This window comes from Marinobacterium aestuariivivens (assembly GCF_042661465.1).
In the GTDB taxonomy this organism is placed as follows: domain Bacteria; phylum Pseudomonadota; class Gammaproteobacteria; order Pseudomonadales; family Balneatricaceae; genus Marinobacterium_A; species Marinobacterium_A aestuariivivens.
Map to the genome: position 1 here is coordinate 5489429 of NZ_JBHSWE010000001.1, position 57671 is coordinate 5547099.

A 57671-nucleotide genomic window follows, 5' to 3' on the forward strand; every position below is an offset into this window, starting at 1 on the left:
AGGTGCGCGACATCCCGTACTACGGTCTGATGCGTGGCAAGGTCGCCGAGCGGGATGTCGTTATCTCCCAAACCGGTTTCACCGGCGAGAAGGGTTACGAAATCTACCTCTACGACGCAACCCGCTACGCCGAGGATCTGTGGTACGCCGTGCTCAAGGCCGGAGAAAAGCACAACCTTCGCGTAATCGCCCCCGCGCACCACCGGCGTATCGCCGCCGGCATCCTTTCCTGGGGCCAGGATGTCGATCAGGAAACGCTGCCGTTTCAGTGCAACCTCGCCTATCAGGTGCCGCGCAACAAAGAGGCGGACTATATCGGCAAGCAGAAGCTGGAAGCCCTTCGCCGGCAAATCGAAGCCGGTAGCCCGCCCTTCCGGCTCAGGATGGTGGGGCTGAGTTTCGGCGGCGCGGCGGTCACCGACTATGCCAACGACTTCTGGCTGGTGGCTCTTCCCGAAAGCGGTGAAGCGGTAGGCTATGTCACCTCCCCTGGTATTCGCCGGAACTCGAGACCAATATCGCCCTGGCCTATGTGCCCTGGGACCTGTGTGGGATCGGCACGTCCCTGAGGGTCCGGCTGCCGGTCGAGTACGCCGCCGCAGACGGCGCCACCGAGGTGGATGCGACCGTGGTCGAAGTCCCCTTCCGTCCCTCGGTGAATCCCAATGCCCGCGAACGGGCTCGGGCCAAGGGCATCGACTTCGCGGACTAGCGAGCGAAAACGTCATGAAACTGATGAAAAAATCGGGGCGTCAGTCGGCGGTCGACGAAACCGCCGCTGCCGTCCGGGCGCTGGCGCGAACCGCCTCTGTCGAAGTGACGGCCGGGCGCATTCTGGAATCCCGGCTGCCGTCGGTGGCACAACTGCTGCCGGCCGGCACGCCGGTCTACCTGCCCTGCCTGCCCCAAACCCGTGTCGAGGATACCCTGGCGGCCTGCCGACGACTGCTGGCCGAAGGTTTGCGACCTGTGCCCCATCTGGCGGCCCGCCGCTTACGCAGCCGTGCCGAACTGCACGAGCGGCTGTCACGACTGTACGAAACCGGGGCCCGCGACCTTATGCTGATTGCCGGCGATGTCGAACGGCCCGCCGGGCCCTTCCGGGACACGCTGGACCTGCTGCAATGCGGACTGCTGGCCGAGCAGGGATTCCACCGGTTCGGTATTGCAGGGCACCCCGATGGCCACCCCATCGTGGATGAAAGGGCACTGATGCACGCACTGGACACCAAGCGGGACTATGCGCGCAGCACCGGTGCCCGCCTCTGGGTGGTGACCCAGTTCGCATTCGAAGCGACACGCTTTACGGACTGGGTGTCCCTGTTCGATGACAGCGCACTGCCGCTGCCGGTGTATTGCGGCCTGCCGGGACCCACACGCATTCGAACCCTGCTGACCTACGCCGCTCACTGCGGGGTGGGCGTTTCGGCCCGTCTGCTTCGGCGCACGCCCGGCGCCGCCCGCCTGTTGCGTGCCTGGACACCGGACGGCGTGGTCGAGGCGCTGGCACAGCATCGCCAGACCCATCCGGGGACCCATCTGGCGGGCATTCACCTCTTCACGTTCGGCGGGCTGGAAACCACCGCTCAGTGGTTGCACCGCCTGCGGGACGATCCGCAGCAACCAGGTTCGCAGGTGTTGAAATGAAACCTTTTGACTCTCGAGACGGGGTGCAACCGGCGCCCCTCCAGGCAGCAGGGGAAACCGCCCTGAGCATGCCGCCAGACGAACCACAAACCTCCGCTTTCGGCGAAATTCCACTGCCGCCACCGGGCAGCCCCGACATCGATATAGCCCGGGCGGTGCAGCCGCAGTCCATACTGCTGCTCGCGCAACAGCACTGGGGCCTGAACGCCGACAGCCTGATCCCGTTCGGCCACTACAAGGCCAAGCTCAATCTCGACCAGTGTCGACGCAGCAGGACCGGCAGAGCCGGCAAGCTGGTACTGGTAACCGCCATCTCGCCCACCGCGGCCGGCGAAGGCAAGACCACCACCAGCATCGGACTGAACGACGGACTGAACCGGCTCGGCGTGCGTTCGTCGCTGTGCCTGCGCGAACCCTCACTGGGCCCCTGCTTCGGCATGAAGGGCGGCGCCACCGGTGGCGGCCGCGCCCAGGTGATTCCGATGGACGATATCAACCTGCACTTCAACGGTGACTTTCACGCCATCACCGCGGCCCACAACCTGCTCGCCTCATTGATCGACAATCACATTCACTGGGGCAATGAATCCGATTTGGATCCGCACCGGGTCAGCTGGCGGCGGGTCATGGATCTCAACGACCGGACGTTACGGCACACCCTCACGGGCCTGGGGGACCGGCGCACGGCACACCGCGCGCATCCGGCTTCGACATCACGGTGGCCTCGGAGATCATGGCCATACTTTGTCTGGCAGAGGACCTGCAGGATCTGCGTCGGCGACTCGGCCAGGTCATCGTTGGCCGGCGTCGCGACGGCTCGCCGGTCAGTGTACGGGAACTGGGCGCCGACGGCGCCATGACGGTACTGCTCAAGGATGCCTTTGCGCCCAACCTGGTGCAAAGCCTGGAGCACAACCCGGTCTTCGTTCACGGCGGCCCCTTCGCCAACATCGCCCATGGCTGCAACTCGGTGGTCGCCACCCGTTCGGCGCTGGCGCTCAACGATGTGGTGGTGACCGAGGCCGGCTTCGGGGCCGACCTTGGCGCGGAAAAATTTATCGACATCAAGGGCCGACAGACCGGTCTGCGTCCGGATGCGGTGGTACTGGTCTGTACGGTTCGTGCACTCAAGATGCACGGTGGCCTTGGTGCCGACAAGTTGCAGCTTGCCGATCTGCCAGCACTAAGGTCTGGCAGCGAAAACCTGGAACGACACATCGGTAATCTGCGCCAGTTCGGCCTCGATCCCATCGTCTGCATCAACCGATTTCCCGGCGACAGCATAGATGAGCTGGCGCTGCTCGAAAGCCTTTGTGCGCAATGGGGCGTTACAGCGGCCGTGGCCGAACACTGGTCCGAGGGTGGCGCAGGGGCCACGGAGCTGGCGCGGGCGGTGCTGGATCGCCTCGCAAGCGCCCCCTCCGGCGTTGAGCTGCTCTACCCGGACGGGATGCCGCTGGCGGATAAAATCCACAGCGTGGCTACCCGGCTATACGGTGCGGCCGACGTGGATTTCGCGCCCCAGGCACGCAGGCAGCTGGACGAATACGAACAGCTCGGTTTCGGGCATCTGCCGGTCTGCATCGCCAAGACCCCGTACAGTTTTTCCGCAGACCCGAGACGCCTCGGTGCTCCCCAGGGGCACTGCCTGCCGGTGCGCGAAGTCCGTCTCTGTGCCGGCGCCGGCTTCGTGGTCGTCATCTGTGGCGACATCATGACCATGCCGGGCCTCCCTCGCCGGCCGGCGGCACTGGATATCGGACTGGACGGGGAAGGCCGGGTGACCGGTCTGTCGTAAACCGACGGTATTGCGACAGGCGCCAGCCGCGACCGGGCCCGATTCGGCACCGGTCAGTGGGTAGGTAGAACGGCGCCGTTGAACTCGCCATAGGTAGGCTCGAGCCGCGCCATACGCAGCGCATGCCGTGACGCGGAAGTCACCTGCACCAGTGGCTCGGTGAGCACATCCATCGAAGTCGGGCATCCGGAAACCATGAGCCGTTCGGTTTTGGGCGCCATGCCCAGGTACTTCCGATAACAGCGGCTGAAATGGGTGGCGGAAACAAACCCGCACATGGAGGCGATCTCCACAATGGGGCAGGAGGTCTGCTTCAGCAGGCGCCGTGCCCGATCCAGACGCAGCTTGAGATAGTAACGCGAGGGACTGCAGTCGAGATGCTTGAGAAACAACCGCTCCAGCTTTCGTCGCGAAACACCGGCCAACTGAGCCAGCTCCTGCAGCTCGATGGGTTCCTCGATGTTGGCCTCCATCAGCTGGGCCACCTCGGCGAGCTTGGGCTGAACCGCCATCAACTGCTGGCGCAGCGATACCGGCTGCTGTTCGCTGTCCTCACGCATCCGGTCGCAGACGAACATGTCGGACACCGCATTGGCCAGCGCCCTGCCGTGCCGACGGGCCAGAAAGCTCAACATCATGTGCAGGGGTACGCTGCCGCCGGTGCAGGTCATCCGGTCGCGTTCCAGCGTATAGAGGCGGTTGTTGCAGCGGACCCTGGGAAACCCTTCCCGCATGGCGGCCAGGCACTCCCAGTGGGCACTGCAGCCGTAGCCGTCCAACAGCCCGGCGCTGGCGAGCACATAGGCCCCGGTACAGACCGCGCCCAACACCACCCGCCGGCGCGCCAGGGCTTTCAACCAGTTCAAGTCGCGGCGCGAGTAGCTGTGGATTACATCCACCCCGGCGACGACAATCACCAGATCGAAGCACTGCCGGTCGGAAATAGCGGCATCGGGGAGCATGGCAATGCCGTCACTGGCGCGCGCCGGCTGGCCGTCGTCCGATACCAACTGCCAGGTATAGAGTTCACGGCCAGCCATCTGGTTGGCCATGCGCAACGGCTCGATCGCGGTCGCCAGCGCGATGAGGGTGAAATTATCAACCAGCAGGAAGCCCACCCGGTAGGGTTGGGAACAGCTCCCGGTACCAGGGAGTTCGGTCATGGCGCCCCCTCCTCTTCACGCCGGTTGCAGCGCCGCAGCGGCACCTGACTCCGAGTATAGAAACGACGCCTTCCGTAAAGTTATCCAAAAACGACAGAATTTCGCACCGGATTACCCAATTACGACAGCCCAGGCGACCGGGCACTGCTCGCCCTTCCTCAGCCCCGTCTACCGAACAGGCACAAAAAATCCGGTATCCAACGATGAATACCGGATTCCGTTCCTGCGTTCGGTGAGCAGAACCCCTTAATCGAACAGCACTACGCTATCCGGGGAGCTGCGCTCTCAATGGGCCGAAGGTGCGGGGCTGCGGCGCGGTCGGCGCCTGCGGCGGGGCTTGGGCGCCCCCTCGTCCTGGCGCCGCGGCTGCTCGCTTGCCGCCTGGCGCGGGCGCGAAGCCCCGCCGTTGCCGCCACTGCCGCTCTTGCCGCCGCGACCGCCACGGCGACGTTTCTGACCTTCGCCGCCACCGGCCGGTTTTTCTGCACCGGCTCCGGCGCGACCGGCGGCACATAGCTTTCGGCGCTGCGACGCAGCAACTCCAGATCGACGGCCGGCATGGGCTGCACGTCGAACTTGCGCCGCAACAGACGCTCGATCGCCTTCAACTCCTTGTTCTCGTCGCGACTGATCAGCGAGATCGCCTCGCCACTGGCGCCGGCCCGACCGGTACGACCGATGCGATGCACGTAATCGGCCGGTACGTTCGGCAGCTCATAGTTCACCACATGGGGCAACTGGTCGATATCGAGGCCACGGGCCGCGATGTCGGTGGCCACGAGTACCCGGATCTGACCGCTCTTGAAATCGGCCAGTGCGCGGGTGCGGGCGTTCTGACTCTTGTTGCCATGAATCGCCGCGGCACTGATACCGTTGCGCTCGAGCTGCTGACTGAGACGGTTGGCGCCATGTTTCGTGCGCGTGAACACCAGGACCTGCGACCAGTCGCCGGCCAGAATCATCTGGGACAGCACCGGCATCTTGTCGTTTTTCTCGACGTCGAAGAAGGCCTGCTCGATCTTGTGGGCCGTCGCGTTGCGGGCCACCTCGACGCTGGTCGGGTTGTGCAGGATATCCTGGGTCAGGCGTTTGATCTCGGGCGAGAAGGTCGCCGAGAACATCAGGTTCTGCCGTTTCGCCGGCAGCAGCTTCAGCACCCGGCGAATATCGTGAATAAAGCCCATGTCCAGCATGCGGTCGGCTTCGTCGAGCACCAGGATCTGAATATGGGACAGATCGAGCGCACCCTGCCCCTGCAGGTCCAGCAGCCGGCCCGGTGTCGCCACCAGAATATCGACCCCCTTGCGCAGCAGATCCTTTTGCGGATTGATGCTGACGCCGCCGAACACCACGGCCGAGCGCAGCGGCAGATGACGGCCGTAGGTGGTCACGCTCTCGGCGACCTGAGCGGCGAGTTCACGGGTCGGCGTCAGCACCAGCGCCCGCAGCATATGACCTTCGGGCGGACGGTGTTCGCTCAGACGATGCAACATCGGCAGCGTGAAGCCCGCGGTCTTGCCGGTGCCGGTCTGAGCGGCCGCCAGCAGGTCGCGTCCTTCCAGTACGACAGGAATCGCCTGGGCCTGAATCGGGGATGGGGTTTCGTACCCCTGCTCCTGCACGGCGCGCAGCAGCGGTTCGGAAAGTCCGAGAGAGGAAAAAGCAGTCATGAATATCCGTCAAGTGGGATCGATCGGCGGGACCGCTTGTCCCCCACAGGGAGAATCGGCCCGGATGTACATCAAGCCGGGCAGTTTACGGGAAATGGCGCCCCGGCGCGAGCTTTCCCGGCCAGAGCACGGCGGTAATGGTCAGCGGGGTTCTATTCAATTGCTCCTGCATTGTCTGCACAAAGGCTATCCATGGCCTAGACAGACAATTGCTCCTGCATTGTCTGCACAAAGGCGGGGCGGCCTTCCGCCATCCATGGCCTAGACAGACAATTGCTCCTGCATTGTCTGCACAAAGGCCATCCATGGCCTAGTCTGAGGGGTGGCAGTACGGACAAAAGGAACCGGCCCATGACCCGCAGATCCCAGCGCGCCTTTTTCCGCAAGCTCTACCTGGCCTGGCTGATCGACAACGGCAAGCACAACCTGCGAACCCTGCAGGCCAAGACGGGCATGCCCCGGCGCACCCTCCAGGACAGTCTCAAGGACCTCGAGGATATCGGCATCAGCTGCACCTTCGAGCAGAGCGATGGCGAGCGCAACAACTGCGGCCTCTACCGTGTTACGGACTGGGGACCGATCCGGCGCAGCTGGGTCCGGGCCAACCTCCCCTGCTGCGCGCGGAGCTTGATCAAACGTAGGTTGGAATGAGCCCCAAAGGGGGCGAATTCCACCGGGGATATCCGGCACCCGGCGGGTCAATGTCGTTCCGCCGAGGCGAATCCTGAAAACACCGGTGGAATTCATTTCATTCATTCCACCCTACGGCTCGAACCTGTACCTTGCATCCAGGCGGCTGTGGCCGAGACCATTGCCCTTGCGCACCCGGATCTGCACCGGAATCCGCTCCTTGAGCGCCTCAACATGGGAGATCACGCCGATCATCTTGCCGCTGGCGTTGAGGTTGTCGAGCGCATCGAGAGCGACATCCAGGGTATCGGCATCGAGAGTGCCGAACCCCTCGTCCAGGAACAGCGAGTCGATACGGGTGCGGTGACTGACCAGATCCGACAGCGCCAGTGCCAGCGCCAGGCTGACCAGGAAGCTCTCGCCACCCGACAGCGTGCGGGTGTCGCGCAGGCAGTCGGCCTGCCAGCCATCGATCACCGCCAGCTCCAGCTCGTCGCCCTGCTTGCGTTGCAGCCGATAACGTCCATCGAGCCGCTCCAGCTGACGATTGGCCAGATAGATAAGGTGGTCCAGCGTCAGGCCCTGTGCAAAACGGCGAAAACGGTCTCCCTTCTGTGAGCCGATCAGACTCGAGAGCTGTGCCCAGGTATCGAAGCTGGCCCGCTGAACCTCGATCTGTCGCAGCAGATCCTGCTGATTGCGCCGCTGCTGTGCATCCTGGTCGAGTTGCTGCTGCAACGCACCCTGACGCTGCCCCAGAGCGCCCAGTTCGGTGCGCGCCTGTGCCAGGCCTGCGGCGACGGCGTCGGGATCGAGCGCGGCGAAAGGCTGCTGCTCGAGTTCGCTCAGCTGCGTCCGAGCCTGCGCCAGCAGCGATTCATTGCGGGTACGCTCCGTTTCAAGCTCATCGCGCACGGCCTGCAGTCGCATACGTTCCGCCGTTTCGAGCATGGCCGCAGTGAAAGCTTGCTCGTCGGCGAAGGGGCTGGCCTCCAGCGCCTCATGCCAGGCGTCTGCAGACTGCTGCTGCTGTTCACCGGCCCGCAGCCGTCGACGCTCCAGTGCCTCGAGACGTCCGCCCAGGCTGCCCTGCTGTTGACGGACTTCGGCCAGTTGGGCACCGAGCCGCTGCCAGGCCTGTTCGGCATTCAGGAAGCGTTCCAGCGCAGCTGCGCGCACCTCGGCCACGGGCCGTCCGTCGAACAGCCGGCCGCGCTGCGCCCTGAGCTCGGCCAATTCATCGGCCAGCGACTGCCGGCGCGACCCGGCCTGGCGGAACTGCTCCTGCAGCTCGTCCAGCTCGCGCTCGAACTGCCGCAACCGGCCGTCGGCCAGTTCCTGCTCCCGCTGCTGCTGCTCCCGTTGCTGCTGCATCTGCTGATAGCCGACCCGCAACCGCTCCTGCACAACCAGCCATTCCCCCTGCCCGGCCTCGGTCGGCAACCCGGACTCGCCGACCGTTGCGGCCAGCGCCTGCTCGAGCGCTTCAAGTGCCTGCCTGCAGTCATCGACCGCCGTCGTCTGCTGGCGCTGCTGCCCGCGCTGTGCCGTTTGCGCCTGCTGCAGCAATGCCTGCTGATGCTGCAGCGCCACCAGTGCCTGCTCGCTGCGAGCCAGTGCCTCGGACTGCTCGCTTCGCTGTTGCTCCAGTGCATGCAACTGTGCGACCCGGCGTTCGTTGCCCTCGAGCTGCGCTTTCAGCCCCTGCTGCAAGCGACTGACAGTTTCCGGCTGATCCAGCACCAGCCCGCGCCGGGCGGCCTCCGGCAGCCGGCCGCAGAGGGCGTCGAATTCGCCCAGGAGCCGACTGCGCTCCTCGAGGTCCTCTTCGAGCTGGACTGCGAGCCCCTGCAGCTGGGTTTCGAATCCCGCCACTTCACGACTCAGGGCCTCGCCCGACTCGCGCAGCTGATCCAGCTGCTGCCGCTTCTCGTCGCGGCGACGGCGGCTATCGTCGGCCTTCGGCGGGCGATACTCGGTAACATAGGGGTGATCGGTGGCGCCGCACAGCGGACAGGCCTCGGCCGGACGCAGCTGCTCGCGATAGGCGCTCAGGTCCTGTATCCGCTGCTCCTGTTCCAGCAGGCGCTCCAGGTCCAGCAGATGCTGCCGGCACTCGCCATAACGCTGACGGGTCTCGCTCAGCGCGACCCGGCGGGTTTGCAGGACCGCCCCGACCTCTGCCTGCTGCCGGCCCCGCTGTTCCAGGCGCGCCTGAACCGCGCCGTGGCGTTCGACCAGCGCCGCCAGTTGCCCGGCTACGCCAATGCTGTCCTGCAGCGCCCTGACGCCCTGTTCCAGCGCCTCCCGCCCGTCGGGGCCGAGCTGTTCCGCACAGCGCCGTTCCAGCTCCTGCACCTTGCGCCGCCGGGTTTCGAGTGCGTCTCCCGCCTGCTCACAACTGCGTTCGAGATCGGCGGCCTGACGCTCAAGCTGCGCGAGCGCCTCGTCGAGCTGCCGGGCATTCTGCGTCAGCCCCTCGAGCTGATGCCCAAGCTCGGCACGGCGCTCGAACTGGGCCCGCCACAGGGGCAGGCGCTCGCCCAGGCAGGCGTGGGCAGCATGCTGCGCCAGGTAGTCTTCAGCCACCCGGACCCGGGCCCCGGCGTCCTGACGGGCCTGCACCGCGTCCTGTTTCTGTCGCTGCAGTTCGGCAATCTTTTCGTCCCGTCCGCCGAGTTCGCTGTCGAGATCCCGCAACCGCTCGTCCAGCCCCTGGATGCGGTTGTCGAGCGGTATCACTTCGTCGACCAGACGGTTTTCGGTCGTTTCCCGCTCAGCGCGCACCTGCTGCAGCAACCGGGCCGCCGTCGCTTCCTGATCCGCCAGCGTCCGACTGCGCTGGTCGATGTCGGCCAGACGCTGCCTGTCCTGCGCGATCGAGGCGTCCAGTTCCTGCAGCTGTTCACTGTCGCTGCGGCTGCGCTGGTACAGCGACTGGATATCCAGTGCCGGAAGCGCGGCAGCCAGACGCTCGAGCTCGGGCGCCGCGGCCTGCCATTTCGCCTGCAGCTGGCGCTGCTGCATCAGGTGCTGCTCCATGGCCGCACGGGCCCGCTGCAGCGCCTGCAGCCCCTGCTGATCCTGCAGCAGCGCCTGCTCCTGCCGCTGCCGCTGTTGCAGCTGTACGGCCAGCGCCTCCTGTTCGGCACGCAACGCCTCCAGGCGCTGATCGTCGAGCAGCTCCAGGGCAGCGGAGCGGGCGTCGAGCAACCTCAGCGCCTCCTCTTCGCTACGCCGTCGCTCGAAGGCCATGCGCGACAGCTCGCCGTATATCTCGGTACCGGTGAGCTCCTCGAGCAGCTCCGCCCGCTCGTTGGCGCTGGCATTGAGAAAGGCCGCGAAACCACCCTGGGCCAGCAGTATCGACTTGGTGAAACGGGCGAAATCAAGTCCCGTCAGCTCGCTGACCCGGGTCAGCTTCTCATTGATCTTCGTCGTGATCAGCCGGCCGTCCCCCGGGCCAGCTCCACCTGGGGCGGCTGCAGCTTGCCGTCGGGGAGGTTGCGGGCACGATGCTGGGACCAGAAGGCGCGGTAGACTTCGCCGCGCACCTCGAACTCGACTTCCGCCAGACAGTCCGCGGTATGACGGGTCATCAGCTCGTTGCTGCCCACCGAGACGCTGAGGCGCGGCGTCGCATGATAGAGCGCCAGGCAGATGGCATCGAGCAACGTGGTCTTGCCGGCGCCCGTGGGTCCGGTGATGGCGAACAGGCCGTTGTCGCGAAACTCCGGCTCGCGAAAATCGATGAACCACTCACCCTTGAGGGAGTTGATGTTCTTCAGTCGCAGGCTGAGGATTTTCATCGGCCGGCCTCCTCCCCGGTCTCATGGAGTTGTGCCAGCAAACTGTCGAAGGCCTCGGTCAGCCGGGACTCCGCACCCTCGTCCAGCGTCTCCAGGGCCAGCCGGCGCCGGAAGACTTCGGTGACGGAGAGTTCCTGCAACGTCTCCCGCGCCTCGGGAGCCAGGGCCGCCGCCTCGCCGCGGCGCCGACGCCGGATGCGAAGAACTTCGACGGGCAGGTCTTCGACCAGGGCCTGGACCCGCTGCTGCAGGTCGCTAAGATAGTCGTCGGCCTGAACTTCGATCTCAAGCCAGCACAGCGGCGCCTCGCTGTCGCCGGGGAAACGCTCGGCCAGTTGCGCAGCGATCGCGTCCAGGTCGCCACCGAGGCTCAGCATCGGCTGCCAGACCGGTACCGGCAGCGGTGTGACCGCCTCCAGTCGCTGCCCGTCGAAGTCCACCAGCAGCACCTGCTTGGGGCGACCGGCCTCGTCGAAACTCAGCGCGATGGGCGATCCGCTGTAGCGGATATGGTCCTGACCACCGACCTGCTGTGCCCGGTGCAGATGACCCAGCGCGATATAGTCGGCCGGCGGGAAGGCCGACGCCGGAAAGGCATCGAGGGTGCCGATATAGAGGTCGCGCACCGACTCCGACAGCAGGCCGCCGACGCAGGTGAGATGGCCGGTTGCGATCACCGGCAGCAGCGCTGCGTTGCTGCCCTCTTCCTCCTGTTCACGCATTATGCGGTCGCGCAGGGCACAGGCTTGCTCATAGATAACGGTATAATGTTTGCCAATGGCATCGACCAGCGCCTGACGCTTCTGCTCGCGGCTTTCACCGGCATGACTCTCGACCAGGTCACGTGGGCGCAGGTAGGGCACCGCGCAGAGCACCGCACCGGGGCGGCCATCGCGGCGGCGCAACAGGACCAGCTGATCTTCGGGCACCTCCGTCACGCCCCCGACGACACGGGTCTCGAGGCAGGCCAGCAGCTCCCGGGACTCGTGCAGCGTCGCAACCGAATCGTGATTGCCGCCCAGCACCACCAGCTGGCAGCCGGTGCGGTGCAACTCGACGATGAAGTGGTTGTAGAGGCGGCGGGCGTAACTCGGCGGCGTGCCGGTGTCGAAGATATCGCCGGCCACCAGGATCGCGTCCACCTCCTGCTCCCTGACCTGTTCGATCAGCCAGCCGAGGAATGCCCGGTGCTCGGGCTCGCGGGACTTGCCCATGAAATGCTGTCCAAGGTGCCAGTCGGAGCTGTGCAGTATGCGCATCGATAATCCTGATCAAAGCATTGCGGTCATCCCGCATCCGGTAAAAGAAAATTGCGGCGCTTCAGCGATCCACCGCCTCGAGAGTGACATTGCCGAGCTGGCGCATCTGCTGTGCGATCCAGCGGCTGCGGCGCTCGACATAGGGCGACGGCGGCTGGGCGCGATAACGGTAAGGATTGGGCAGCACCGCCGCCAGCCGTGCCGACTGCCAGGGCCCCAGCTGTCTGGCCGGCACGCCGAAATAGTAGCGCCCGGCCGCCTCGACACCGTAGATGCCGGGGCCGAATTCGACGATGTTCAGATACACTTCCAGGATCCGGCCCTTGTCCCAGAGCAGTTCCAGCAACAGCGCGAACCAGGCCTCGAGCCCCTTTCGCACCCAGCTGCGACCGGACCAGAGAAACAGATTCTTCGCGGTCTGCTGAGTCAGGGTGCTGGCACCGCGCAGGCGGCCGCCGTCAAAATTGTGATCCAGCGCACGCTGAATCGCCTTGAAATCGAAGCCGTTGTGTTCGGGAAAACGCTGATCTTCGGCGGCGATCACCGCCAGTTGCATCGACGGCGAAATACGATCGCGCGCCACCCATTCGTGGGCATGGGCGTCGGGATAGCCTTCGGGGGAAACAATTCGCGCTGAACCAGCCAGGACCAGACCGGCGGGTCAAGAAAGCGCAGCAGCAGCACGAGCAGCACGCTGAAACCGACCCAGCCCAGGGCCAGCCAGCCCAGGGCCTTGAACAGCGGCTTCAGAAGATATCGTTTGATCAGGGGCACAACGGGACCGCAATTGAATAACCGGGGGCCTATTGTGCTTATGGAAGACGAAAGCTACAAGCGACAGACACTGCCAACGACGGCTAACCAACCTATAAGGCATTCGAAGGCACGGACGGTGGGTAGAGCGATGCATCGCACCAAACCGAAACGTTTCGCACCCTTTATAGGCATCGCGAAACCGCCAGGGATGGCGGAAGGCCGCCCCGCGGAAATCCTGTAAACGCAGGAGCAGTTTTCAGGGAACCCATCATGGCAATCCTATCCCCGGTCGCCTGGTCGCCGACAGCTCCTGCGGTGTTGGAGCCCAATTCAGGAAGCTCGAGGTAATCGTTACAAAGCCGCCTTCGGCGCCTGTGATGGGTTACGCCGCCAGGCACCCAGTGCCATTCGGTAAAACTCCGTCAGTGGCGGCTCTACCCATCCTACACCTTACGCTTTACTGCACTCCTTCAGGCGCCGGCCTGGGCCAGATCCAGCAGTTCGCGTAATGCCACCGTGAAAACGGCGCAGTCGTTCAGGCTCGCCGACCGCAATTCGGACAGCATCTGCTGCCAGCGTTCGAGCAGCTCCGAGCGCCGCCCGAGCCACTGCTCGACCAGTGCCCGGGGATCCTCCCCGGCCTGCGTCGTTTCGGCTTCGGACAGCACCTTGACGGTCAGGGTTCGCATCTGGGTGTTGAGATCCTCGCGCAACCCGTCGCGGGCCATCGACTGCCAGTGATTGCCGACCTCGATCGCCCTCACCTGCTGATCGAACCAGTGCAGTTCGAGGCGCTCGCCGAGGTCGAAGTAGACGCCGGCGGCGCGCTCGAGCGGCTGGCCGGTTTCGGCACCCGCCTCGATCACCCCGAGCAGCGCATAAAGGCTGTCCGCCGAGGCCACCTGCGCCGCCAGCGCTTCGGGTACGCCGGCCGTCACCAGATCGTCCCGACGCTGCTGCCAGACCGCGCGCTGTTCGCCGCACAGGCGCTCGCCGATACCGGCGCCGATGGCACGGATCCCCGGCTGATAGCGCTCGACGGTGGCCGTGACCTCCAGCGCCGTACGCTGTCGCAACAGGAACCAGTAGCTGGCGCGGCGCACCAGCCGGATCAGGTCCAGCATCATGCCCTGCTGCAGCTCGGCCGGCACCTGATTGTCGAGCGCTTCGATCTGATGCCAGCGCGCCTCGATATCGTAGACCTCGCGGGCCATCACGTAGGCGGCGGCAATCGCCGCCTGATCGCGCCCGCTCGCCTGCTGCAGGCGCTGCACGAAGGTGATGCCCATATGGTTGACCATGCCATTGGCGACCTGGGTCGCGATGATCTCGGCGCGCAGGCGATGCTGCTCGATCTGCTGCGGGAACTGCTCCACCAGCTGCGGCGGGAAGGCCCGCGCGATCTCGCGGGACATCAGCGGGTCGGCGGTGATCCAGGAGCCGGTCAGTTGCTCCTTGAGCTCCGCCTTGGCGTAGGAGATCAGCACCGACAGCTCCGGCCGGGTGAGTCCCAGATGCCGGTTCTTGCGCTCCTGCAGTTCCTCGTCGGAGGGAATGAACTCCAGTGACCGGACCAGGCGACCGGCCGCCTCGAGCCGGTGAATCAGCCGGATATAGTCATCCAGAGAATCCTGCGAATGGCGCTGGGCGATGCTGATCGCCAGCGCCTGGTCATAGTTGTTCTTCAGCACCAGGCGGCCGACGTCGTCGGTCATCTCCCGCAACAGCGCATTGCGCTGCTTGACGGTCATGTCGTCGCTGGCGACGACCTCGTTCAGCAGGATCTTGATATTGACCTCGTGGTCGGAGCAGTCGACGCCGCCGGCATTGTCGATGAAGTCGGTGTTGGAGGCGCCGCCGTGCAGGCAGTACTCGATGCGGCCGAGCTGGGTGAAGCCGAGGTTGCCACCCTCCCCCAGTACCCGGCAGCGCAGTTCGTTGCCGTCGATGCGCAGGCCGTCGTTGGCCTTGTCGCCCACATCGGCATGAGTCTCCCCAGTGGCCTTGACGTAGGTGCCGATACCGCCGTTCCAGATCAGGTCGACCTGGGCTTTCAGCAGCGCCGAAACCAGATCGTTCGGCGCCAGCCGATCCTCGCTGATATCGAACCGCTGCTTCATCTGGGCACTGATCGGAATCCACTTGGCACTGCGGGAAAAGACGCCGCCGCCTTCGGAGATCAGGCTGCGGTCGTAATCCTCCCAGCTCGAACGCGGCAGCGCGAACAGCCGCTCCCGCTCGGCGAAGCTGCTGGCCGCATCCGGCTGCGGATCGACGAAGATATGCAGATGATTGAAGGCCGCGACCAGGCGGATATGACGCGACATCAGCATGCCGTTGCCGAACACGTCCCCGGCCATGTCGCCGATACCGATCACGGTGAAATCCTGCGACTGGGTATCGAGACCGAGCTCGCGGAAATGCAGCTTGACCGACTCCCAGGCGCCGCGTGCGGTAATGCCCATCTTCTTGTGGTCGTACCCCTGGCTGCCGCCGGAGGCAAAGGCATCCCCGAGCCAGAAACCGTACTCTTCGGCGATGCTGTTGGCGATATCGGAAAAGGTCGCGGTGCCCTTGTCCGCGGCCACGACCAGATAGGGATCATCGTCATCGTGGCGTACCAGGTCGGCCGGCGGCCGCAACTCGCCGGCCACCAGATTGTCGGTGACGTCGAGCAGCGCGCGGATAAAGGTGCGATAGCTGGCGATGCCCTCCGCCTGGATCTCGTCTCGACTGCCGCCACCGGGCAACTGCTTGGCGACAAAGCCGCCCTTGGCGCCGACCGGCACGATGACCGCATTCTTGACCTGCTGCGCCTTGACCAGGCCCAGCACCTCGGTGCGGTAATCCTCGCGCCGGTCGGACCAGCGCAGACCACCGCGCGCAACCCGCCCACCGCGCAGATGAACGCCCTCGACGCGCGCCGAATAGACGAACACCTCGAACATCGGCCGCGGTAGCGGGATATCGCTGATGGCATGGGGGTTGAGCTTGAAGGCGAAGTAATCCTTCAGTTCACCGCCACCGTCGCGCTGGAAGTAGTTGGTCCGCAGCGTCGCCTGGATCAGCTCGAGGAAGCGCCGCAGAATCTTGTCGTCGTTGAGGTTGTCGACCTTGTCGAGCCCGTCGACGATGCTGCTGACGATGCGCTCGGTCAGCGCCTGGATCTTCTTGCTGCTCTGACGGCCCGGTTCGAAGCGGGCGCGGAACAGCGCCACCAGCAGCCGCGTCAGGTGCAGGTGACGGGCCAGGGTGTCGGCGATATAGGGCTGACTGAAACCGAAGCGGATCTGCTGGTTGTAACGGGCATAGGCCCGCAGCATCGCCACCTCCCGCCAGCTCAGGTTGGCGCCGATCACCAGGCGGTTGAACTCGTCGCTCTCGGCGCGACCGCCCCAGATGCAGGAAAAGGCATCCTGGAAGTTCTGCTTGACGTCCTCGAGTTCGACCGGCTCCTCGCTGTCGTACTGCAGTGTGAAATCGTGAATCCAGACGCGGGCGCCGTTGCGGCGCTTGATCTTGTACGGATGCTCGCCGACGACCCGCATCCCGAGCTTTTCGAGCACCGGAATCACGTCCGACAGCACCAGCGGCCTCTCGGGGTGGAACAACTTGAAGCGCAGCACCTCGCGGCTCTGCTCCAGCATGCGGTAGAAACTCAGGTTCAGCGGGCGGCCGTCCCCGAGCTGCTCGATACGCTGAATGTCGTAAACCGCGCTGCTGGGACGGAAGTTTTCCCGGTACGCCGACGGGAACGCATGACGATATTCATTGGCGAAATGGTTGCCCTGCTCCTCGCCGCAGCTCTCGATCAGCGCTTCGTGCAGCTCCTCGCTCCAGGCGCGGGAGATCTCGACCACCTCGGCCTCGATCGCCTGGACGTCGAACTCGGGCACCCGCGCCGGATCGACCTGCAGCACAAAGTGCACCCGCGCCAGCAGCGACTCGCTGAAGCGGGTGGTGAACTCGCAGTCCAGGGCGCCGAAATGCTCGATCAGCCGCTGCTGCACCTGCAGACGCAGCGCCGTGGTATAGAGGTCCCGCGGCACGAAATAGAGGCAGCTGAAGAACTTGCTGCAGGCATCGCGGCGAATCAGCAGCTTGATCTTGCGCCGTTCCTGCAGCGTGAAGATCCCCATCGCCATCTCGTAGAGCTCGTCATCGCTGGCCAGAAACAGTTCATCCCGGGGCAGATCGGCCAGAATCTGCAGCAACGACTTGGCACTGTGGCCGCGCGGATCGAATCCCGCACGCTGCAACATCAACTGGGTACGCCGGCGCAGCAGCGGGATCTGGCCCGGCGGCTCGAAGTAGACCGGCGAGGTCCAGAGACCGTAGAAACGGTGCTCGCCGCAGACCCGGCCGGCGTCGTCGAAACGCTTGATCACGACCAGGTCCTGATGCGCCGGGCGGTGCACCCGGGCGCGACTGGCATCCTTCGCGAACATCAGCGGCTCGGCGCTGAGCATGAAGTCGCGCTCTTCCTTGCGCAGCTCTTCGCCGCCGCGGCTGCGGCCGGTCTGGGCATGCAGCTTGAGCGTCCCCAGTTCGCTGCCATCGACACGGCTGACCCGGAATGATTCGCCCTCGCCTTCGAACGCCAGTTCGTCATAACCGAGGAAAGTGAAGCGGTCGCTCAGCATCCAGTCGCAGAACGCCCGCGCCTCGGCGACCCTGTCGGCCCCGATCGCCGCCGGCACGGCCGCCAGCTGATCCTGCGCCAGGGTCAGGCGTTCGCGCATCGCGGCAAAGTCCGCCACCGACGCACGCACCTCGCCCAGCACTTCCAGCAGTTGACTGCGCAGGGTCTTGAGCTCGTCCGCCGCGGTGTGGCGGTCGACCTCGAAATACATCAGCGCTTCGCTGCCGGCACGCGCGTCCGCGCGATCGCGCAGTTCGGCAAAGCTGCCGTCATCGTTGCGCACGACCCCCAGCACGCCGCTGTGCACGACATGGATCGCCATCTCGCGGCGATTGAGCTCCATGCGCACCGAATCCACCAGAAACGGCATGTCCGGATGCAGTATCAGCGCCACCGTATGGTTGCAATGCCAGCCATGCTGCTCCAGATCCGGGTTGAACACCCTGACCCGCGGCTCCTGGTCCTCGCTTTCGATGAGAAATTCCCAGCATGAAAGGGTCGCACCGTAGAGATTGTCGAGCCTGCGCTCTGCGAGTTCCTGGACCGGGGAGACCCGGTAGTAGTCTGCACTGAAGGCACTGACGCTGGCGGCCATCTCAGGCGCCAGCCGACTCTGGTAGAGTTCGTCCAGTTGCGCCAGCAGTTTATCTTTGTAATCCACCCGTTGTTCCGACATCGAATCCTTTAACCCCGTCCTGATTCTGCAATCTGCCTGTCCGGTCTCTTCGCGCACGCTGTCCGGGCAGCCCTGCTGCGACACCCTGGCGTGCCAGGGCCGCGGACACACCCTGGCCCGGTTCGGCTCGCGATTCCGGATCTATAAACTCTAGGCGCTACGACGGGAAAAAGATTGTCAAAGGCTGGGTTTTCTTTGCGAAAAGATACGTTCGCAGACGGGAAAGCGGATACGGTAAAGGGGATGCGGATCAGGAGTCCTGGCCACTCCAGCGGATCACGACAGGGCGCTTGCCCCACTCGAGGGCGGCATCGCGATCATTGCCCATGTAGATATCGATCTTGCGCTGCCAGCGGCGGTGCATCTTGTCCATCACCCTGAAGCGTCCGGGCAGACCTTCGATCGTGACCTCGGCGCCGGGCTCGAGCCCCATGGCCAACAGATCACGGGATACCGCGATCGCCTTGACCCCCGGCTTGAGCCGATCACCCCAGGCGCCCACAGCCGGGTTGCCCGTGGTCTGAGCCGGCAATGAATTGTAGGCGGTGGCGGTCACCTTCAGCTTCACCTCTCCGTCGGAACGGTCGGTGGCCCCGCCGCTGGCACTCCCCAGCAGACAGAGCAGCAACAGCAACGCCTTCAGGGACCGGGCAGTCCATTGTCGATAACATGCAAACATGGCAACAGCAGTCTTTTGGCACGAATCATGAATTGTGCCAGATACGTCCCGGATCCGGAAGCCTTAATTGCGCCCGGCATGGGCGCGGCGCCCGTCCGCAGGCCTGCGTCCCGAAACCGAATCCGTTATCATGCGGGCTTTGTCACAAACGGGAATCGATCTTGCCATGTCGAACAGCTCCACCGAGGCCCTGACTCCCGCCCTGGCCTGGCGCCTGCGGGGCCTGATCGCCCTGGCCGGGACGCTGCTGGCGATCGGCCTCTGCACGCCGATGCTGACGATCGAGCAGTTCATCTTCATCCGCCACAGCTTTTCGGTACTGTCCGGTGTCTGGCAACTGGCCATCGAGGGCCAGTACCTGCTGTTCCTGCTGATTTTCACCTTCAGCGTGCTGCTGCCGGTACTGAAGCTGCTGATCCTGCTGCGCCTGACCGGCGCGGCGATCCACCACGACGGCCGCCTGCCCCGCTATCTGCGCCTGATGCACAGCTATGGCCGCTGGTCGATGCTGGACGTGTTCGTCGTGGCGGTACTGGTGGTGTCGGTCAAGCTCGGCGCCATCGCCCAGGTCCAGGTGCACTACGGGCTCTATGCCTTCGGCGGCGCCGTGCTGCTGACACTATACCTCACCGCGAGAGTCAGCAGGCTGACGACGTAGGAGCCCGGCCCCCGGGCGAACACGAGGCTGGCACCCGCGCCATTCGCCCACGGAGCGGGCTCCCACCCTTTACCGTGAAAACGCCTTCACCGCCGAGCGCAGTTCCCGGACCAGCTGCTCGATATCCGCCGTCGCCTGGTCCGTTTCGGTCGAGGCCTGGACGTTGGATTCGGCGATCTCGCGGATCTTCAGGATGTTCTTGCTGATTTCGTCGGCCACGGCACTCTGCTCCTCGGAAGCGCTGGCGACCTGGAGACAGCGGTCCGAAACCTCGGACAATGCATCGACGACCCGCTCGAACGCCTGGCCGGCGTTCTGCGCCCGATCGATGCCGCTCTCGGCCCGGTCGCGACTGCGCTGCATGGTTTCGGCGGTGCCGGTGACATGGTGCTGGATGGTCTCGATGGTGCGGCGAATCTGACCGGTCGAGTCCTGGGTCCGCTTCGCCAGGGTCCGCACCTCGTCGGCGACCACCGCGAAACCGCGCCCCTGCTCGCCGGCACGGGCCGCCTCGATCGCCGCGTTGAGCGCCAGCAGGTTGGTCTGTTCGGCGATATCGCTGATGATCACGACAATCTCGCCGATCGCTTCGGTGTGCTCCTTCAGACGGCTCGAGGACTCGGCCGCGACGACCACCTCTTCGACCAGGCTGCGGATCGCCGCGATCATTTCGTCGACCAGCGCGCGACCCTGGACCGCCTCGTCCGATGCCTGCCGGGAGGCATTCGAGGTCTGGGCCGTATTGTTGGCGATGTCGTGGGCCGTGGCCGACATTTCGGTGGCGGCCGACGCCAGCAGGTCGGTCTCGTCGTTTTGCGTCCTGACGCCCTCATGGGTCAGGTGCAGCGCCTTGCGGGTGGTATCGACGGCGCCGGACAGCGTCGCGATGCTGTCCTCGACCCTGCCCAGCAGGGTGCGCATGCGTGCCGTCATCATCCGCAGCGCCAGATCGACGCTGCCGGATTCGTCCATTCGCGGAGCCATCACGAGCTGGGCCAGGGGTTGCCATAGACCTGTTCCGCCTGCGCGCGGACCTGGTCGATCGGCCGGCACAGCCAGACACCGCCGGCCAGCGCCACCAGCGTGACGACGCCCAGCAGCGCGTACTGCGCAAGGCCCGGCGGCACCAGCAGCATCAGCGCCCAGATGACCGCCAGCATCAGCGCGACCAGCCCGATGACCGGGGTCGCGAGCCGCGAGCTGCGCGCCGGTACGCGCGCCTTGCCCGCGTTCAGCCGGCCATAGACCGTCTCCGCCCGACGGATCTGCTCGTCCGAGGGCCGCGTGCGCACCGACTGGTAGCCGGTTTTCCGGCCCTGCTCGTCGTACAGCGGCATGACGTAGGCCTGTACCCAGTAATGATCGCCATTCTTGCAGCGGTTCTTGACCATGCCCATCCAGGGCCGGTCGGCTTTCAGGTGCTCCCAAAGGTCCGCGAACGCCGCCTTGGGCATGTCCGGATGCCGGACGATATTGTGGTGCTCACCCACCAGCTCGTCCTGGGAATAGCCCGCGATATCGACGAACGCCTGATTGGCATAAAGGATTCGACCGCTGAGATCGGTCGTGGAAATAAGGCGCTGGTCGATATCGTACTTGCGTTCGACACCGGTCACCTGACGATTTGCTGGATTCACCCTGATAATTCCCTATGACTGGCTGTGAGTCCCTCTACAGCGCCGGACCGGGGGACGACTCTGGTCGGTCGACTCCACGCGCATGCCGGCAACAAAGGATTGGCCAATGAAGAATAACGGCCGGCATTGTAAATCCTTTAGCCGCGTCATTGCATTCTGTTTTACCCTGGAGCCTGCACATCTTGGTCTGGCACACCGCAGAATCCACTGGCATTGGCGCGCCGGGGAACTGGTAGAATGGCCCGGCGATACCGATCCCGATCACACAGGAGCGATATGACAAGGCTGCCGATCGACGACATCCTGCCCTGCCTGCGCGAAGCGCTCGCCGCAAGAACCGAAGCCGTTCTGGAAGCACCGCCCGGTGCCGGCAAGACCACCCGGGTGCCTCTGGCCCTGCTCGACGAGCCCTGGCTGGACGGCCAGAAGATAGTGATGCTCGAACCGCGCCGGCTCGCGGCCCGCAGCGCCGCAGAGCAGCTGGCTCGCGGATTGAACGAAACGACCGGAGAAACGGTGGGCTATCGCATCCGCTTCGACAGCCACGTCGGCCCCCGCACCCGCATCGAGGTCGTCACCGAAGGCATCCTGACCCGCATGCTGCAGCGGGATCCCGCCCTCGAGGGTGTCGGACTGCTGATATTCGACGAATTTCACGAACGCAGTCTCGATGCCGACCTCGGACTGGCGCTGGCGCTGCAGGCACGGGAACTGCTGCGGGACTGCCCCCTCTGCGCCTGCTGCTGATGTCCGCCACCCTCGACGGCGATGCCGCTGCCCGGCTGCTCGGCAACGCCCCCGTCGTGCGCAGCGAAGGGCGGGCCTGGCCGGTGCAGATCCGCTATGGCAGTCCGGCCGAGACCGGCGAGCGGATCGAACCGCGTGTTGCCGCCACCGTGGCCGAGGCGCTCGACAGCGCAACCGGCAGCCTGCTGGTGTTTCTGCCCGGTCAGCGCGAAATCCGCGAATGCCACCGCCTGCTGCGCGAACGCCTGGGCGCCCGCAACGACATCCTGCTGACGCCGCTCTACGGCGACCTCAGCCTGGAACAGCAGCGACAGGCGATAGCACCGGCACCGGCCGGTCGGCGCAAGGTGGTACTGGCCACCGCGATCGCCGAAACCAGTCTGACGATCGAGGGGGTGCGGGTGGTGATCGATGCCGGACTCAGTCGTGAAGCCCGGTTCGATCCGACCACCGCCATGACCCGGCTGCAGACCCGGCGGCTGTCCCGCGACGCCAGCATTCAGCGCGCCGGACGCGCCGGGCGCACCGAACCCGGGATCTGCTACCGCCTCTGGTCGGAAAGCCAGCAGCAGGCCCTGAGCCCAGGCGCGCGCCCGAGATCCTGCAGGCCGACCTGGCATCGCTGGCACTGCAGCTGCTCGCCTGGGGCGTCAGCGACCCATCGGAACTTGTCTGGCTGGACCCGCCAGCGCCGGGCCCTGGTCCCAGGGGCTCGAACTGCTCGAGCGACTCGGCGCCGCCCGCCGGACCGCAGGCCGCTGGACCCTCAGTGCCCACGGCGAGCGCATGGTCCGGTTACCGGCCCATCCGCGCATCGCCCATATGCTGCTCGAAGGCTGCCGCCTCGGGCTGCGCAGCCTGGCCTGCGAAGTGGCCGCCCTGCTGTCGGACCGGGATCCCCTGCGCCAGGACGGCGCCGATATCGCGACCCGTCTTGCCTGGCTGCGCGGCGAAAGCATGATTGCCCGGCAGCAGCGCGCCCAGTGGCAACGCCTGATCCAGCAGCGGGATCAGTTTCGCTCCCTTTGCGACCGGCTCGACATTGCTGCGCCGCCCGCCCCGCTGGTGGACCCGCAGAGCGAGCAGGCCCAGGCGCTGCTGATCGCCTGCGCCTATCCGGATCGCATCGCCGTACGCAAGCAGAGCCAGGGCCTGGATTACCGCCTGGCCAGCGGCCGGGCAGCCCGCCTGGCCGCCCAGGACCCGCTGCGCAACAGCCCCTGGCTCGCCCTGGCCCAGCTTACCGGTCGCGCCGGCGACGCGACCGACCGTATCGTACTGGCCGCCCCCTTCGATCCGGCGCTGTTGCAGGGCCCGCTGCGGGACCTGCTGCGACGGCAGGACAGCGTTGCCTGGAGCGATGCCGACAACCGGCTCGTTGCCGAGCGGCAAACACTGATCGGCCAGCTCGTCCTGTCCCGCACCCCGCTCACCGAGGTGCCGCCCGAGGATCGCAATCGCACCCTCTGCGCCCTGGTACGCAAAAGGGGTCTGCGGCTGCTCCCCTGGACCGAGGGCCTGGAACGCTGGCGGCAGAGAGTCGCCTTCCTGCGGCGCCACGGGCGCGATACCGACGACAGCTGCCACTGGCCCGACCTGTCCGACAAGGCGCTGCTCGAAAGCCTCGACGAATGGCTCACGCCCTGGCTGGATCCGGTCAGCCACCTCAACCACTTTGCCGCCCTCGACCTCGGCGCCATTCTCCAGGCCCGGCTGCCCTGGCCGCTGCCGCAGCAGCTCGATGAAATGGCGCCGGAATACTACCGCCTGCCGTCCGGCCACCGGGCGCGCATCGACTACAGCGAGGATCCGCCGGTTCTGGCGGTCAAGCTGCAGGAGCTGTTTGGCTGTCGGGAAACGCCCCGTGTCGGCCAGGTGGCACTCAAGCTGCACCTGCTGTCGCCGGCCCATCGGCCGCTGCAGGTCACCCAGGACCTGGTCAGCTTCTGGAACAACGGCTATCGCGACGTGCAGAAGGACATGAAAGGTCGCTACCCCAAGCATCACTGGCCGGACGACCCGCTGCAGGCGGCCCCGGGCAGCGGCATCAAACGACGGAAGTAGGAGCGAGGATGGCGAATCTGAACATCGACAAGCCCGTGCCGGCACAACCGGAGGTTCTTGGTGCGCCGGCGCCGCAGCTGATGCTGTACCTGCCCAACCCGCCCATCCGGCCGGCGGGCCGGGATCGCATCGACGTCCCGGCCCTGATCGAGCGCAACGGCAACCACTGGCGCAAGATTCTGACCATCCTGGCCAAGATCTGCACCGCAAACGACGACTGGCGCGGTTATCGGGACAGGGAAATGCTGCGGTATTTCGAGGCCATCGGTTTCGGCGCGACGCTGCAGGCCGGCAGCCGCTGGCACCTGGTCGCCGGCAAGGCGAGCTGGCAGAGACTGGGACTGGAGCCCGGGACCTTCAGCCCCTGGATGACGACAACCGGCTGCTGGCGCGGGGGAATATTCTGCTGACGCCCTACCCCGACTACCGGCAGTTCCCGAACCGGAGCATCGAGCGGGTGCGTGAGTGGCTGGGACAGGTGTAGGGCGGAATTCGCTCATTCCGCCCTACAGATTGTATTACCGATGTCGTTTGCGGCGTCTCAGTTCGTCTCGACCGGCTCGCGATCCGGCAGCGTGACGTTGAGCTCGAGCACCGAACAGTTGTCATTGTTCTCGAGCTGGATGCTGATGTCATCCTGATCGATGGCGATATATTTGCGGATCACTTCGAGGATTTCCTGCTGCATCTGCGGCAGATAGTCCGGTTGCTGGCGTCGTCCGCGCTCGTGCGCCACGATGACCTGCAGCCGCTCCTTGGCAACCGCCGCAGACGTGGGTTTCGATTTACTGCGGAAGTAATTGAAAATACCCACTATTTACCTCCCAACAGGCGCTTGAGGAAGCTCTTCTTCTGCACTTCGAGGAAACGGTGATCGATTTTTTCACCCAGCAGGCGCGCCACCGCGTCGCTGTAGGCCTGGCCGGCCTCGGCCTGCTGATCGAGAATGACCGGCGTGCCCTGGTTGGAGGCCTTGAGCACGGCTTCGGATTCCGGAATCACGCCCAGCAGCGGGATCGCCAGGATCTCCTCGACGTCCTGAACGCTAAGCATCTCGCCGCCCTGCACCCGGGACGGATTGTAGCGGGTCAGCAGCAGATGTTCCTCGACCGGCTCCTCGCCCGACTCCACCCGGCGGGTCTTGCTCTGCAGGATGCCGAGAATGCGGTCGGAATCCCGCACCGACGAGACTTCCGGATTGGTCACGACGATGGCGATATCGGCATAGTAGAGCGCCATCTGCGCGCCTTTCTCGATACCGGCCGGCGAATCGCAGACGATATAGTCGAAATCGCGGGACAGCTCATTGAGCACGCTCTGCACCCCCTCCTGGGTCAGCGCATCCTTGTCGCGGGTCTGGGACGCCGGCAGGATAAAGAGGTTCGGCGTGCGCTTGTCCTTGATCAACGCCTGTTTCAGGCTCGCTTCCTGATTGATGACGTTGACGAAGTCATAGACCACGCGCCGCTCGCACCCCATGATCAGGTCAAGATTTCGCAAACCGACATCGAAGTCGATGATCGCGGTCTTGAACCCCTTCAGGGCCAGTCCGGTACCGATCGCGGCACTGCTGGTCGTCTTTCCGACGCCCCCTTACCGGAGGTCACTACTATAATCTTGGCCAACATCGTCTCCTTAATTCTGCCCGCTGCACCCGGTTCGCGAGTATCAATCAAAGCGCCATAACATGCAATGTGTCGTCCTTAAGATACAGCTGCGCCGGTGCCTTCCAGATCAGTTCCCGCAAGCCGTCGCTGAGCTTGAAATTGCCGGCGATGGACACCAGCTCAGCCTCCAGGCTCTGGCAGAATACGCGGGCGCTTTCATCGCCCCTGACGCCCGCCAGGGCCCGACCTCGCAGCGCGCCGTAGACATGGATATGTCCGTCGGCGAGGATCTCGGCGCCTTCGCTGACCGCCGCCAGCACGATCAGATCGGCGCCTTCGGCATAGACCTGCTGTCCCGAACGTACCGGCCGGGTTATCACCTTGCTCGGACGGTGCACCAGTTTCTCTTCGACCACGGTCCGGACCACCACTTCCGGTGCGGCCGGCTTCGGTGCGGCCGGCATCGGCGCGGCCGGCTCCGGCTCCGACCTGGACTCCGGCATAGCGGCCCGTGCGGTGCTGCCCGCGGGAATCCTGGCCAGCCCCCGGGCCTCGAGCGAAGCCGCCGCATCGCCGTCCCCGCCCTTGAAGGCCATCGGGCGCAGACCGAATTCCCGGCACAGGGAAATCATATCGGCGAAATCGATATCGGCCGCGGCCGTCTCCAGCTTTTCCAGGCTAATCACGACCGGTGTCTGCTGGAAAAACATCGGCGCCTGGCGCACCTTTTCGGCCAGCCCGCCGGCAAACTGCTCGCGGTCATAGCGGTACAGCTCGAGCACGATCGCCGTCACGACGGTCCCCTTGAGCTGAAAGCAGAGTTGATTCATTCACCTGATCCTTGTTCTTGTACGGACTGCGCGACAATTGGGGTGATGGACGACGCAGGGCCGCCCCACCTCTTTGTCGAAAATGCAGGAGCAGTTTCGACCAAGCGCCGTATTCTACGAAGTTGTCACGCTCAGGGGTAGAGCGGTGACCCCTGACCGGCGAATGGCCCCGCCGGCCAACGGTCGACTTCCCGCTCACCACTGCCTGTCACAAATGATGCTCGTGAACGAAGGCGTTCAGACTGTCGTAGTCCCAGGGCTCGCCATCGGGGCGCGGGTGACCGTGCTCGTTCAGCTTGTCGACCATCACCTTCAGATTGTCGCCCTTCTTTCGCAGGCCGCGCACCAGCTCGACCGCCTCCCCGATACGCGCCGCCAGCACCGGATCGGCCGCTGCAACATCCTCGTCCTTGCGCTTGACCACCACCTTGATCGACTTGCTCATCCTGTTCCCCTGTGCTGATATCTCCTAAACATCATGGCGCCAGCAGACGCCCCAGTGCAACAGGAGATCGTACATGCCAGTCCACAACCGCCGGCACCGCCCAGGAACATCCACCCTGCGACGTGCTGCAGGCGTAATGACGCTCGGCCTTTCGCTGGTCCTGAGCACCCAGGCCGGTGCCGTCACGGACACCCCGAAACCCGGGGAGATACTGGATCTGAGCCGGCAGGAAACCCTGAGCCCGGACGAGCTCTATCGCCGCCTCGACAGGGCCCAGCTGATTCTGATCGGCGAACAGCACGACAATCCCAGACACCATGCCGTTGAGTCACTGCTGCTGGGGGAGCTGGTCCGGCCCGGCACGGCCGTGGTGTTCGAGATGCTGGGACCGGACCTGCCGCTGGCGGATCTCGGCGTCACCAGCTCCAAGCAGGAGTTGAGTACCGCACTCGAGGCCGGCACCGGGGGCTGGGACTGGGACAGCTATGCGCCGCTCTACCGCCTGACCCTCGAACAGGGAGGCAAGCTGGTCAGCGGCAATCTCAGCCGGGAGCAGATAAACGCCCTGTATCAGGGCGACGAAACCGGCCTGCCGGAGGCGGAAACAAGCAGCCGGGGCGCGATATCCGCTGCGGTGCGCGAACGCCTGGGCGAGGAGATCGAGCAGCAGCATTGCGAGCCGGTCCCGGAAGAGCGTCTGGGGCCGATGGTCGATATCCAGCTGGCGCGGGATGCGCGGATGGCGGCGCAGCTGAAGCAAGGCGCAGACCGTCAGCCGGCCGTGCTGGTCGCCGGCGGCTTCCATGTACGCAAGGACCTGGGCGTGCCGCAACAGCTGGACGCTGCCGACAGCGCCGTGGTACTGCTGGTATCGGTACGGGATTCGGGGAGATCGTTGGCGGCCGGGAGCTGCTCTCGGCACAGGTTGCCGATTACATCTGGTTTACCTCGGCCATCGAGGCGCGCGATTACTGCGCCGAAATGAACACCGGCGCGGACGAGGCCGCGCCGGAATCGAACTGATCCCCGGCAGCCGCACCGGCGACGGGAATCTCGCAGCGCCGGGACTCAGTCCTGGCGCTCGGTCACTTCCAGCAGGTGGTAACCGAACTGGGTCTTGACCGGGCCCTGCACCTGGTTCAGCGGCGCACTGAACACCACCTTGTCGAACTCGGGCACCATCTGGCCACGGCTGAAACTGCCCAGCTCGCCGCCACGGGCGCCGGACGGGCACTGGGAAAACTGTTTCGCCAGCGTCGCGAAATCCTCACCCCCTCGATGCGGGCTTTCAGCTGCTGGCACTCGCTTTCGCTCGGTACCAGGATATGACGTGCACTTGCAGTAGCCATGTTCTCTCCACTCGTTGTGTAATCTTGTTTCGGGTTTATCAGCTTGGACGATCGGGTGATCATGGGCAAGTGCTGTCCAGCTCCGTGCCCGCCGAGACCAATCGATCTGCGATGCGATCGATTTGGCGGGTTACGCGTTATGCATAACCCGTCACCATTAATCAGTGATGATGCCCGCCAACGCCGTGGGCGTGGCCGTGGGCCAGTTCTTCGGGGTGGCCTCGCGCACGTCGATCACTTCGACGTCGAAGGTCACGGTCTTGCCCGCCAGGGGATGGTTGGTGTCGATCGTGACCATGAACTTGCCGACCTTGAGGATCTGAACCTGACGCAGCCCCTGCCCGGTCTGGACATGGGCCACCATGCCCGGGCGCCACTTTTTGGCCCCCTGCAGATGCTTGACCGGCACCCGCTGCTCGGCGCCTTCTACGCGCTTGCCGTAGGCCTCCTCAGGCGCCAGCGTGACGCTGAAGATATCGCCTGCGCTGCGCCCTTCCATGGCGACTTCGAGGCCTTCCATCATGTTCCGATGGCCGTGCAGATAAGCCATCGGCTCGCCCTTGCGGCTGTTTTCGATCTCGTTGCCGTCGGCATCGCGCAGGCTGTAATGGAACTGCACCACGCGATCTTTGATGATCTCCATCGACATCACTCTCATGCTGAATTAAAAGCGCGCCAGTATCCGCCAAAGCCCCGGTGGCGGCAAGCCCCGGGGACTCAGTCGTCGTCGGCCGGCTTGCGCCTCTTCATCGGCGCCAGACCGTCGCTCGACACGATAGTGCTCGGCGGACGGCGTGGCGCCCGCGGCGCCGGCTTGCCGGCTGATCGCGGTTTCGGCGCCCGTTTCTGCGCCGCCGGTGCCGCGGCGCTCTTGCGCGGGCCTTTCGGCGCCACGGCGCTGGGCTTGAGCCCCTTGAATCGGGCCACCAGACCGTCGATTTCGGAAAACTCGATATCCTGCTGCAGCATCCGCCGGATCCGGGTCAGGCTGTCCCAGTCCTTGGGACCGACCAGCGAGATCGCATCGCCCTTGGCGCCGGCCCTGCCGGTTCGGCCGATGCGGTGCACGTACTCCTCGCTGTGCCTGGGGAGGTCGAAGTTGATCACCAGCGAGACGTTCAGAAGATCGAGGCCGCGCGACGCAACATCGGTGGTCACCAGGACCTGCTGCTGACCGCGGCTGAAGCCGTCCATGATCCGGTGGCGCTCGCTCTGGGACAGCTCCCCGCTCAGCGCCACGGTTTTCAGCCCCTGGTCGGCCAGCCAGCCGGCCAGCCGCTCGGTATCGCCACGGGTGGCGGTGAAGATGATCGCCTGCTGATAGTTCTCCTGCTGCAGCAGCTGTCTCAGCAGCGCCTGCTTGTGGTCCAGGTGATCGCAGAGGTAGAAACGCTGACGGATATCGCCATGGGGTCGGGTGACGGCATCGATGGCGATCCGTTTCGGATCCTTCAGCAGATCCGCGGCCAGCTTCTCGACCTCGGCGTGATCGAGGGTGGCGGAAAACAGCAGCGTCTGGCGCAGTCGATGACCGGCCGCCGCGTTGATCTGGCGCAGCTGCTCGGCGAACCCCAGATCGAGCATGCGGTCGGCTTCATCCAGCACCAGCAGCTCGAGGCCATCGAGCGCCAGGCTGCGGGCATCGAGGTGATTCGCCAGGCGCCCGGGGGTCGCGACAACGAAGTGCGGATCCTTGCGCAGCAGCTTTTCCTGGTCGTTGAAATTTTCACCCCCAAGCACCAGCGCGCATTTGAAGGGGCTGCCGGCGAGCAGCGCCCGCAGCTGGCCGTAGACCTGCCCGGCCAGCTCCCGCGTCGGCACCAGCACCAGCACCCGCGGATCGCGCTTGTTCAGCGCCTTCTGTCGGGTTACCCGCTGCAACGCCGGCAGCAGAAAGGCGAGGGTCTTGCCGGAGCCGGTTTTCGACGAGGCGATCAGGTCGCGCCCGTTCAGCGCGAACGGGATGGCCTGCCGCTGGATCTCGGTGGGTTCGGTGAAATTGAGCTGCTCGAGCAGCTTGAGCAGACGGTTGTCCAGGGGCAGATCGGAAAATTGCAAATTCAGACTCCAGTATCGAGATCGGTATCGCGCATGAAAGACGGTATCGGTGCGGTGCGCTGCGCTTACCGGCACCCTACGGCCTCGATTTGTAGGGTGCCGGTGACCTCCAGGGATGGAGGAAATCCTGAAGCTGCAGGAGCAAACGTCAGGTGAGCAGCGCGAACCGCACCGCTCAGGCACCGCAGTGGCTATTTTGCCCTAACTAGCCCACCACGGCGATGCGCAGCGCATCGAGCTTGAGCTCGACCTGGTCGATATGCGCCAGCACCTCGTCACGCTGCTGTTCCAGCGCCGCGACTTCGGAGTCGCGGATGCTCGGGTTGACCCGGGCCAGTGCCTGCAGCCGCTCGATCTCGGCACCCAGCAGCGACTCGGCCTGGGCGCGGGCAGAGGCTCTGACACCCTCGTCCTGCGCCGCGACCAGGCCGTCCGCCTTTTCGATCAGCTCGGCGATCTGGCTGCGGGCATGGGAGATCACCGTCTGCGCGGTACGTCTGGGCACCCGCTCGGCCAGCTTGTTGAGATGACCGTGGGCGATGATCGCGCTGAGGTCGTTGCCGTTGCTGTCGAGCACCAGGCGCACCGCATGCTGTGGCAGATAGCGTTGCAGCTGCAACGCCCGCGGCGCCACGCAGTGCAGCCGGTAGAAGGTCTCCACCAGCAGCGTGCCCGGCGGCAACGGCGGCAACTTGAGACTGCAGAGGGTGGCATTGCCGAATTCGCCGTCGGCGATCAGCTCCATGACGCCACTCACCAGCGGATGCTCCCAGGTCAGGAACTGCATGTCCTCGCGTGACAGCGCCAGACTGCGCTGATAGGTCGCGGTGATGCCATCCTCGGGCAGTCCCGGCAGGCTCGAGACCTGCATATGATCGCCCGGCTGCAACACCAGGCTGTCGGCGCCGTGGGTCTGCTGCTCGACCCCGAACAGATCGAACGCCCGCTCCATATAGCTGGCCAGCTCCAGGCTGCGAGAGGCCTCCGACACCTGTTCGAGAATGCGTGCCGCCGGTTCCGGCTGGCAGGAGTTGAGTTCCAGCAGCCGGTCACGGCCGGCCTGGAGTTCGGTCTGCAGTTCGTCGGCACGGTGACGGGTGTCATCCAGCAACTGCTCCAGACCCGCTTCGCTGTAGTCGTCGAGCAGCGCCTTCAGCGGCGGCGCGAAGGTCTGGAACAGCGCCTGGGCCGCCGCACAGCTGCGGCTGAAGGCATTGATGCCGAGGTCGAACCAGTTCAGCAGCACGGCCTGCGGGCTTTCCTCGAAATAGGGTACGTGGATCGCGACATCGCGGCGCTGGCCGATGCGGTCGAGACGCCCGATGCGCTGTTCCAGCAGGTCGGGATTGAGCGGCAGATCGAACAGCACCAGGTGATGGGCGAACTGGAAGTTGCGGCCCTCGCTGCCGATCTCGGAACAGATCAGCACCTGGGCGCTGTCGTCCTCGTCGGCGAAATAGGCCGCGGCACGGTCGCGCTCAATCAGGCTGAGCCCCTCGTGGAACACCGCAGCACGAATCCCTTCGAACAGCCGCATCTGCTTTTCCAGCGCCCTGGCGGTATCCTTGCGGGCGCAGATGACCAGTGCCTTGTCATCGCGATGGTCCCGCAGCCAGTCGACCAGCCACTCGACACGGGGGTCCCACTCCAGCCAGTCGTCGTCTTCACAGAGCGCTTCCGGATGCAGCGCGCTCTCGGACGCCGCACCGGCCAGCAGGTCCGCATAGGCCTGGGGCATGCGCAGCGGATAGCGGAACAGCTCCCGTTTCGGGAAGCCGGCAACGGCATCGCGGGTATTGCGGAACAGCACCCGGCCGGTACCGTGACGATCGAGCAGGCTGTTGATCGCATCCTCGATCAGTTGGTCGATATCGCCCTGTTCGAGCTCGTCACGCATTTTCTGCACCGCCGCAGCGCCGAGATAGTGCTCCAGCGCACGCACCAGGTCCGGCGCGTCATGCAATTGCTGGCGCACATCCTCGGCCTGCAGCCGTTCCACCAGATTGCTGATGGCGCGGTACTCGGATTCCTCCTCGCGGAAGGCCTGAAGATCGTGGTAGCGATCGGGGTCGAGCAGCCGCAGGCGCGCAAAGTGACCGTCGGGGCCGAGCTGTTCCGGCGTTGCGGTCAGCAGCAGCAGCCCCGGCACCGGCGTGCCAGCGCCTCTATGGCCAGATAGCTGTGGCTGGCGGCCTCTTCGCTCCAGCCCAGGTGATGGGCCTCGTCGACCACCATCAGATCCCAGCCCGCCTCCAGCGCCGCGCGGCGGCGATCGTCGTCGCCGGTCAGGAACGAGAGACTGCAGATCACCAGTTGGGCGCTTTCGAACGGGTTGCCCTCCTCGGTCATTTCCAGCGCGGTGCAGCGCAGCGGGTCGAGAATGCTGAAGCGCAGGTTGAAGCGGCGCAGCATCTCCACCAGCCACTGGTGCACCAGGCTGTCGGGCACCACCACCAGCACCCGTTTGGCGCGGCCGCTGCACAGCAGCTGATGCATGATCAGCCCCGCCTCGACGGTCTTGCCAAGCCCCACCTCGTCGGCCAGCAGTACCCGCGGCACCGGCCGCCGGGTCACCTGACGGGCGATATAGAACTGGTGCGGCAACAGCTGCACCCGCCCCCCAGCAGACCATGGACTTCGGACTGGCGGTGCCGGTGCAGGTGCTCCAGAGTTTCGACGCGCAGGCGGAAAGCACTGTTCTTGTCGACCTGACCCGCGAACAGACGGTCCTGGGGCTTACTGAAGCGCACCCGGCTGTCGAGTTCGAGTTCGGCCAGGGTCTGGGGTTCGCCGTTCTGATCGATGCCATGATAGAAAAGACAGCCGTTCAGCTCCTGACGCTCGGTGATCTGCAGCTCTATGCCCGAAGTGCTCTGGATGCGGTCACCGACCGGGTACTCGACCCGGCTCAGGGGCGCATTGTTCACCGCATAGGTTCGCTGCTCTTCAACGGCCGGAAAATTGAGAGTCACGCTACGTCCGGTCTGCTCGATCACCACGCCGAGTCCGAGCTCTGCTTCGGTGTTGCTGATCCAGCGCTGACCGGGGAAAAACTGCTGCCTTGCCAATGTACTCTACTCGCTTTCGCTGCTGAATGTCGGGGGCTGGGCATGATAGGGGCTTGAAAGAAGCCTCACAAGACGCATCGGCCACCGGCACGCGAAATAAATGCGCCCGGAGACCCGCTCATTTGCGCTATCCTATGCAGCCATTCAAACAGTTTAGCTGGCGAACCCACGAACGATGTCCTTTCTTGACCTTGATCTGGATCTTGAACTGCAGCAGCAGCTGATCGAAACCGGTTTTTCCGTGCCCACGGCGATTCAGCGCCAGGCCATTCCGCCGATCCTCGATGGCCGTGACCTGCTGGCCACGGCCCCCACCGGCAGCGGCAAGACCCTGACCTATCTGCTGCCGGCGCTGCAGCATCTGCTCGACCAACCGCCACGCACCGGCCTGTCGCCACGCGCCCTGGTGCTGGCGCCGACCCGGGAGCTGGTCAGCCAGATCCTGCGGGTCGCCGAACCGCTCTGCACCGCACTGTCACAGCAATGCGCCCAGATCGTCGGCGGCGTGCCCTACGGCAACCAGAAGCAGATCCTCGAAGCCGGCATGGACCTGCTGATCGCGACGCCGGGCCGCCTGCTGGAGCTCGACGAGAAGGGATGGCTGGATCTTGGCGACGTCAGCTTCCTGGTGATCGACGAAGCGGACCGGATGCTGGACCTGGGTTTCCAGGACCCGCTCAAGCAGGTCGCCAGCCTGATGCCGATCGAGCGCCAGACCCTGATGTTCTCGGCCACCCTCGAGTCCGACGCCATCGTGCAGCTTGCCGGTGCCCTGCTGAAAGGCGACGCCGAAAGAGTCGCCGTCAGCGAGGCGCGCGCCCTGGCCGGCCATCTTGAACACGCCATCCTGCGCGCCGACAACGACGAACACAAACTGGCGCTGTTCAAGGCACTGATCACGGACCCGGCGGTCGACCAGGCGCTGGTGTTCGTGGCCAGCCGCAAGCAGGTCGAGCAGTGGGTCAACATCGTGCGCGGACTCGACATCATGTGCGACGGCCTTCACGGCGAGATGGCCCAGGGCGAACGTACCCTGCATATCAAGCAGCTGCGACGCGGACGGCTCAAGGTCCTGGTCGCGACCGATGTCGCCTCCCGCGGCCTGGACCTGGCCCGGATCAGCCATGTGATCAACCTCAACCTGCCGCTCAAGGCCGATACCTATGTCCACCGCGCCGGACGTGCCGGACGCGACGGGTGCAGCGGCACCGTCTGGTCGATCGTCGATACCCTGGACTGGCCGAAAGTCGGTCGCATCGAACGCTACCTGCAGCAGAAACTGCCGCGCCTGAAACTCAAGGGTCTGGAGCCGACCAAACCCGAACCGGAACCGGTGCGCAAGGCGAAAAAGCCCAAAGCCAAAAGCAAGGACAAGAAAAAGGACAAGAAGAAAGGTGCCAGGCCCGCCACGCCCCGCGTAACGCGTAACGCGTAACGCGTAACGCGTAACGCGTCACCGGAGTGTTGAGATGACATCTGTTACTGTCTACTTTTAACTGTCTACGGAACATGCATTCAAGGACCTGTTCGGAACGGATGTTGAACCTGGACATAAGCGCGGCGCGAATGCCGACAATATCGCTGCAATGGGGCCGCAACGCCCTGCCAGCAGCACTCTTCGCGCTGGCCCTTCTGCTTCAGGGCTGCGCCGGGACCGGCGTCGAACAGGCGGCGGTCGCGCCTGCAATGCCGGCGCCGACCTCACCTGATCCGGTCGAGCAGCTCTACGCCCATCACCTCGATTGGCGAGGCACGCCCTATCGTCTCGGTGGCCTGGACCGCAAAGGCATCGACTGCTCCGGTTTCATCCAGCGTACCTTCCGCGACCGCTTCAACCGCAACCTGCCGCGCACCACCGCGGCGCTGGTCGGCGTCGGCGCAGCGGTGCCCCGGGATCAGCTCAACGCCGGCGACCTGGTGTTTTTCAAGATCGGTCGCCGTACCCGTCATGCCGGCATCTATATCGAGGACGGCCGTTTCCTGCACGCCTCCACCAGCCAGGGCGTGATCATCTCCCGCCTCGACACCCCCTACTGGGCACGGCATTACTGGACCGCACGAAGGCCCTGACCCCTTAACGGTGTTGGGCATCGGCTGCGCCCTCTGACCAAGCTACAGGGACGTCATAGCCTTCCGCAGGATGTTGCAGAGCGCCGCGAAGCTGCATCATCCCGTGATGTTGGGCTTCGGGGCTGCGACACCGCAACAGTTCTTAAGTCCGGCCGCCTCCTGTGCGATAATGATCGACCTTTTTCATCAACCAGATACTCAAGGTCGGGCATCGCAATCATGAGCAACAAGATCATCGCATTCCAGGGTCACAAGGGTGCCTATTCGCATCTGTCCTGCGTCCGGGTTCATCCGGAGATGGAGGCCTTTCCGTGCGAGACTTTTGCCGAGGCGATGTTCATGGTCGAGCGTGGCGATGCCAGCCTGGCGATGATTCCGCTGGAAAACTCCACCGCCGGACGGGTCGAGGAGATCTACCGGCTGATGCCCAGGACCGAGCTGCATATCATCGGCGAGCATTTCGAACCGGTGAACCACTGCCTGCTCGGGGTACCGGGCAGCCGTCTCGAAGATATCCGCTTCGTCGCCTCCCATCCTCAGGCACTGGCCCAGTGCGACGGCCATATCAAGGAACTGAACATCGAACCCATCGCCAGCCTCGATACTGCCGGTGCCGCCGCGGAACTGGCCGCCGCCCCCGACAAGAGCCGTGCCGCCATCGCATCGAGCCTCGCCGCCGAGCTTTACGGGCTCGACATCCTGCGCGACAACTTCCAGGACAAGAGCGGCAACACCACCCGCTTCCTGATCCTGTCGAAGGACAGCCATGTGCCGACCTTCGACCCGGGCATCGCCTTCATGACCTCGATCATGTTCGCGGTCCGCAACATGCCGGCGGCCCTGTACAAGGCGCTGGGCGGCTTCGCCACCAACGGCGTCAACGCCATCAAGCTCGAGAGCTACATGGCGTCCGATACCATGCAGGCCACCAGCTTCCACCTTGACGTCGAGGGCCACCCGGACCAGCGCTCGATGCAGTACGCACTTCAGGAGCTGGACTTCTTCGCCAAGGACGTGCGCATCCTGGGGACGTACCCTGCGCACCCGTTCCGCTATCGCAGGGATACGGTGGTCGAGTAACAAGCCCCTCCGTTCAGGTTCGGGGACCTTCGATTGCAGACACAGGCGGCCGCGGCATAGCCCGTCGCCTGTCAGCCCAACTCATCGAGCAGCGCCCGGGCGTCGATCAGGTCGGGCGTATCCATGCCTTCGGTGAAGCCGGAGCAGAGTGTCGCCAACCCCTGCCGAGCATCATCCAGCCGGCCCTGCTGCTGCCATAGCCGCGCCAGGCTCAGCATCGCGCGCAGCTCCAGGGAACGTGCCCCCTGGCACCTGGCCACCCCAATCGCCTTTTCAAAGGCAGCCTCGGCGGCAGCGGTCTCCTGGCGCAGCAACAACAGTCCCCGGATACGATGCAGTTCGGCTTCGTAGATATGTTCCTGGTTTTTTTCGATGACGCCCCCGGCTGCTTGCAGCACATCGAGACCTTCAGCCGTCTGTCCCGCCTTTTCACAGGCCTCTGCCAGCAGCGCCAGAAAATGGGTGACCCAGACCTCGGCGCCAGTGGCCCTGTAAGCCGTCAATCCCTCGCGGATCTGGTCGATGCCGGCCTGCCACTGGCCCTGCTCGACCTGCGACCAGCCCCGCAGGATGGCGCCCCAGGTCGACAGCAGCGGAAAACCCTCCTCGAGCGACAGTGCAATAGCCGCCTCTGCACGCTCGCGTGCCAGTGCGGCCTCGCGGCGATTGAGGTGAATTTCCGCCGCAAATATCAGTGCGTACGCCGTCACATGGGGAATGGCCAGATCCCGTGCCAGCTCGAGCGCCGCCTGACTGCCCGCCAACGCCTGCGACGGGTAACCCTGATGCCAGAGCACCCAGGCCAGAAACGACTGCGCGAAAACACCGGGATCCATGCCGTAGAGAAACACATGGGTGCGGTAACGCTGCGGCTCGTACAGCCCCAGCGCCTGCTCCAGATGCCGGCGGGACTCGGCCAGCCGGCCCAGCTTGAACAGCCCGCCCCCAGCACCCGGTGCGCTTCCAGCAGCAACTCGGGATCCTGCGCCTTTTCGGCCAGCATCAGCAACTGCTCGCCCAGTTCATGGGCGGTCAGCAGGTCGCCCCGCACATGGTAGAAGGTGCGCAGGCCCATGAGTGCGGGAAAGCGCTGCGGTGTTTCGCCCAGGCGGCGACAAAGTTGCAGCGCCTCGGTATAGGTCGCCTCGACCTCCGGCGACGCGTAGCCTTTGACCGTCATCCAGACAGGGCCCAGCATCAGCAGAAGATTCAGCTCCGACCCGGTGCGTGTTGCGGATTCGGGCTGACGGCGCAGCAGCTCGAGGGCGCCGGTCAACTGCGCTATGGCTTCCTGGTTCGCCGACCGGCGAATGGCCTGCTGTCCGGCCCGCTGCAGGTACTCCACGGCTTTCCCGCTGTTGCCGCTGTGGCTGTAATGGTGTGCCAGTTCGCTGCAGTGATCTTCCAGCTGGCTGCTGAATAGCGCCTCGATCGCCTGCGCCGTGCGTTCGTGCAGCTCGCTGCGCTGCTCCGTCAGCAAGGAAGCATAAGCCACCTCCTGGGTCAGGCCGTGCTTGAAGCTGTATTCGACCTCCGGAAAGGATGGATGCTCGTAGAGAAAGCCGCCGGCCTGCAACCGCGACAGCTGCCTGCGCAGCCGTTCCTCGGGCGGACCGACGAGTTGACGCACCAGGCTCCAGGAAAACTCCTTGCCGATCACCGCCAGCGTCTGCAACAGTGCCTTTTCGTCGGCTGCCAGTCGATCGATGCGTGCCGTCAGTACGCCCTGGACAGTGGCCGGAATGCGCCAGTCCCCGGGAGCCCGCAGCAAGCGATAGGCACCGGCCGAGCCAGCGAGGATCCCTTCCTCGACCAGCGTCTGCACCACCTCCTCGAGAAAGAACGGATTGCCTTCGGTCTGGGCCAGGAGCAGCGGTTTGAGCGGCTGCAGCGAGGGATCCTCACCGAGCAGTGTTCGCAGCAGCTCTTCGGCTTCCGCCTGCCCGAACGGTTCCAGCCTCAACTGGGTGTACTCATCGCGCTCTGCCCAGTCGTGACGGTACTCGGGCCTGTAGTTGGCCAGCAGCAGTATCGGCGCCGCAGCGATGCCCTCGACCAGAAAACGCAGAAAGGCCTCTGTTTCGCTGTCGAGCCATTGCAGGTCTTCGAACAGCAGGATCAGCGGCTGACTGCGGCTTTCGCAGATCAGCAGCCGACGCAGCGCCTCGAAGGTGCGCTGGCGCCTGAGCTGGGGGTCCATCTGCTGCAGCACCGGCTCCGGTTCTTCGATGCCGAGCAGGAAAAGCAGGTAGGGCAGACAGTCTTCGAGCCGACGTTCCAGCGTCATGACCTTGCCGGTCACCTTTTCCCGTCTTGCCCGGTCGTCATCCCGGACCGAGAGCCCGAAATACTGCTTCAACAGCTCGACCACCGGCATGTACGCAAAGGCCTTGCCATGGGAGACCGAAAAGGTTTCCAGTACCAGCCCCTGCTTCGCCACCGCCGACCTGAGTTCATGAAACAGGCGGGACTTGCCGACGCCGGGCTCGCCCACCACCCCGACCAGTTGTCCGCGGCCCTCCCGGGCCCTGGACCAGGCCGCCGTCAGTACCGACAGTTCATGCTGTCGGCCGACAAAGGGGACCAGGCCCCTGCGGGCCGCCACCTGCAGCCGCGTCCGCAGCGGCCCCAGCCCCAGTGCCTCGTAGACCTCGATGGGCTTCGCGATGCCTTTTACCGGCACGGCACCGAGGGCCCGGCACTCGACATAGCCTTCGACCAGGCGAAAGGTGGCCTCGCTCAGCAGGATGCTGCCCGGTGTCGCGAGGCTTTCCATTCTCGAGGCCAGGTGAATCGACTGGCCAACGGGATCGTAGTCGATATGGAGATCTTCGGTCCGCACCGACCGCACCACGACCTCGCCGGTATGGATGCCAATGCGAATCTGCAGCGAGACCCCCTGCTGCTGACGGATACGCTGGGCGTAACGGGACATCTCCTGCTGCATGCGCAGGGCCGCATAGAGGGCGCGCTGGGGGTGATCTTCATGGGCGATGGGCGCGCCGAACAGGGCGAGAATGCCGTCGCCGAGCGATTTGGCGACGTAGCCCTCGTAGTGATGCACGGCGTCCATCATCAGCGCCAGCACCGGATCGATCAGGCGCTGCACCTCTTCGGGATCCAGATCTTCGATCAGCGCCGTGGAGCCGGCCATATCGGCAAAGAGTGCAGTAATGATACGCCGTTCGCCGGGGCTGTCCCCCTGCGCCTGAAGCACGGCCTGCTCGGCCCGGATGCGCTCCGCCAGATATTGCGGGGTGTAATGGACGGGGGTCACGGCTGCAGTGACCGTCAGGGACTGGCCGCATTCACCGCAAAAGCGGGCAGCCGGCCGCACCGGGTGAGCGCAGTGTGGACAGACCCTTTGCAGCGCCGTCCCGCACTGGTCACAGAAATTGGCGCTCGCCGGGTTCTCGAATCCGCAGTTGGCACAGCGCATGGAGCCTCCATACCGCTGGCTTTGAGTGAGCCGGTATTGCGTTTCCCGCTGCCGGAACGACGGTATTAACCTGGCTGACGACTAGGTTCCCTGCCTATTTTGTCAGTCACGCCACAAAAGCAGGCGCAGGTGCGCGGACATGCTGGCTTTGGTGGCGTTCGCACTGGCCTGCGGCCAATGATGAAGCATCCCTGCTTCATGTATTAACCCGCCGGGTTAATACAACCAAAGCATAGCCGAGTCCCGTGGCGCACGGAGACGCGGATCAAACCTCCTCGATCCGGCTGAAGATATCGTGCAGCCGCTCGGCGCGCGCCAGCCGGTCGGAAGCGGCGCGTCCAAGATGATCCGATACCGAAGCGCACAGATAGTTGAGTACGCTGAAACCGGATATGTAGGAGTCGAACAGCGAAGTGCTCTTGACCATGCAGCGAATGGTCCAGTTCGCCAGCCCCGCGGTTTTCTCTTCGGAATGGTCGGTGACGTAAAGCACCCGGGTGCCGATGTCCTGGGCAAATTTCATCAGCTGGTAGATGATCTCCTTGCGCCGCCGGTAGCCGACGACGATCAGCAGGTCCCGTTCACTGAGACCGGACAGATCCTTTTCGATCGCCTGACCGGGGCGCGGCAATATCTCCACGCACTGGCGCAGCTGCACCAGTTGCTGACGCAGATACATCGCCGGCATATAGCTGTTGCCATAGCCGATGACCCAGATATTGTCGGCCTTTTCGATGCACTCGATGATCTCCTTGAGCATCGGTTCGCTGAGGGCATCGAAGCTGCGCAGAAGATTCTGCACTTCGCAGTCGACATGCTGCTTGATTTCGCTCTTGAAATCACCGCTGTGGTGATCAAGGGTATGAAGATAGCGTGGCGAGCCCTCGGCTTTCGCCTCGCGGGCCTGTTTGCGGATCTCGCGGAAATCCTTGTAGCCGAGGCGCTTGATCAGTCGCGTCGCGGCCGCATTGGAGGTGTTGGCACGGGTGACCAGTTCGGAAATGGAGTGGGTCGCCAGGTCTCCGGGAAAGTCGATGATGATATCCGCCAGCAGCCGCTCGCTGCGTGGCAGTTCTTCATAGATTTCCCTCAGACGATCTTCGATCGGCAGCTTCATAACAACCTCCATTTTCAGACCCGAGCCGGGTCTCTGTTTATCCGCGCTGTCGCGTCATCACCCCTGTCCTGCCCGCTGTATTCCGTCTTCGGCAGCGGCACTGGGAAAGTGCCGCCCATGGCCGCCCATTAAAAACCCGTGGAGGTGTAGCAGGACTGCGGGCACCTGCCCGCAGCCGGTTACGGCGTTGCGACCTATTCGGACGCCGCCTGGATCGATGTTTCCAGCGCCTTCATCAGCGCGACACCATCGGCGCCGAACTGGTCTTCGATCAGCTCTTTCACCGCGGGCTGGGTGGCAGCCGCAAACTTCTGCCGCTCCGCCTCGGACAGGGTGGTAATCTTCATCTTGCTGGACAGATACGGCAGGCCACGGGTTTCGGATGCCTCGATCAGGCGCGATACGCCCCGCCCGGCATCGACAGCCGCTTTGGCCGCATAATCTACCACGCGCTGCTCCTCAGGTGTCAGGTTGTCGTAGAATTTCTCATTGATCATCCACACATAGGGCGTAATGATGTGATTGGTCAACGTCATGTAGGGCTGCACCTCTTCAAACTTGGCGAAGCTGATAGTCGGAATGGGGTTCATCTGACCATCGGCGACCCCGGTCTGCAACGCGGTATAGACTTCGGCCCAGGGCAGCGGCGTGGCCTTTCCGCCTACCGAGTTGATAATCGTCTCATGGGTCGGCAACGTCATGGTGCGAATCTTCAGGCCCTGCATATCTTCCAGGGTTTTCACCTCTTTCTTGGCATTTGTCAGCGCGAAGAAGCCACCGCTGTCCAGCAGGCCGATGACCTTCAACCCGGTTTTCGCGTGCATATCCTCGGCAAACTTCTGCCCGAATTCGCTCTTCAGGTTGATCACCTCGTGGGCGGTGGCGATATTCGGGAAAGCGAATGGCAGATCGAACACCCCCACCGGCGGATAATGTTGCGCCACCCCCGGCCGACGAGATCGACGATTGCACCACACCCATGCGTACCTGCTCGATCACCTCGTTGTCCTTGCCGAGCTGGCCGTCCGGGAAGTGCTGCACCTTGATCGAGCCGTTGGTGCCCGCCTCAACCAGGGACTTGAATACCGTCACCATGGCGCCGGCGTGGCTTTCGAAAGGACCGCCGGGGTTCATATGGGCGATCTTCATCACTTTTTCGGCCGCTGCGGGCGTTGCCCAGATAGCGGCACTCAGCCCGATAGTCGCCAGTGTTGCCACGGATTTCTTAAAAGACATCATTGTATAGTTCCACCCTATTTTTCTTATCGAAAGGTTTTATCGAACACGCTGCTCCGCATGCCGTGATTCGTTAGTCGACGAATCCGGACAACCTCGGCAGCAGCAATGTCAGATCAGGCCAATAGGCGATCAGGAACAGAACGCCCAACTCTGCCAGCAGGAAAGGCCACAGAGATTTTGCGATGGCTTCTATCTTCTCGCCGGTCACCGAAGACAGGACGAACAGACAGGCGCCGACCGGCGGCGTCATCAGGGACAGGTTCAGCGCCAGTACGATCATGATGCCGGCATGAACCGGATCCATGCCGATTTGCAGCGTCAGCGGTCCCAGTACCGGTGCCAGGATGATCAGACTGGCGTTGATATCCATGAACAGCCCGATGATCAGCAACAGCGCCAGAATCAGACCGATAATGACGTTCGGATTGTCGGACACGGCCAGAAACGCGGCGGCAATTGCCTGCGGAATCTGCTCGAAGGTCATCCACCACCCCAGAATCGAGGCCGAGGCGATGATCAGGAAGACCACACCGGTAATCTGGGTGGTACGGATCAGCACCTCGACGATATCCTTGTTCGGCAGCAGCTTATTGACAAAGCGGCCGAAGATCAGGGCGTAGAGAATGGCCAGCGCCGCCGCCTCCGTCGGTGTCGCCAGGCCGGTGAGGATGCCCCCAGTACGATCACAGGCAACACCAGCGACGTCAGGCTGCGCTTGAACGCCACCCAGATAATGCGCGGACTGGGCCGGTCACCGGTCTTCGGCAGATTCAGGGGCCGCGCCAGAATCGCGATGACTCCCATGCACAGAATGGCGATCAGCAGTCCCGGGAGCACGCCGGCGGCAAAGAGCCCGGCGATCGAGACGCCCATAATCGAACCGTAAATAACCATCAGGGTCGACGGCGGTATGGTCGGGCCGATGATCGAGCCGGCTGCGGTCACCGCACAGGCGAAGGGTCTGGTGTAACCCTGTTTGATCATGGCCGGTACCAGGGTGTTGCCGAAGGCCGCGGCGTCGGCCGTCGCGGAACCGGTAATGCCGGCGAAGAACACCGAGGCCGCCATATTCGAGTGCGCCATGCCGCCGCGCAGCCAGCCCACCAGTGCATCCGCCAGGCCGACAATGCGCTCGGTCATGCCGGAGCGGTTCATCAGCTCGCCGGCAAGGATAAAGAACGGCATCGCGAGAAACGGAAACAGGTCGAGGCCGGCAAAGAAGCGTGACGGCGCCATCGGCAGAAATTCCGGACCGCCCATCTGAAGGATCCCGACGACGCCGGCGATGCCGAGGGTATAGCCGACCGGAAGACCGAGGATCAGCAGCAAAAAGAAAGTCGAAGCGACAATAACCATGATTATTCCTCCCCTGGACATCAGCGCTGCCGGGTTCGACATCTTCGGCGCCCAGATCCCGAACCGACGCCAGCAGAATCTGCAAGCAGGCGAGTCCAGTGGCGACCGGTACCGATGCGAAGGGAATCAGCTTGCTGATGCCGTAGATCATGGTGACGCGACCGGCACCATCACCCGCGAACGTCAGACCGTAGAAAAACAGAAAACCGAAGAACGCCAGCGCCAGCATGTCGAGTCCGAACAGCAGCGGCTTGTGCAGTTTTACCGGCAGTCGGTCGAATACGAACAGCACACCAATATGCTGGCGCCGGGAAATGGCGCTGGAGACCGCCAGCAGCGCCATCCAGATCATCAGATAGCGCGCCAGTTCTTCGGTGAACGTGAGTGGGAAGGGAAAATACGCGGTTCTCGCCAGCATACCGAGCCAGACATCCAGTATCAGCACGACCAGCAGTACGAGACAGAGTTTATCGACAAGCCGGGCAAGTTTATCGCTGAGCATTCCGGCTGTGGCGCTCAACGATCTTGTTTCGGCTTTTTGGGCGGCTTGCATCGCAGACCTCCTCCTTTTCTTATTCGAATTATTCGCTGTCGGGGAAACTATTTGCGCAGCTGCCAAATCGCCCCTAGGCAATAACTCGATGATAATTCTTTTTCAGCTTTCGTCAAGATAAAAATTAAATTTCATTTTGTACACAATACTGACATTCTTCCGTTTTAAATCTGACAATTATTTGTATTTCATTTGTATACAAAAATATTATCCCTTTGATTTAAAGCTCTTTTTTCTCTACCCAAAGGATTGATCGATAAAAGAAATACATCGAAAAATAGAAAACCAAAGGCATCCTGACAGCGAAGATAAATAAAATTTCATGGAACCTTTTAAGAAGGCAGAAAACAGGAAAGGACAGGGTAGCGATGTACAGCCCGGAGCGGTCCGGAGCGGTAACGTAGGGCGGACTAGCGACGCATTGGCATCCATTTTCAGTCACGCGCATTAAGCCGGGCGTCGCGTAATCCGCCGCATCCGACAGCCTCGGCCTCGCCTCCTGTATCGGGCCATGGCCCAAACAGCAAAAAGCCCCCGGAGAGGTCCGGGGGCTTTGATCAAGGGGGAGTAATCAGGTGCCGGTTAACCGACCCACTGCGTAGCCTGGGCATAGATCAGGAACAGCATGGCAATGCCGACCCAGATCGCGAACAGCGGCAGGAAGAACTTGACCCACTTGTTCCAGCTCACGCCCGCCAGTGCCAGTGTGGCCATGAAGTAGCCCGAGGTGGGATAGAGGATATTGCCGAGACCATCGCCCAGCTGATAGGCCAGCACGGCGGTCTGACGGGTGACGCCGACCAGATCCGACAGCGGCGCCATGATCGGCATGGTGACCAGCGCCTGACCGCTACCCGACGGAATGACGAAGTTGAAGCCCAGCTGGGACAGGAACATGCCGATCGCCGACAGCATCGCCGGGAAACCGCCGACCAGATTGCCCAGGCCGTAGACCAGGGTATCCATGATCTGCCCCTCTTCGAGCACCACTGCGACGGCACGGGCGACTCCGCAGATCATCGCGCCCACCAGAACGTCGCGGAAGCCCTCGTTGAAGCCCTCGCAGATATCGGCGGTCTTGAGGCCGGCGATCAGGCCGACGGTAATCCCCATGATCACGAAGAGCCCGGCCATCTCCATCATGAACCAGCCCTGATCGAGGACACCCCAGACCAGAATACCGAAGAAGGCGAAGGCGGCGATGGCGGCCAGCTTCTGGCGCGGTGTTGCGCTCAGCGCCCCCTCGTCGGCACTGTGCAGATAGCGGTGCTGCTTCTCGAGTTCCTTGGCATCGCCGTTCATCAGCCCCAGAGCCGGATTGTTGCGCACACGCAGCGCATATCGCGTCACGTATACAATACCCACCAGCAGAATGGCGCCGAATGCCAGCGCGCGCAGGCCCAGTCCGGAAAATACCTCGAGGCCGGCCAGCTGCTGCCCGAGGCCGGTATTGATCGGGTTCAGTACACCGGCAGTGAAACCGGCGGTGGTGGCGCAGAGCGCCACGGCCGCCGCGGTGACCGAGTCGAAACGCAGCGCGATCATCAGGGGCAGAATCACCGGCACGTAGACAAGCGCCAGCTCCTGGGTGCCGATCAGGGTCGCGATCACCGCAAAAACCACCATCAGCACCGGCACCACGACGATGCTGTTATCGGCGAAACGCCGGGTCAGCTTGTCGACGCCGATCTCGATAATGCCCGTACGGCGCAGCACCATGAACATGCCGCCGATAATGAAGGTGAAGAACACCACCACACCGGCATCCATCAGCCCGCGGGGAATCGCCAGCATGAAATCGACCAGTCCGACAGGCGTCGACTCGACAATGCGAAACGATTCCGGATCGATGGTGGTACGGCCGCTGGGGCCGGGAATGCGGTCATAGAGACCCGCAGGAACGAAATAGGTCAGCACCGCCGCGATGGCACTGAAAACGAACAGGATCACGTAGATGTGGGGCATCTCGAACCCTTTCTTTTGTTTCACGTCGACACCTTGATCCGGCCATTGCTGGGTCAAAGTATCGCTGCTGCCGTTGGCATCTGCCATTGTTGCTACCTCTCTTATGATTGTTATTGGCCCTTGGCGCAGGGATCAGAAAGGTATCGGACCCGCTTCGCTCGATGACAGCGGTGGTTCCGTTATGCCGCCTCAAAAGCGACATCCCCCGCTGTCATCACGGGCCCGACCCGTCCTGTTGCTATTGTCGCGCTCGCCGGGCGCATCCCGAGGGACACGGCCTCACCCCGTCGAACTGAAGCACATGATAATTTATTTTCAGACCCAGTCAATATAAAAATTTAGTATTGCTTTTCTCGAAACCCGGGGTAGACTGAAAGCAGATCCGGTCGACGCCGCCGGCCGACCCCCGGCCGCAACAGAGACGAAAGCGCCGAAACGGCACCCGGGCGTCCCAGACAATAAAAACCGAAACCCACACAAGGTACCGATAATGACCAAACCGACTGCAGACGACCTTTCGAAGCGCTGGCCCAACCTCGCCGACGATCGCTTCGGCGCCGAGATCCTGTTCTGTACCGATGACTTTTTCGCTGCGGCCAGCCGCATGCTGTCCCATACCGCCCCGGTCTGGAAGGAAGGCTTTTTCGACGACAACGGCAAATGGATGGATGGCTGGGAGTCCCGCCGCAAGCGCGCCGAAGGCTATGATTTCGCGATCGTCCGACTGGGCCTCCCCGGCACCCTCAAGGGTCTGGACATCGACACCACCCATTTCACCGGCAATTTTCCGCCTTCGGCCTCCGTACAGGCTTGCTACTGCGAACAGGGCGACCCTGCCGAGGATGCCAACTGGGTCGAAATCCTGCCGTCGGTGAGCCTTGCGGGCGATTCACACCATATTCATGCCATCGATGACGAGCGCACCTGGACCCACCTGAAGCTGAACATCTACCCCGACGGCGGAGTCGCCAGACTGCGCGCCTGGGGCCGCCCGCGGGCACAGATCGATACCGCCGCCAGCGGCGAGCCGGTCGACTTGGCCGCGGTGGTCAATGGCGGCCGGGCGCTGGCCTGCAGCGATGAGCACTTCGGCAGGATGGCCAACATCCTGAACCCGGGACGCGGCATCAACATGGGCGATGGCTGGGAAACGGCACGCCGCCGCACCCCCGGCAACGACTGGGTGATTGTCGCGCTCGGCCACCCGGGCACCATCCGCAAGATCGAAGTCGACACCGCCCACTTCAAGGGCAACTATCCGGACAGCTGCTCGATCCAGGCGGCCTACGTCAAGGGCGGTACCGATGATCAGATCGAGACACAGAGCCTGTTCTGGCGCGAGTTGCTACCGCAGCAGAAACTGCAGGCCCACGAACAGCACCTGTTCAGCGACGAGATCAACGACCTGGGCCCAATCACCCATGTGCGCCTTAACATCTTCCCGGATGGCGGTATCAGCCGGCTGCGACTGATTGGCACCCCGCTGCCGTCCGAGCCGGAGGCATGAGCATGGCCGGCTCCCTGACACTCAAGCCGCTCGAGCGCGAGGCATTCAGCCCCTTCGGCGACGTCATCGAAATGGAGGGCAGCCGCCATTTTCCGATCAATGGCGGCGCCACCCTTCGCTTCCACGACATTGCGCGCATTTTCGCGGCCAGCGAAGACGGCTACGCGTCGATCAGCCTGGCACGGTCGCAACCGCTTCCGACGCCGCTGAAGATCGGCATGCTCGAGCGTCATCCGCTGGGCAGCCAGGCCTTCATTCCCCAGGGCAAGAGGCCTTTTATCGTGGTGGTGGCCCCTGCGGGCGACAGTATCGACAGCCGTGACATCCAGGCCTTCGTCTGCAGCGGCCAGCAGGGCGTGAACTATCACCCGGGGGTCTGGCATCACTCGCTGCTGGCGCTGTCGCCGGATCAGGACTTCCTGCTGGTCGACCTGATCACGGAGAAGCACAACTGCGACGAGCACTATTTCCCGGCCGATGAACAACTGACGCTGGACTATTCGGACCTGCTCGATCCGGCGCAATAAAAAAATGCACAGGGACGTGCTCACAACGAAAGGCAGGCGCAAGCCCTGCCCATCTTTTTCGACAGACCAAGATTCAACCCGCGAGGGAGAGGTTTACCTGATGGCAAGAATGAGAGCTATAGAAGCCGCCGTTGAAGTGCTCAAGCGCGAAGGCATCGACACCGCCTTCGGCCTGCCGGGCGCAGCGATCAACCCCCTGTATGCCGCGATGAAATCACTCGGCGGCATCGACCATGTGCTGGCGCGCCACGTCGAGGGCGCCTCCCACATGGCCGAGGGCTACACCCGCGCCAACCCCGGCAACATCGGCGTCTGTATCGGTACCTCGGGTCCGGCCGGCACCGACATGATCACCGGTCTCTACTCGGCGTCCGCCGACTCCATCCCGATCCTCTGCATCACCGGCCAGGCCCCCGTGCCCGCCTACACAAGGAGGATTTCCAGGCCGTCGATATTGCCAGCATCGCCCAGCCCGTCACCAAGTGGGCCACCACCGTGCTCGAACCCGCCCAGGTGCCCTGGGTGTTCCAGAAGGCGTTCCAGGAGATGCGTTCCGGCCGTCCGGGCCCGGTGCTGATCGACCTGCCGTTCGATGTGCAGATGGCCGAGATCGAGTTCGACATCGACACCTACGCGCCGCTGCCGGTGGTCAAGCCGACCGCCACCCGCAAGCAGGTCGAGAAGGCGCTGCAGATGCTCAACGCGGCCGAGCGCCCGCTGCTGGTCGCCGGCGGCGGCATCATCAACGCCGATGCCTCCGACAAGCTGGTCGAGTTCGCCGAACTCACCGGCATCCCGGTCATCCCGACGCTGATGGGCTGGGGCACCATCCCCGACGACCACCCGCAGATGGTCGGCATGTGCGGCCTGCAGACCGCGCACCGCTACGGCAACGCCACGCTGCTGGCTTCCGACCTCGTGCTCGGCATCGGCAACCGCTGGGCCAACCGCCACACCGGCTCCGTCGAGGTCTACACCGAGAACCGGACCTTCATCCACGTCGACATCGAGCCGACCCAGATCGGCCGCGTCTTCATGCCCGACTACGGCATTGCATCCGATGCCGGTGCCGCGCTGGAGCTCTTTATCGACGTCGCCCGCGAGTGGAAGCAGGCCGGCAAGCTGGCGGATCGCCGCCCGTGGCTCGAGGAGTGTCAGGAACGCAAGCGCAGGCTGCAGCGCAAGACCCACTTCGACAATGTCCCGGTCAAGCCGCAGCGCGTCTACGAGGAGATGAACAAGGCCTTCGGCAAGGACACCTGTTATGTCAGCACCATCGGACTGTCGCAGATTGCCGCCGCGCAATTCCTCCACGTCTACAAGCCGCGCCACTGGATCAACTGCGGCCAGGCCGGCCCCCTCGGCTGGACCATCCCGGCCGCGCTGGGCGTCGTCAAAGCCGATCCCGCCCGTCCGGTGGTGGCGCTCTCGGGCGACTACGACTTCCAGTTCATGATCGAGGAGCTGGCGGTCGGCGCCCAGTTCAACCTGCCCTACATCCACGTGCTGGTGAACAACTCCTACCTGGGGCTGATCCGCCAGGCGCAGCGCGGCTTCGACATGGACTACTGCGTCCAGCTGGCGTTCGACAACCAGAACGCGCCGGAACTCGAAGGCTACGGTGTCGACCACGTCGCCGTCGTCGAGGGGCTGGGCTGCAAGGCGATCCGCGTGCGCGAGCCGGACCAGATCCTGCCGGCGCTGAACCAGGCCAAGGAGCTGATGCAGGCCCACCGGGTGCCGGTCGTCGTCGAGGTGATCCTCGAGAAGGTGACCAATATCTCGATGGGCACCGAGATCAACGCCATCAACGAGTTCGAGGACCTGGCCGAGCGCGGCGAAGACGCCCCGACGGCGATTTCGCTGCTGGATTGAGGTTTTAACCACCGTAGGAGCGCCGCCCCGGTGCGAATATTTTGGCTCCGTGGCCCATTCGCTGCGAGGCGCAGCTCCTACGCGCAATCAGACATTGAGGTGAATGCAATGCCCCGCTTTTGCGCCAACCTGTCGATGCTCTTCACCGAGCACGACTTTCTCGACCGCTTCGAGGCGGCCGCCAAGGCCGGCTTCGAGGGTGTCGAGTACCTGTTCCCGTACGATTTCGACGTTGACGAGATCAAGGCGAAGCTCGACGCCCACAACCTGACCCAGGTGCTGTTCAACCTGCCGGCCGGCGACTGGGCCGGCGGCGAGCGCGGCATCGCCTGCCACCCGGACCGCATCGAGGAATTCCGTTCAGGTGTCGACCAGGCCATCCGCTATGCCCGGGTGCTCGGCAACGGCCAGGTCAACTGCCTGGCCGGTATCAAGCCTGCGGACGTCAGCGACGCAGTCGCCGAAGAGACCCTGGTCGAGAACCTCCGGTACGCCGCCGGCAAGCTCGAGCAGGCCGGCATCCGCCTGGTGATGGAGGCGATCAATACCCGCGACATTCCGGGCTTCTTCCTCAACAACACCGCTCAGGCGCTGCGCATTCGCGACAAGGTTGGCAGCGACAACCTGGCGCTGCAGTACGACATCTACCATATGCAGATCATGGAGGGCGATATCTGCCCGACGCTGGAAGCCAACCTGTCGGCAATCCAGCATGTGCAGCTGGCCGACAACCCGGGCCGTCACGAGCCGGGGACCGGCGAGCTGAACTACCGCTTCATCTTCGGCTTCCTCGACCAGCTCGGCTACGACGGCTGGGTCGGCTGCGAGTACAAGCCGGCCACCAGCACCGAAGCCGGTCTGCACTGGATGAAAGATCACAACATCGTTTGAACCACACACCCGTAGGAGCGCCGCCCCGGTGCGAATCTTTTGGCAGAGTGCCATCGATATTCGCTGCGAGGCGCAGCTCCTACGGGGAGTTACCCGTTACGGAGGTAAAACAATGGCCAATATCGGATTTATCGGCACCGGCATCATGGGCCTGCCCATGGCGCAGAACCTGCAGAAAGCCGGCCACCAGCTCTATGTATCCACCCAGCGCGGCCCGGTCCCGGCGGACCTGGAAGGCGCCGAAGGCTGCCCGACACCGAAGGCGGTCGCGCAAGCGGCCGAATTCATCATCCTGATGGTACCCGACACCCCCAGGTCGAAGAGGTGCTGTTCGGTGAAAACGGCGTCGCCGAAGGTGTCGGCGAAGGCAAGGTCGTCATCGACATGAGTTCGATCTCACCGCTGGCCACCAAGGTGTTCGCCCGGCGCATCAACGAACGCGGCGGCGAATACCTCGACGCCCCGGTCTCCGGCGGCGAAGTCGGCGCCGGGCCGGCACCCTGTCGATCATGGTCGGCGGCAGCGAGGAGACCTTCGCCCGCGCCCGGCCGCTGTTCGAGATCATGGGCCAGAACATCACCCTGGTCGGCGGCAACGGCGACGGCCAGACCGCCAAGGTGGCCAACCAGATCATCGTCGCGCTGAACATCGAGGCGGTGTCCGAGGCGCTGCTGTTCGCATCGAAGGCCGGTGCGGACCCGGCCCGCGTGCGCGAGGCGCTGATGGGCGGCTTCGCCTCGTCGAAGATCCTCGAGGTGCACGGCGAGCGCATGGTCAAGGGCACCTTCAACCCGGGCTTTCGGATCGGGCTGCACCAGAAGGACCTCAACCTGGCGCTGACCGGCGCCCGCGAGCTGGCGCTGAACCTGCCCAACACCGCCACCACCCAGCAGATCTTCAGCACCTGCGTCGCGCTCGGCGGCGCCGGCTGGGATCACTCCGGCATGATCAAGGGTCTGGAGCACATGTCCAGCCACAGCATCCGCGAGGAATAGGCCCTGCCCCACGATATTTTTTGAATCACCAGGTTTACGTTGAATCCCCCTTGAACGCACTGCCGCCCTTTCGGGCGGCTTTTTTGACCAGGAAAGGACCCGATGAACGACGCTTTCAAGCAACAGGCGCTCGACTACCACGAGCATCCGCAGCCCGGCAAGATCGGCATCTGCCTGACCAAGCCGGCCGAATCCGCCCGCGACCTGGCCCTGGCCTACAGCCCCGGCGTCGCCGAGCCGGTGCGCGAAATCGCCAGGATCCGGCCAATGCCTACCGCTACACCGGCAAGGGCAACCTGGTGGCCGTGATTTCGAATGGCAGCGCCATTCTCGGCCTCGGCAACCTCGGCGCACTGGCCAGCAAACCGGTGATGGAAGGCAAGTCGCTGCTGTTCAAGCGCTTCGCCGCCATCGACTCGATCGACCTCGAGGTGGACCTCGCCGAGCCTGCCGCCTTCATCGACACCGTCGCGGCCATCGCCGACAGTTTCGGCGGCATCAATCTCGAGGACATCAAGGCGCCGGAATGCTTCGAAATCGAACGGGCGCTGATCGAGCGTTGCAATATTCCGGTGTTCCATGACGATCAGCACGGCACCGCCATCGTCACCGCAGCCGGCATGCTGAACGCCATCGAGATTGCCGGCAAATCCCTCTCCGAAGCCCGCATCGTCTGCCTCGGCGCCGGCGCCGCCGCGACCGCCTGCATGAACCTGCTGCTGAGCTTTGGGGCCCGGCGCCGCAACATCTTCATGCTCGACCGCAAGGGCGTGATCCACCGCGACCGCGACGACCTGACGCCGGAAAAAGCCGCCTTCGCTATCGACACCGGGGCCCGCACCCTGGACGATGCCATCGACGGCGCCGATGTCTTCGTCGGCCTCTCGGGCCCGGACATGCTCTCGCCGCTGCAGCTGGAAAAGATGGCCGAAAACCCGGTGGTCTTCGCCTGCGCCAACCCGGATCCGGAGATCCGTCCGGAACTGGCGCGCGAAACCCGCCCGGACGTCATCGTCGCCACCGGCCGCTCCGATTATCCGAACCAGGTCAACAATGTCCTCGGCTTTCCCTATATCTTCCGCGGCGCCTTGGATGTACGGGCCAGCGAGATCAACGAGGCGATGAAAATGGCGGCGGCCCGCGCCATTGCCGAGCTGGCCCGGGAGCCGGTCCCCGCCGAGGTACTGGCCGCCTACGAGATCGACAGCCTAGAATTCGGCCGCGACTACATCCTGCCCAAGGCCACCGATCCGCGCCTGCTGACGGTCGTATCCGATGCCGTGGCCCGCGCCGCCATCGACTCCGGCGTCGCCGCCCTGCCGTACCCGGCACAGTATCCGTTGCAGGCGATCTGATCAGCCTTAGGTACGGGCTCCCCTTCCTGCGAAGAAGCCGGGAGCCCGGCCCAGGCTTAGAACGCTTCCCCTGCAGCGGCCACGAACGCCATTTCGACGAGGTAGTCGGGGTTGGCCAGCTCGGCCTTTACACAGGCCCGGCTCGGCGCCGTGCCTTCGTCGAACCAGGCGTCCCAGACTTCGTTCAGCGCCGCGAGATTGGTGAAATCCGTCAGATAGATCGTCACCGAAAGCAGGCGGGTTCTGTCGCTGTCGATTTTCGCCAGAGCCTGCTCGGCCTGGCTCAATACCTGCGCCGCCTGACCCTTGATATCGGCACCGGTGTCCGACTCGGGAACCTCGACGAAGTGCGCGATCCTGTTGAAGACCGTGATATCGGACCAGCGTTTGCAAGGGTTGATGCGATGGACCTGCATGGGTTTGCTCTCCTTTTGTCGGCAGGAATTCGGCGCCGATTATACCCACCCGCTTGGGACTGGATACCCTTTACCGGGAAGATTCGAACCCTTTCGGATGACTGGCGGAGCATCGCCCCGAAAAATGGCGGCGCCAGACGATGCGGTGCGACGAGGATCTCGACCGGCGCCCCTCACTGAATGGGCGCCAGCAGATAGGCCACCCGACTGACCATCCTCAGCGGCAACGACCAGCCCCTCACCTCGGCGAAGCTCAATTGCCGGCTATTGGCGAAGTCGGTGGCCAGCATCTCTGCGACTTTGGCAGCGAACGGGCGGCTGCGGTTCAGTATCGAAATCTCGAAGTTGAGACGAAAGGAGCGGTTGTCGATGTTCGCGGTACTGATCGAAGACATGTCATCATCCATCAGCAGAACCTTTTGATGCAGGAACCCCTTCTGATAACGGTAGAACTTGACCCCGCTGAAGATCGTTTCGCCGATATAGGTGTAGGACGACAGCTTCATCAGGCGCTTGTCTGCCAGATCCGGCAGCAATATCCGCACGTCCACGCCACGCAGGGCCGCCAGTTGCAGCGCCGCCACCACCGAAGCATCGGGCACGAAATAGGGGCTCACGATCCAGAGCCGGTGACGGGCCTGCTGAATAAGGTGCAGAAAATAGAGCGCGCAGCTCTCCAGGGCGTCGGCAGGGCCGCTCGGCAATACAAGCGTTTCGACGCCATCGGTGTCCACCGGCACCGGCTCCCAGTTCAGCCCCAGCGGCAAACGGTCCGTGGCCCAGAACCAGTCCTCGACGAAAGCCAGCTGAACCGCCTGCACCGAAGGTCCCCGAAGGCTAATATTGGTATCCCGCCAGGGCTCAGCACCGGATGCCGGTGCACGTATTCTCGCCCGACATTCACGCCGCCGACGCAGGCATAGCGTCCATCGACCACCAGTATCTTGCGGTGGTTGCGAAAGTTGAGCTGGAAACGGTTGAGCAACCCCTTGGTGCTGTGGAACGGATGGATGCGGATCCCCATGGCGCTCAACTTGCGTACATAGGCACGGTGCAACTGGAAGGAGCCGATTTCGTCATAGAGAAAAGAGACCTGCACGCCCGCTGCGACTTTTTCCGCCAGCAGATCCGCCAGCGCGCGCCCCATCTCGTCATCCCTGACGATATAGAACTCCAGCAGCACGTAATGACGGGCACTGCGAATCTCGGCAAACATGTCCTCGAAGGCACGATCGCCGTTGATCAGCAGTCGCGCTTCGTTGCCGCGGGTAAAGGGCATGCTCGCCAGCCGTTCGAGGGCCGTGGCAGCATGGTTCGCAGCCGAAGTGCGGGGAATGAAGGGCTGAAAACGGCGATTCAGGTCACCGGCCAGGCGCTGTATCTCGAGCAGGCCACGGCGCCGGACACGGGCGTAGCCGTGAAACCGGCGGCGCCCGAAGACCCAGTACAACGGCACCATGACCGGCGGAAAGATCACCAGCAGGATCGCCCAGGCAACGGCTCCCTGCGCCGTACGCGTCGTCATGATCGCATTGAGCGCCGACAGAATTCCCAGCACCAGCATGACAAAGGCGCCCAGCGCCAGTATCAGCGGTTCCTGTTCCGGTGTCAGCACGGTGGTGGTCGCCACGAAGAGCCCCTGCAGAAGTCTCCACTTGACCTTAGCTGCCAATACGATCGCCGGCAACGACCGGCTTGCGGGACACCATGCAGCCCGACCGGCAATACCGGCACCATAAGGCAAAGAACCCTGCACAGCGACCTCAGCCCCGGCCAGGTTCGGCCGCCGGCAACGACCGGCTTGCGGGACGTCATGCAGCCCGCCCGGCAATACCGGTGTCATAAGGCAAAGAACCCTGCACAGCGACCTCAGCCCTGGCCAGGTTCGGCCGCCGGCAACGACCGGCTTGCGGGACGTCATGCAGCCCGCCCGGCAATACCGGTGTCATAAGGCAAAGAACCCTACACAGCGTCCTCAGGCTCGGCTAGAATAGCCCCGCCACTGGTGACAAGGAGTCAGTCACATGAATCAATTACTGGCAGCTGTCCAGGCCTGGATCAAGGAAAATCCATGGCGTCTGCTCTACCTGCTTCCCTATCTGCTGGTCCCTTTCCTGGTAGTGCCGTTCTACAACCTGCTGGATTATGTCACAGCACTGCTGATGTAAGACCGGGCTTTCCGAGTGCCGCTTCGGACCTTTCCGTCTCGATCAGCTCCGCGCCCGGCAACCGGCCGCACTCCTCGCAGATGCGCCGGGTACAGCCTGCGCTGAAATCCAACTCCAGCTCTGCGTTGCGAAACCGACGACGCCGGGTGCGGTCGGTCGTCGGCGTGATGCGGTCACGCCAGTTGAGGATCGGCACTCAGGTGGTGGAACGAATATTTATCGGTCACGGCAATCCTTCGCAGATCGTACAGGAAAGAGTATTTTCCGCCGCGAACAGGCCGCGCCCGGTAGTTACGGTGTCCTTGACACGCCACGGTCGCCGCCCGAGGCACCGACCACAGCCGGCAGCATATAGGCCGCGGACGGCCCCCGGGCGTCACCACGCCGGCGACGGTGGCGATCAGGAGTCCCAGCAGGCCGCTGTTCCTGCCGACCAGTCGGGTAAAGCTGTCGCGGGGCAGCGGCACCCAGACCAGCCCCGCGAGCATCACCGCGGCAAGCATCTTGAGGGCCATGTCCGCCACCAGCCGCAGGTCCTCGACGAAGACCGCAACGAACACCTCTTCGCCAAGCGATTGGTGGCAGATGGCCCCGGTCACCAGCGCGAACGCCGCGAATCCGGCGAAGCCCGACCCGGTGATGGTGCCGCTCGACAATGCGGCGGAAATCGCCGATCTTGCTGGCTCGATGGCACCTGTTCCGTAACTACCAGCCGTAGAAGCGAGGCCAGGTTTCGGTATTGCCGTCGGGCCGCATGGCCTGGTACCCGGGATGCTGCGCACCAGTGGCACAAGCATGATTGGGCAGAATGCGCAGTCGCGTGCCGATGGGGAAGCGTTCCGCGATACTGCGGTCCGTTTCGCCGCTACGAGACAGAATTCCATGCTCCTGATTGGCACCGCTCAGGATGTAACCTTCAAGAACCGCCCCATCCTCGGTGCACACCTGGCCGAAGCCGAAGTCATGTTTCTGTTTTTGCGTGCCGCGATCACGACTCATCGCCATCCACCCCGCGTCGACGATGGCCCATCCTTTCTCTTCCTGGTGACCAATGACGGTCGTGAGGACACTCAGCGCGATGTCGTCTACCGTGCACACGCCGACGTTGCGCATCACCAGGTCAAACAATACGTAGACGCCGGCGCGCAGTTCGGTCACACCGTCCAGGTGCTCGGCCGTCAAGGCTGTCGGTGTCGATCCGATGCTGGTAACGGGACACGGCAAGCCGGCTTCGAGCAGCCTTTGCGCCGCGCGTACGGCCCCTGCGCGTTCCCGTTCGGAGATGGCCAGCAGGTCTGCATGGTTATCGTAGTCATAGCTCGAACCGGCATGGGTCATCACGCCGCCCAAGCGCATACCGGATTCCTGGAGCACGCGCGCAACCTCCAGCAATGCCTCTTCTTCCGGCTTGATGCCTGAGCGGTGGCCATCGGTGTCGATCTCGATCCACACCTCGAACACGGATCCATGCGTTTTCCCGAAGCTGCCGATTTCCCGGGCAGCCGCGACATTGTCCGCGATGATCTTCAGATCACAGCCACGCTGGCGAAGTGCAAGCGCTTGCGGAAGCTTGCCCGGAACCATTCCAACGGCATACAGGATATCGGCAATGCCCGCGTCGAAGAACTCCTCGGCCTCCTTGAGAGTCGAGACGGTGATGCCCTGAGCCCCCGCCGCAATCTGCGCCCGTACCACCGGCAGGCACTTGGTAGTCTTGACGTGCGGACGGAAGCGCACCCCGAGTGTCTTCACGCGCTCTTGCATGCGCTCGATGTTGCGCTGCATGCGCCGTGTGTCGATGAGGGCTGTAGGTGTATCAAGTTCTTGAAGTGTGGTCATGGGCAGGCTCGCTCTGAAAAGGTATTGCAGATAGTGAGTTGACAGTTTGTCCAGTTAAAGACAAACTGTCAAACATCATTAACGACA

Annotated in this window: 44 protein-coding genes and 11 pseudogenes (1 of these 55 cut by a window edge); 21 read left to right on the forward strand and 34 right to left on the reverse strand. The window is 63.9% G+C overall.

Annotation, left to right across the window (positions count from 1 at the left end; genetic code table 11):
• The 4 genes and pseudogenes from ACFQDL_RS28840 to ACFQDL_RS28855 all read left to right on the forward strand — a co-directional run.
• A protein-coding gene (locus tag ACFQDL_RS28840) for an aminomethyltransferase family protein (RefSeq protein ID WP_379912198.1) crosses the window boundary here: on the forward strand, positions 1 to 569 show its final stretch. 649 nt of this gene lie to the left of the window's left edge; the window shows 569 of its 1218 coding nt (coding positions 650-1218); its start codon lies beyond the left edge, outside the window; its stop codon occupies positions 567 to 569.
• On the forward strand, positions 533 to 712 hold the full coding sequence (locus tag ACFQDL_RS28845; protein WP_379912200.1) for a hypothetical protein: 180 nt from the start codon (positions 533 to 535) through the stop codon (positions 710 to 712). Before ACFQDL_RS28840 ends, ACFQDL_RS28845 begins: the two co-directional genes overlap by 37 nt.
• A gap of 14 nt (positions 713 to 726) precedes the next feature.
• Positions 727 to 1647 (forward strand): methylenetetrahydrofolate reductase, encoded by a 921-nt coding sequence (locus ACFQDL_RS28850; RefSeq protein ID WP_379912202.1) that lies wholly within the window; start codon positions 727 to 729, stop codon positions 1645 to 1647.
• A gap of 68 nt (positions 1648 to 1715) precedes the next feature.
• Positions 1716 to 3445 (forward strand): annotated as a pseudogene (locus ACFQDL_RS28855) (formate--tetrahydrofolate ligase).
• A gap of 53 nt (positions 3446 to 3498) precedes the next feature.
• Here the strand turns inward: ACFQDL_RS28855 and gbdR are convergent.
• Positions 3499 to 4608, reverse strand: a complete 1110-nt coding sequence (gbdR, locus tag ACFQDL_RS28860) for a choline metabolism transcriptional regulator GbdR (RefSeq protein WP_379912204.1) — start codon at positions 4606 to 4608, stop codon at positions 3499 to 3501.
• 260 nt (positions 4609 to 4868) lie between these two features.
• A complete protein-coding gene (locus ACFQDL_RS28865) occupies positions 4869 to 6278 on the reverse strand; it encodes a DEAD/DEAH box helicase (RefSeq protein ID WP_379912206.1) in 1410 nt (469 codons plus the stop codon).
• Positions 6279 to 6629: 351 nt separating this feature from the next.
• On the opposite strand from ACFQDL_RS28865, the gene ACFQDL_RS28870 reads away from it, so the two are divergent.
• Positions 6630 to 6929 (forward strand): helix-turn-helix domain-containing protein, encoded by a 300-nt coding sequence (locus tag ACFQDL_RS28870; RefSeq protein ID WP_379912208.1) that lies wholly within the window; start codon positions 6630 to 6632, stop codon positions 6927 to 6929.
• 111 nt (positions 6930 to 7040) lie between these two features.
• On the opposite strand, the gene ACFQDL_RS28875 is transcribed toward ACFQDL_RS28870, so the two are convergent.
• The 7 genes from ACFQDL_RS28875 to ACFQDL_RS28905 all read right to left on the reverse strand — a co-directional run bounded on the left by ACFQDL_RS28875 (position 7041) and on the right by ACFQDL_RS28905 (position 18678).
• The gene (locus tag ACFQDL_RS28875; RefSeq protein ID WP_379912210.1) at positions 7041 to 10163 is read right to left on the reverse strand and encodes an SbcC/MukB-like Walker B domain-containing protein; all 3123 of its coding nucleotides are present in this window, start codon (positions 10161 to 10163) and stop codon (positions 7041 to 7043) included.
• A 188-nt stretch (positions 10164 to 10351) separates the two neighbouring features.
• Entirely contained in the window at positions 10352 to 10717 is a 366-nt protein-coding gene (locus ACFQDL_RS28880; protein ID WP_379912212.1) for an AAA family ATPase, read from the reverse strand.
• Positions 10714 to 11976: an exonuclease subunit SbcD gene (gene sbcD, locus ACFQDL_RS28885; RefSeq protein WP_379912214.1), complete on the reverse strand. Its 1263-nt coding sequence runs from the start codon at positions 11974 to 11976 to the stop codon at positions 10714 to 10716. The genes ACFQDL_RS28880 and sbcD overlap by 4 nt, the downstream gene beginning before the upstream one ends.
• Before the next feature lie 61 nt (positions 11977 to 12037).
• Positions 12038 to 12559, reverse strand: a complete 522-nt coding sequence (gene mtgA, locus ACFQDL_RS28890) for a monofunctional biosynthetic peptidoglycan transglycosylase (protein WP_379912216.1) — start codon at positions 12557 to 12559, stop codon at positions 12038 to 12040.
• Positions 12517 to 12750, reverse strand: coding sequence for a hypothetical protein (locus ACFQDL_RS28895; protein WP_379912218.1), 234 nt, complete (start codon positions 12748 to 12750; stop codon positions 12517 to 12519). Before ACFQDL_RS28895 ends, mtgA begins: the two co-directional genes overlap by 43 nt.
• Before the next feature lie 452 nt (positions 12751 to 13202).
• The gene (locus tag ACFQDL_RS28900) at positions 13203 to 18035 is read right to left on the reverse strand and encodes an NAD-glutamate dehydrogenase (RefSeq protein WP_379912220.1); all 4833 of its coding nucleotides are present in this window, start codon (positions 18033 to 18035) and stop codon (positions 13203 to 13205) included.
• 265 nt (positions 18036 to 18300) lie between these two features.
• Positions 18301 to 18678 (reverse strand): 3D domain-containing protein, encoded by a 378-nt coding sequence (locus ACFQDL_RS28905; protein ID WP_379912221.1) that lies wholly within the window; start codon positions 18676 to 18678, stop codon positions 18301 to 18303.
• Between the two features lie 217 nt (positions 18679 to 18895).
• On the opposite strand from ACFQDL_RS28905, the gene ACFQDL_RS28910 reads away from it, so the two are divergent.
• Positions 18896 to 19387, forward strand: a complete 492-nt coding sequence (locus tag ACFQDL_RS28910; RefSeq protein ID WP_379912223.1) for a paraquat-inducible protein A — start codon at positions 18896 to 18898, stop codon at positions 19385 to 19387.
• Positions 19388 to 19456: 69 nt separating this feature from the next.
• Here the strand turns inward: ACFQDL_RS28910 and ACFQDL_RS28915 are convergent, their stop codons facing one another.
• Positions 19457 to 20359 carry a methyl-accepting chemotaxis protein gene (locus ACFQDL_RS28915; protein WP_379912225.1) on the reverse strand — a complete coding sequence of 301 codons (903 nt, stop codon included), beginning with the start codon at positions 20357 to 20359 and terminating at the stop codon, positions 19457 to 19459.
• Positions 20360 to 20370: 11 nt separating this feature from the next.
• Positions 20371 to 21024: a PAS domain-containing protein gene (locus tag ACFQDL_RS28920; RefSeq protein ID WP_379912227.1), complete on the reverse strand. Its 654-nt coding sequence runs from the start codon at positions 21022 to 21024 to the stop codon at positions 20371 to 20373.
• A gap of 276 nt (positions 21025 to 21300) precedes the next feature.
• Between ACFQDL_RS28920 and ACFQDL_RS28925 the strand changes: the two genes are divergently transcribed.
• The 4 genes and pseudogenes from ACFQDL_RS28925 to ACFQDL_RS28940 all read left to right on the forward strand — a co-directional run bounded on the left by ACFQDL_RS28925 (position 21301) and on the right by ACFQDL_RS28940 (position 24319).
• Positions 21301 to 21771 carry a DEAD/DEAH box helicase gene (locus ACFQDL_RS28925; protein ID WP_379912229.1) on the forward strand — a complete coding sequence of 157 codons (471 nt, stop codon included), beginning with the start codon at positions 21301 to 21303 and terminating at the stop codon, positions 21769 to 21771.
• Positions 21771 to 22238, forward strand: a pseudogene (locus ACFQDL_RS28930) (helicase-related protein); the annotation flags it as partial. The gene ACFQDL_RS28925 and the pseudogene ACFQDL_RS28930, both read left to right, overlap by 1 nt.
• A 319-nt stretch (positions 22239 to 22557) precedes the next feature.
• The gene (locus ACFQDL_RS28935; RefSeq protein WP_379912231.1) at positions 22558 to 23835 is read left to right on the forward strand and encodes an ATP-dependent helicase C-terminal domain-containing protein; all 1278 of its coding nucleotides are present in this window, start codon (positions 22558 to 22560) and stop codon (positions 23833 to 23835) included.
• An 80-nt stretch (positions 23836 to 23915) separates the two neighbouring features.
• Positions 23916 to 24319 (forward strand): annotated as a pseudogene (locus ACFQDL_RS28940) (DUF6942 family protein).
• A 57-nt stretch (positions 24320 to 24376) separates the two neighbouring features.
• Here ACFQDL_RS28940 and minE read toward each other — a convergent pair.
• The 4 genes and pseudogenes from minE to ACFQDL_RS28960 all read right to left on the reverse strand — a co-directional run bounded on the left by minE (position 24377) and on the right by ACFQDL_RS28960 (position 26717).
• On the reverse strand, positions 24377 to 24649 hold the full coding sequence (gene minE / locus ACFQDL_RS28945; RefSeq protein ID WP_379912233.1) for a cell division topological specificity factor MinE: 273 nt from the start codon (positions 24647 to 24649) through the stop codon (positions 24377 to 24379).
• Positions 24649 to 25460 (reverse strand): annotated as a pseudogene (gene minD, locus ACFQDL_RS28950) (septum site-determining protein MinD). The gene minE and the pseudogene minD overlap by 1 nt, the downstream one beginning before the upstream one ends.
• Before the next feature lie 47 nt (positions 25461 to 25507).
• The gene (minC, locus tag ACFQDL_RS28955; protein ID WP_379912235.1) at positions 25508 to 26272 is read right to left on the reverse strand and encodes a septum site-determining protein MinC; all 765 of its coding nucleotides are present in this window, start codon (positions 26270 to 26272) and stop codon (positions 25508 to 25510) included.
• Between the two features lie 208 nt (positions 26273 to 26480).
• Positions 26481 to 26717: a hypothetical protein gene (locus ACFQDL_RS28960; protein WP_379912237.1), complete on the reverse strand. Its 237-nt coding sequence runs from the start codon at positions 26715 to 26717 to the stop codon at positions 26481 to 26483.
• A 73-nt stretch (positions 26718 to 26790) separates the two neighbouring features.
• Here ACFQDL_RS28960 and ACFQDL_RS28965 point away from each other — a divergent pair, with 73 nt between their 5' ends.
• Positions 26791 to 27702 (forward strand): ChaN family lipoprotein, encoded by a 912-nt coding sequence (locus ACFQDL_RS28965; protein ID WP_379912239.1) that lies wholly within the window; start codon positions 26791 to 26793, stop codon positions 27700 to 27702.
• An 83-nt stretch (positions 27703 to 27785) separates the two neighbouring features.
• Here the strand turns inward: ACFQDL_RS28965 and ACFQDL_RS28970 are convergent.
• From ACFQDL_RS28970 to ACFQDL_RS28995, 6 genes and pseudogenes are all read right to left on the reverse strand, one after another.
• A pseudogene (locus ACFQDL_RS28970) lies at positions 27786 to 28066 on the reverse strand (peptidylprolyl isomerase).
• Positions 28067 to 28223: 157 nt separating this feature from the next.
• Positions 28224 to 28709 carry an FKBP-type peptidyl-prolyl cis-trans isomerase gene (locus ACFQDL_RS28975; RefSeq protein WP_379912241.1) on the reverse strand — a complete coding sequence of 162 codons (486 nt, stop codon included), beginning with the start codon at positions 28707 to 28709 and terminating at the stop codon, positions 28224 to 28226.
• 74 nt (positions 28710 to 28783) lie between these two features.
• Positions 28784 to 30124: a DEAD/DEAH box helicase gene (locus ACFQDL_RS28980; RefSeq protein ID WP_379912243.1), complete on the reverse strand. Its 1341-nt coding sequence runs from the start codon at positions 30122 to 30124 to the stop codon at positions 28784 to 28786.
• Positions 30125 to 30329: 205 nt separating this feature from the next.
• On the reverse strand, positions 30330 to 32273 hold the full coding sequence (gene rapA, locus ACFQDL_RS28985) for an RNA polymerase-associated protein RapA (RefSeq protein ID WP_379912245.1): 1944 nt from the start codon (positions 32271 to 32273) through the stop codon (positions 30330 to 30332).
• A complete protein-coding gene (locus ACFQDL_RS28990; protein ID WP_379912247.1) occupies positions 32252 to 32737 on the reverse strand; it encodes an SNF2-related protein in 486 nt (161 codons plus the stop codon). Before ACFQDL_RS28990 ends, rapA begins: the two co-directional genes overlap by 22 nt.
• A complete protein-coding gene (locus ACFQDL_RS28995) occupies positions 32695 to 33192 on the reverse strand; it encodes a hypothetical protein (protein ID WP_379912249.1) in 498 nt (165 codons plus the stop codon). Before ACFQDL_RS28995 ends, ACFQDL_RS28990 begins: the two co-directional genes overlap by 43 nt.
• A 175-nt stretch (positions 33193 to 33367) precedes the next feature.
• On the opposite strand from ACFQDL_RS28995, the gene ACFQDL_RS29000 reads away from it, so the two are divergent.
• The 3 genes from ACFQDL_RS29000 to ACFQDL_RS29010 all read left to right on the forward strand — a co-directional run bounded on the left by ACFQDL_RS29000 (position 33368) and on the right by ACFQDL_RS29010 (position 36342).
• Positions 33368 to 34627: a DEAD/DEAH box helicase gene (locus ACFQDL_RS29000; RefSeq protein ID WP_379912251.1), complete on the forward strand. Its 1260-nt coding sequence runs from the start codon at positions 33368 to 33370 to the stop codon at positions 34625 to 34627.
• A gap of 131 nt (positions 34628 to 34758) precedes the next feature.
• Complete coding sequence (locus ACFQDL_RS29005; RefSeq protein WP_379912253.1) at positions 34759 to 35262, forward strand: NlpC/P60 family protein; 504 nt, start codon at positions 34759 to 34761, stop codon at positions 35260 to 35262.
• Between the two features lie 219 nt (positions 35263 to 35481).
• Positions 35482 to 36342 carry a prephenate dehydratase gene (locus ACFQDL_RS29010; RefSeq protein WP_379912255.1) on the forward strand — a complete coding sequence of 287 codons (861 nt, stop codon included), beginning with the start codon at positions 35482 to 35484 and terminating at the stop codon, positions 36340 to 36342.
• 71 nt (positions 36343 to 36413) lie between these two features.
• Here the strand turns inward: ACFQDL_RS29010 and ACFQDL_RS29015 are convergent, their stop codons facing one another.
• The 8 genes and pseudogenes from ACFQDL_RS29015 to ACFQDL_RS29050 all read right to left on the reverse strand — a co-directional run bounded on the left by ACFQDL_RS29015 (position 36414) and on the right by ACFQDL_RS29050 (position 46035).
• On the reverse strand, positions 36414 to 37106 hold the full coding sequence (locus tag ACFQDL_RS29015) for a hypothetical protein (RefSeq protein WP_379912257.1): 693 nt from the start codon (positions 37104 to 37106) through the stop codon (positions 36414 to 36416).
• Positions 37049 to 39781 (reverse strand): adenylate/guanylate cyclase domain-containing protein, encoded by a 2733-nt coding sequence (locus ACFQDL_RS29020; protein ID WP_379912259.1) that lies wholly within the window; start codon positions 39779 to 39781, stop codon positions 37049 to 37051. The genes ACFQDL_RS29015 and ACFQDL_RS29020 overlap by 58 nt, the downstream gene beginning before the upstream one ends.
• Positions 39782 to 40046: 265 nt before the next feature.
• Positions 40047 to 40898, reverse strand: coding sequence for a MurR/RpiR family transcriptional regulator (locus ACFQDL_RS29025; RefSeq protein ID WP_379912261.1), 852 nt, complete (start codon positions 40896 to 40898; stop codon positions 40047 to 40049).
• A gap of 194 nt (positions 40899 to 41092) precedes the next feature.
• Positions 41093 to 41875: a TRAP transporter substrate-binding protein DctP gene (dctP, locus tag ACFQDL_RS29030; protein ID WP_379912263.1), complete on the reverse strand. Its 783-nt coding sequence runs from the start codon at positions 41873 to 41875 to the stop codon at positions 41093 to 41095.
• Positions 41856 to 42137: pseudogene (locus ACFQDL_RS29035) on the reverse strand (hypothetical protein); the annotation flags it as partial. The gene dctP and the pseudogene ACFQDL_RS29035, both read right to left, overlap by 20 nt.
• Before the next feature lie 70 nt (positions 42138 to 42207).
• Positions 42208 to 43535, reverse strand: a pseudogene (locus ACFQDL_RS29040) (TRAP transporter large permease).
• A 70-nt stretch (positions 43536 to 43605) separates the two neighbouring features.
• Positions 43606 to 44046, reverse strand: a pseudogene (locus ACFQDL_RS29045) (TRAP transporter small permease); the annotation flags it as partial.
• A 582-nt stretch (positions 44047 to 44628) separates the two neighbouring features.
• Positions 44629 to 46035, reverse strand: a complete 1407-nt coding sequence (locus ACFQDL_RS29050; RefSeq protein WP_379912265.1) for a YfcC family protein — start codon at positions 46033 to 46035, stop codon at positions 44629 to 44631.
• Positions 46036 to 46501: 466 nt separating this feature from the next.
• Between ACFQDL_RS29050 and alc the strand changes: the two genes are divergently transcribed.
• From alc to ACFQDL_RS29080, 6 genes and pseudogenes are all read left to right on the forward strand, one after another.
• Positions 46502 to 47518, forward strand: coding sequence for an allantoicase (gene alc, locus ACFQDL_RS29055; protein WP_379912267.1), 1017 nt, complete (start codon positions 46502 to 46504; stop codon positions 47516 to 47518).
• A 2-nt stretch (positions 47519 to 47520) separates the two neighbouring features.
• Positions 47521 to 48045, forward strand: coding sequence for an ureidoglycolate lyase (locus ACFQDL_RS29060; RefSeq protein WP_379912269.1), 525 nt, complete (start codon positions 47521 to 47523; stop codon positions 48043 to 48045).
• A 100-nt stretch (positions 48046 to 48145) separates the two neighbouring features.
• Positions 48146 to 49920: pseudogene (gene gcl, locus ACFQDL_RS29065) on the forward strand (glyoxylate carboligase).
• 108 nt (positions 49921 to 50028) lie between these two features.
• Positions 50029 to 50811, forward strand: coding sequence for a hydroxypyruvate isomerase (gene hyi / locus ACFQDL_RS29070; protein WP_379912271.1), 783 nt, complete (start codon positions 50029 to 50031; stop codon positions 50809 to 50811).
• 112 nt (positions 50812 to 50923) lie between these two features.
• A pseudogene (glxR, locus tag ACFQDL_RS29075) lies at positions 50924 to 51806 on the forward strand (2-hydroxy-3-oxopropionate reductase).
• Positions 51807 to 51908: 102 nt separating this feature from the next.
• A pseudogene (locus ACFQDL_RS29080) lies at positions 51909 to 53161 on the forward strand (malic enzyme-like NAD(P)-binding protein).
• Positions 53162 to 53217: 56 nt separating this feature from the next.
• Here ACFQDL_RS29080 and ACFQDL_RS29085 read toward each other — a convergent pair.
• From ACFQDL_RS29085 to ACFQDL_RS29095, 3 genes are all read right to left on the reverse strand, one after another.
• Positions 53218 to 53577, reverse strand: a complete 360-nt coding sequence (locus tag ACFQDL_RS29085; protein ID WP_379912273.1) for a RidA family protein — start codon at positions 53575 to 53577, stop codon at positions 53218 to 53220.
• A 173-nt stretch (positions 53578 to 53750) separates the two neighbouring features.
• The gene (locus ACFQDL_RS29090) at positions 53751 to 54398 is read right to left on the reverse strand and encodes a phospholipase D-like domain-containing protein (RefSeq protein ID WP_379912275.1); all 648 of its coding nucleotides are present in this window, start codon (positions 54396 to 54398) and stop codon (positions 53751 to 53753) included.
• Positions 54329 to 55207: a phospholipase D-like domain-containing protein gene (locus ACFQDL_RS29095; RefSeq protein WP_379912277.1), complete on the reverse strand. Its 879-nt coding sequence runs from the start codon at positions 55205 to 55207 to the stop codon at positions 54329 to 54331. Before ACFQDL_RS29095 ends, ACFQDL_RS29090 begins: the two co-directional genes overlap by 70 nt.
• Positions 55208 to 55601: 394 nt before the next feature.
• On the opposite strand from ACFQDL_RS29095, the gene ACFQDL_RS29100 reads away from it, so the two are divergent.
• Positions 55602 to 55745 carry a hypothetical protein gene (locus ACFQDL_RS29100; protein WP_379912279.1) on the forward strand — a complete coding sequence of 48 codons (144 nt, stop codon included), beginning with the start codon at positions 55602 to 55604 and terminating at the stop codon, positions 55743 to 55745.
• A gap of 173 nt (positions 55746 to 55918) precedes the next feature.
• Here the strand turns inward: ACFQDL_RS29100 and ACFQDL_RS29105 are convergent, their stop codons facing one another.
• Positions 55919 to 56401 (reverse strand): hypothetical protein, encoded by a 483-nt coding sequence (locus tag ACFQDL_RS29105; RefSeq protein ID WP_379912281.1) that lies wholly within the window; start codon positions 56399 to 56401, stop codon positions 55919 to 55921.
• A 49-nt stretch (positions 56402 to 56450) separates the two neighbouring features.
• Entirely contained in the window at positions 56451 to 57584 is a 1134-nt protein-coding gene (locus tag ACFQDL_RS29110; RefSeq protein ID WP_379912283.1) for a DSD1 family PLP-dependent enzyme, read from the reverse strand.
• Positions 57585 to 57671 lie beyond the last annotated feature (87 nt).

Bases quoted from the DNA above. Each gene is read 5' to 3' on its own strand.
- ACFQDL_RS29010 (WP_379912255.1), top strand. From the start codon at position 35,482: ATGAGCAACAAGATCATCGCATTCCAGGGTCACAAGGGTGCCTATTCG.
- gbdR (WP_379912204.1), bottom strand. From the start codon at position 4,608: ATGACCGAACTCCCTGGTACCGGGAGCTGTTCCCAACCCTACCGGGTG.
- ACFQDL_RS28915 (WP_379912225.1), bottom strand. From the start codon at position 20,359: ATGGACGAATCCGGCAGCGTCGATCTGGCGCTGCGGATGATGACGGCA.
- ACFQDL_RS28965 (WP_379912239.1), top strand. From the start codon at position 26,791: ATGCCAGTCCACAACCGCCGGCACCGCCCAGGAACATCCACCCTGCGA.
- ACFQDL_RS29020 (WP_379912259.1), bottom strand. From the start codon at position 39,781: ATGCGCTGTGCCAACTGCGGATTCGAGAACCCGGCGAGCGCCAATTTC.
- ACFQDL_RS29000 (WP_379912251.1), top strand. From the start codon at position 33,368: ATGTCCTTTCTTGACCTTGATCTGGATCTTGAACTGCAGCAGCAGCTG.
- sbcD (WP_379912214.1), bottom strand. From the start codon at position 11,976: ATGCGCATACTGCACAGCTCCGACTGGCACCTTGGACAGCATTTCATG.
- hyi (WP_379912271.1), top strand. From the start codon at position 50,029: ATGCCCCGCTTTTGCGCCAACCTGTCGATGCTCTTCACCGAGCACGAC.
- ACFQDL_RS28865 (WP_379912206.1), bottom strand. From the start codon at position 6,278: ATGACTGCTTTTTCCTCTCTCGGACTTTCCGAACCGCTGCTGCGCGCC.
- ACFQDL_RS29025 (WP_379912261.1), bottom strand. From the start codon at position 40,898: ATGAAGCTGCCGATCGAAGATCGTCTGAGGGAAATCTATGAAGAACTG.
- ACFQDL_RS29085 (WP_379912273.1), bottom strand. From the start codon at position 53,577: ATGCAGGTCCATCGCATCAACCCTTGCAAACGCTGGTCCGATATCACG.
- ACFQDL_RS28850 (WP_379912202.1), top strand. From the start codon at position 727: ATGAAACTGATGAAAAAATCGGGGCGTCAGTCGGCGGTCGACGAAACC.
- ACFQDL_RS28935 (WP_379912231.1), top strand. From the start codon at position 22,558: ATGGTCCGGTTACCGGCCCATCCGCGCATCGCCCATATGCTGCTCGAA.
- ACFQDL_RS28870 (WP_379912208.1), top strand. From the start codon at position 6,630: ATGACCCGCAGATCCCAGCGCGCCTTTTTCCGCAAGCTCTACCTGGCC.
- ACFQDL_RS29005 (WP_379912253.1), top strand. From the start codon at position 34,759: ATGCCGACAATATCGCTGCAATGGGGCCGCAACGCCCTGCCAGCAGCA.
- ACFQDL_RS29060 (WP_379912269.1), top strand. From the start codon at position 47,521: ATGGCCGGCTCCCTGACACTCAAGCCGCTCGAGCGCGAGGCATTCAGC.
- ACFQDL_RS28880 (WP_379912212.1), bottom strand. From the start codon at position 10,717: ATGAAAATCCTCAGCCTGCGACTGAAGAACATCAACTCCCTCAAGGGT.
- ACFQDL_RS28975 (WP_379912241.1), bottom strand. From the start codon at position 28,709: ATGGAGATCATCAAAGATCGCGTGGTGCAGTTCCATTACAGCCTGCGC.
- ACFQDL_RS28910 (WP_379912223.1), top strand. From the start codon at position 18,896: ATGTCGAACAGCTCCACCGAGGCCCTGACTCCCGCCCTGGCCTGGCGC.
- alc (WP_379912267.1), top strand. From the start codon at position 46,502: ATGACCAAACCGACTGCAGACGACCTTTCGAAGCGCTGGCCCAACCTC.
- ACFQDL_RS29110 (WP_379912283.1), bottom strand. From the start codon at position 57,584: ATGACCACACTTCAAGAACTTGATACACCTACAGCCCTCATCGACACA.
- ACFQDL_RS28925 (WP_379912229.1), top strand. From the start codon at position 21,301: ATGACAAGGCTGCCGATCGACGACATCCTGCCCTGCCTGCGCGAAGCG.
- ACFQDL_RS28875 (WP_379912210.1), bottom strand. From the start codon at position 10,163: ATGGCCTTCGAGCGACGGCGTAGCGAAGAGGAGGCGCTGAGGTTGCTC.
- ACFQDL_RS29100 (WP_379912279.1), top strand. From the start codon at position 55,602: ATGAATCAATTACTGGCAGCTGTCCAGGCCTGGATCAAGGAAAATCCA.
- minC (WP_379912235.1), bottom strand. From the start codon at position 26,272: ATGAATCAACTCTGCTTTCAGCTCAAGGGGACCGTCGTGACGGCGATC.
- ACFQDL_RS28960 (WP_379912237.1), bottom strand. From the start codon at position 26,717: ATGAGCAAGTCGATCAAGGTGGTGGTCAAGCGCAAGGACGAGGATGTT.